The sequence below is a fragment of the Pseudomonas sp. CC11G genome (assembly GCF_056174845.1).
The window spans coordinates 430,812-488,482 of sequence record NZ_JBWBZC010000001.1; the positions used below are offsets into that span (position 1 = coordinate 430,812).

Consider the following 57,671-nt stretch of genomic DNA (forward strand, 5'->3'; position numbering starts at 1 on the left):
TACGCGCCGGTGGTGCCCATCACCCGGTAGCCGCGGTGCGAGTCGCCCAGCGACATGGGAATCGCCCACTTCACCTGCTTGCTGTTGGCAAAATGTTCGAAGCTGTCCCAGCGAATATTGTTGGTGGCATTGCCGATACGAAACACCGAATACAGCAGCAGGTTGATCGAGCCGGAGCGCGCGCCTACCACCAGATCGGTGCCGCTAATAGTGCTGGCAAAACTGGCGCGAGCTTCGGTGCGCACGCGCTCCACAGCCAGCAGTAAACAAACAGAAAGTGCGATGGCGAATACAGTCAGCAGCGCGGTAAAACGACGGTTGGCCAGACTGGCCATGGCGAGGCGGAACAAGTACATCTCAAACCTCCGCAGCGGGCTTGGCCGCGCGATTGAGTTCTGCCAACGACAGGTGGCGGTCGAACAGCGGGGCCAGGCTCTGGTCATGGCTGACAAACAACAGGCTGGAACCCGCCGCGCGGCATTCGGCAAACAGCAACTGCAAGAAGGCCTCGCGAGCATCGGCGTCCAGCGCCGAGGTCGGCTCGTCGGCGATCACCAATTCTGGCTGGCCGATCAGTGCGCGGGCGGCAGCAACGCGCTGCTGCTGGCCAATCGACAACGCATCGGCGCGGCGCTCAAGCAGGTCATCCTTTAACCCCAGATGGGCGAGCAGGGCGCCGGCAGCCTGGTGCACGCTGCCATGGCGTTGCTTGGCACGGCCGCTACGCAGCTTGGAAAAGTGGCACGGCAACTCGACGTTTTCCCGTACCGATAAAAACGGCAGCAGGTTGAACTGCTGAAAGATATAGCCGGTGTGGTCGACGCGAAAATGGTCGCGGGCGCCGGCCGACATGGCCGTCAGCTCCTGGCCCAGCAACGCGATGCTGCCGCGACTGGGTTTCTGCACGCCGCCCAGCAAACCCAACAACGTCGTCTTGCCGCTGCCACTGGGACCTTTCAAAAACAGGGTTTCGCCCCGGGCCAGATGAAACGCGGGAATATCCAGCAGTTCGGCATGGCCAGGCCAGGCGAAACCAAGGTCACTGAGGGTCAGAAGTGGCGCAGTCATGGCGATCATCTTGAAAGGGGCGGGGCGAAATCGACGCCGCCCAAGGGTACGTTTATACCGACTTGGGCGACTACGGCTGGCTGTTAGAGCGCGGCTAAATCAAAAGTTCAAACGGGGGCTTTTGGCCGTCAACTCGCCGCCTTGTTGGCCATTAGGGCCGATCAATTGCGCTTGCACCTGGTGCAGTGATGGGAAGCGTTTGAACAGCGGTGCCAGGTCCAGAATGGTAAGGGCGGCCGGCTCGGCGCAGGTCAGTTGGTAGCTGGCGTGAATCTCGCTGTGGTGGTGTTCGTGCTCATGTTCGTCGCCATCGTCTTTGGCATGATCATGATCATGATCATGATCATGATCATGATCGTCGTCTTCATCGGCGTCAGGTTTGTCGCCGAACAGCGGGCTGTGCAATTCCACCTTGGTGACACTGCACTTGGCGGCCGCGGGCAGGCCAAACAGGCTGAGGGGCTTTTCCAGATCGGCCTTGGCTCCGGCGACGGTGGCTTGGTCGACAGCAGATTTCGCCGCGTGCTCGAAGCCCACCAGGTTCATCGAGGGGTTTTCCAGCTCCAGCTCCAGCGTGTTGCCATCCAGCGCCGCGTTCAAACGGCCCACGCCATGTTCGTGGGTGCCGAGGCTGGCGTGCTCTTCAACGTGGTCATTCGAACTTTCCGCAGCCTGGGCAATGGCCAGCGGCAACAGGGCAAACGGCAGAGCGAGCAGCAAACGGCGCATGAAGGATGACTCCGGGTGGGGCGGCTGAAATGAGATGTTATGTTATAACTCAAAATAGCGCTTGCCTAGCCCGCTTGGAGAAGTAGTTGGCTCCATGGGAGCATGGCCGCCTTTAGGTAGGGGAGAGCACGTCATGGTGCGTATCAAGGGAACGATCGGCGCCTGGCCGGTCGATCTGACGATTGAGTTGGATAGCGAAGATTGGGCGCAGTTGGCCGCGCAGCTACCGGTAACCGCCGCCGCTGAGCCCGCCAAGTCGGCCGCGCCGCTGGCCGCCCATTCGCAGGACGACAAACAATGGTTGGTAGTACAGGAGTTGGTGCGCAGCGCCGGCACCATCGAAGGCCCGACCTTGCTCGGCGAGTTGCAGGCGCTGACCGGCAATGCCAGCGCCGCCAAGCGCCTGCTGGTGCGCTTGCGGCATTCGACGCTGGTGGAAGTGGATGCCGGCGCCGATGCGCCGGTGTATCGCTGGGTGGGTTAATGCGGGTGGATCAATACAGCGCCTGATACAGCTTGCGGCGGAACAGCGTAACCAGCGGGTGCTCATTACCCAGCAATTCGAACACCTGCAGCAACGTCTTGTGCGGCAGGCCTTCGGCGTAGTTGCGGTTGCGGATAAACAGCTTCAGCAACGCCTCGAGCGCCGGCTCGTATTGCTGACGGGCCAGTTGCTGAATCGCCAATTGGTACACCGCTTCATCATCGCCGGCGTCTTGCGCCAAACGCGCCTTCAGCGCAGCGGCATCAGGCATGTCGGCAGCCTGACGCAGAAAGGTGATCTGCGCACGCGCACTGGCCAAATCCTGTTTATGACTGTCGCCTTTCACCGCATCCAGCACGGTTTGCGCTTCGACCAATTCACCGCGTTCGGCCAGGCAGCGGGCATACAGGATCAGCGCCGCCGGTTTCTCGCTGTCGGCGGCGAGAATTTCGCGCAGCAGGTTTTCCGCATCACCAATCCGCCCTTCAGCAAACAGCGCCACGGCGGTTTCCAATGGATCAGCTGCGAGCGGTGGCGGGGTCGCTACGTGAGGTTCGAGAATCGCGCGAATCGCCGATTCGGGCTGCGCGCCTTGGAAGCCGTCTACCGGCTGGCCGTCTTTAAACAGCACCACAGTGGGCAGGCTGCGAATGCCAAAGCGGGCGACTACGTCCGGCTCCAGGTCGCAATTAAGTTTGGCCAACAGCAGCTCGCCGCGATAGCTCTCGGCGATCTGCGCCAGCATGGGCATCAGGGCTTTGCACGGCGCGCACCACTCGGCCCAGAAATCCACCAGCACGGGTTTGTGGAAGGAGTTCTGGATCACCAGCTGGTCGAAGTTGGCCGTGCTGACGTCGAAGATGTAAGGCGTGTCCTGGCTCATGCTTGTTCTCGAAACGCGAAATTGGGTGATGCCGACATCCGGCATGGGTCGCCACTATAGGTGGGGACGGCCCCACCTGAAAACCAGGGCAGCCGGCGCAATCTTTACCGTTGCAGCGCCATCTGCCGCTGAATGCCGCGCGGCGTCAGGCTGGCGGCCAGTTGGCCGGGGGAGATGCCGTTGGCCACCCGCAGAATATCGGCGATCACGGCAATGGCGATTTCCGCCGGGGTTTTGCTGCCCAGGTGCAAACCGATGGGCGCGTGCACCCGCTGCAGCGCCGGCTCGGCCAGGCCGCCGACGCGGGCCAGGCGCTCGCGGCGTTTATCGCTGGTGCGGTGCGAACCCATGGCGCCGATATAAAACGCCTCGGTGCGCACCGCTTCCATCAGGGTCAGGTCATCCAGGCGCGGGTCATGAGTCAGTGCGACCACCGCCGTCGCCCGGTGGCAGCCGCCGTTGGCGATATACACCGCCGGCAATATTTCGATCACCTCGACGCCGGGCAACTCCACGGTTTCCAGCACCTCGCTGCGCGGCTCGCACAGCACCACCTCAAAGCCCAGCGCCAGGGCAAACGTGGCGCAGTATTCGGCCACCGGCGACCAACCGGCCAGCAGCAGTTTCTGCACGGCCCCCACGCGAATCACCACCTGGGCGCCATCACGCTGCACCCGCTCCTGGCCCATGCTGCCAGGCGCCAGCTGGCGTTGCTGATGGCCCAGGGTAACCACGCGGCTCAGCAGCTCCACGCCATCCAGCGCCTGCTCCAATGCGGCGAAATGCTCATCGGCCTCGGCGCCGGCCGGCAGGTATTCGAGCAGAATATCCAGCACCCCGCCGCATGGCAGGGCGCGGCTTGGCGCCAGCCCACCATCGCCGTAGCGCACCACTTGATTGACGGGATCAAACCCACCGGCCATCAGGCGGGCGACAAAGTCCTCTTCTACACAGCCGCCCGACAACGAGCCTTTCAGCTCCCCTGAGGTCAACGCCACCAACATGGCGCCGGGCCCACGCGGCGCCGAGCCAAACGTGGCCAACACCGTGCACAGCCATACACCATGGCCTTGGGCCAACCACGTCCGTGCTTGCCGGCATACCTGTAAGTCCAGTGATTGCATGCTCACGCGATGGGATTTCCCGTAGTTAGTCGGCTCGGCTCTGCGGCCTTTTGATTAGGAGGGAGACAGAGCCGATTCGGTTCGATAAAACCGCTGGGAGGGGGGCGAAAGATGGAGTGTCCGGGGCCAATCATGATCCAGCCTTTCAAGGCTGGCTTTGACAATACCTTCACATTTGCGCCGTTAAACTGCGCCTATGTCTTTGATCAAACTTCCCTCGCGCACTGCTTTGCAAGTCAGTTCGTCCCGCCATGTGTTCGACTTTGTCGGCATGGGCAGGGCGGTGGTGTTGGCTGCGCTGGTGTTTATCGTGGCGGGCAGCTGGCATCTGCGTGCTCATGGCCTGACGCTGGGCGGCGACCGCGACCTTGATATCGTTCTGGGCGCTTTGCTGGCAGTGACGGTTTACAGCGCCGTACGTTTTTCCCCCACGATTGCCGTAGCCACCGTTCTGCCTGTGGCGCTCGATCTGCTTATCGTGCTCGCCCTGTTGTGTCTGCTAAACCTCAGCCTAGACCCGGCGTGCACCGTCGCGCTGTTGAGCGTCATCGCCTATTCATCGCTCGGCAAAATGACGCTGCTTGGGCGCATCACCGATAACCTGCGCAACGCGCCAGCGGGGCAGCCGCTGTCCTTGTCGCGGCTGGCCAACACCAGCATTCGCCAGACATTGGAACGCTGGCGTCACCTCTTATGGGGGATGTCGCTGGTGGTCGTTGCGGTCTTTTTATTCGCCGGACCCGCGCTGCGCACGCCGACGCTAGTGGTATCGGTCGGTGTGTTCGCGGCCACGGCTTCGTCGGTATTTATTGCCAGCGCACTCTGGCTGACGCTGCAGCAGCGGTGCGCACAGGCCGTCGTGCCCATCCGCTATCGCGCAGCGCTGAATGGCCGCCTTTTATCGCTGCACTGCTGGTGCTGGCCACGCTCGGCCTGGCCGGCGGGGTGTGCTTTTCCGGTTAACGCTGCCGCTTTCCCGGCGTAAACGAATACAGCAGGTTCGGCTCGGCGACGATATACAAGTTGCCACGGTCATCCATGGTCACGCCTTGCGGCTGGCGCTTGGCCGCGAACAGGTCTTTCAGCCCTTCACCCAGGTTCAGGTAGCTGACAAAACGACCGTCCTGATCGAGCTCGGTGAGTGACTTCGACTGGTCGCTCAGCAGCAACAAGCGCCCGCTTTGCGGGTGATAGAAACCACCAGCCAGATCGCGGGTAAACACACTGTCGTTGATCCAGCCGGTACGGTCGGTGACCGACACTGACAGCTGGCCATTCAGGCTTTTGCTGACGCCACCGATTTCGAAAAGCTGCCGCGGATCGCGCTCCTTGACGACGAACAGGCGATCGCCCGCTCGGTCGTAGGTCACGCCTTCGAAGCCTTTGTTCGTGGTGCTCAGGTTGATGCCGAGGGAGATCGACTGATCGGTTTCGTGGTGCCGGATGGTCTGCGGTATTTCCGGCAACTGGATAAAAGTCAGGCGCTGGGCGATTTCCTCGACCAGCACCACGCGGCCATTGCCCATGTACGCCAGGTCTTCGGTGTCGACAAAGCCATCCAGCTGGTAGCGCGCCTGCACGGTGCCCTGACGATCGATGGCGAGAATTTGCTGACTGCTTCCATTGGTGATGGCCAGCAACCGATCGCGGTCGTAATCGTAGGTAATACCGGACAGGTCGTCGGTAATGCCGGCGATAGGTTTGGCCGCCCCATCCGGCGTATAGCCCGGTAGCCACAGGCCTGGTTGCTCCTGGCTCGGGCTGCCCCAGGTTTGCAACGCGCTGTGGTACAGCTGTTCGTGCCAGTGGTAGCGCGCCGAGGCGAAGCCCAGCACGCCCAGCACTAGCAGTAAAAACGCCAGCGCGTAACGGCGGCGGGCTCGGGTAGTGGCATTCAACTTCATATCGACGTTCATCGTTTTTTCTGTTGCCGGAGCGTGACAGGTGTGACGGTCCGCGTCAGCCCTCTCGGGGAGGTTACCGCTGCGCGTGGTACAGCTGACGTGCCGAAATTCCGCCGGCTCGGCCAGATCGGGCCAGGTGCAGGCTTCGATGATGTCCAGGCGCTGGTACAGCGGATGATTGAAATCGCGCACCCGTGAGTCGGCGACCAGGGCTTGCTGGCGCGGCTCAAAAAGTGGTCGAGCAGCGGCAGGTTGGCGCGGTCGTAGAGCACGTCGGCGACCACGATCAGGTCGAAGCGGTCGGCCTCGGCGAAGAAGTCTTCGGAGTAGGTCAGCGTTACGCCATTCAACTCGGCGTTGGCGCGGCACGAAGCGAGGGCCAACGGGTCGAGGTCACAGGCCACCACTTCGGCAGCACCGGCCTTGGCGGCGGCAATTGCGGCTACACCGGAGCCAGCACCGAAATCCAGCACGCGTTTGCCGGCCACCCATTCAGGGTTGGCGGCGAACCAGCGCGCCAGCACCAGGCCACTGGCCCAACAGAAACACCAGTAGGGCGGCTCTTCGAGGATGCGCCGGGTTTCTTCCGGGCTAAAGGCGCGGTCCATATTGTCGGCGTCGATCAGCCACAGCTTGATGTCGGTGTCGGGCAGCGTTTCAGCGACCAGTTGCGCATCGCCCAACAGTTCGCTGAGCGCCGCTTGCAGGGCCAGCGGTGGCGTCATGGCGCCGGATCGAAACGCAGGTTGCCGACCAGTTGAGTGGTGGCCGAGGTGATCCGCACCGGGCTCAAACGCAACACCAATTGCGCCGACTGAGTCACCCGGCCATGCAGTTCCACGCGAGCATCGGCGGGGAAGGAGTCCGGGTTAAAGGGCAGGTGAAAGGGCAGCAGGTTGCCGGTGCCTTCCAGGGTGATATTGCCGAGCAGCTGTTGCGGGCGGTCGCGTTCGTCGATCACCAGCAGGGCCAGTTCCACATCGGCGCCGGCCGGCACGTTGACCAGGTTGCCGGTCAGTTCACGCAGGTTGGCCGGCAGCGGAGCAGGTGCCGGTACGGCCGCAGGTGCGGTTTTGGTGACGGTTGGAGCAACGGGCTTCGGGGTTTCACTGGCGCAGGCGGCGAGCAAACCAACGGCACAAAACAGAACGAATGGGCGAAACATAGGAAATTCCATCAGCAGTGCAGCGAATGTGAGGCGGCGCTTGTATACCGCAAAGTAGCTGGGTTGTCTTGCCAGTGGGATGCGCTACCATGGCCGCTCCTTCATTTTGTTGCCATTTATTTTATGCACTGTCCCTTCTGCGGCGCCAATGACACCAAGGTTATCGATTCGCGATTGGTCGCTGAGGGCGAGCAGGTTCGCCGCCGCCGCGAATGCCTGGCCTGCGAAGAACGGTTCACCACCTTTGAAACCGCCGAGCTGGTGATGCCCCGCCTGATCAAGCAGGACGGCAGCCGGCAACCTTTCGATGAAGAGAAACTGCGTGCCGGCATGCAGCGCGCGCTGGAAAAGCGCCCGGTCAGCATCGAGCGCCTGGAAGCGGCCATCGCCCATATCAAGCACAAGATGCGCGCCACCGGGGAGCGCGAGATCAAGTCGCGAGTGCTCGGTGAGCTGGTGATGATAGAGCTGCAAAACTCGACGAAGTGGCCTATATCCGCTTTGCCTCGGTCTATCGCCGCTTCCAGGACCTCAACGAATTCCGAGAGGAAATCGACCGCCTGTCCCGCGAACCGGCGCAAGACTGAGTATGCCGAGCCTCGAACACGCCGCCGCTGATCCGCAATTTATGGCCCGCGCGCTCGAACTGGCGCGCAAAGGCATCTATTCCACCCATCCCAATCCCCGTGTCGGTTGCGTGATCGTCGCCGACGGCAAGATCGTCGGCGAAGGCTGGCATGCCCGTGCCGGCGAGCCGCATGCCGAAGTGCATGCGCTGCGTCAGGCCGGCGCCAAAGCCCGCGGCGCCACCGCGTACGTCACCCTCGAACCCTGCAGCCACCATGGCCGCACGCCGCCCTGTGCCGATGCGTTGGTAAATGCCGGCGTGGCCCGCGTGGTGGCGGCGATGCAAGACCCTAATCCGCAAGTCGCCGGCCGTGGCCTGCTGCGTTTGATGCAGGCCGGTATCGCCGTGCAGAGCGGCGTGCTGGAAGCCGAAGCGCGGGCGCTGAATGCCGGCTTTATCAAACGCATGGAACAAGGCTTGCCCTTCGTGCGGGTGAAATTGGCGATGAGCCTGGACGGCCGCACGGCCATGGCCAGCGGCGAGAGCCAGTGGATCACCGGCCCGGACGCACGCGCCGCCGTGCAACGTTTGCGCGCCCAGGCCAGCGTGGTGCTGACCGGCGCCGATACCGTCTTGGCCGACGCTGCGCGCCTGACCGTACGCCCCGACGAACTGGGCCTGAATGCAGAACTTACTGCTTTGGCGATGACACGCCCGCCGCTGCGCGTGCTGGTGGACGGCCGCCTGCGGGTGCCGCTCAGTGCGCCGTTTTATCAGGCCGGTGCGGCGTTGGTCGCCACCTGTGCGGCGGCGTCGGCGCGGGATCGGTTTTTGGAAGAAGGCCATACCTTGCTGGCCATTCCCGGCAGCAACGGCCATGTCGACCTGCGCAAACTGCTGACCGAATTGGCCAATCAAGGCGCCAACGAAGTGCTGGTGGAGGCCGGTCCGCGTCTGGCCGGTGCCTTTGCCCGGTTGGGGCTGGTGGATGAGTACCAGCTGTTTGTCGCGGCCAAGTTCCTCGGTTCCAGCGCCCGGCCGTTGCTGGATATGCCGCTGGCGCGGATGGCTGAAGCCACGCCTTTGAAAATCACGGAAATGCGCGCCGTGGGCGATGACTGGCGCATCATCGCCGTCCCCGACAAAACCCGCTGAAATCGGCCATACAGCCAGCTGAATACGCCTACATAGATGCAATCAAACGACGACTTGTGGTAAAAACGCACCCCAGCCATGCAGATGGCTGAACGTTCTCAGGGCGGGGTGCGATTCCCCACCGGCGGTAATGGCGCGCAATGCGCTTAGCCCGCGAGCGCTTGCGGTAGCCGGAAACGGTGGCGGCAAGGTCAGCAGACTCGGTGTGATTCCGAGGCCGACGGTCATAGTCCGGATAAAGAGAGAACGGGATTGCCTGCCAGGGCCCACGCATACGTGCGCTCGCTCGACACATCCCCTTCGATCCAACACGCCCTGTTTTTCATTAAACAGGAGTTCGATCCATGCTCTACCGCATCACTGCAGCGGCACCTTCCCTCAAGGAGGCCGCATGTTCACCGGCATAATTGAAGCCCTCGGCACCATCCGCGCCCTTAGCCCCAAAGGCGGCGACGTACGTGTGTATGTGGAAACCGGAAAACTCGATCTGGCCGACGTCAAACTCGGCGACAGCATTGCCGTCAACGGCGTGTGCCTAACAGCCGTGGAGTTGCCCGGCGACGGGTTCTGGGCTGACGTCAGCCGCGAAACCCTGGCCTGTAGCGCTTTCATCGATTTGAAGGCCGGCAGCAAGGTCAACCTCGAAAAAGCCCTGACCCCCAGCAGCCGCCTCGGTGGCCACCTGGTGAGCGGCCACGTCGATGGCGTGGGCGAAGTGGTTGCCCGCGAAGACAACGCCCGCGCCGTGCAATTTCGCATCCGCGCCCCGCGCGAACTGGCCAAGTACATCGCCCTCAAGGGCTCGATCACCGTCGACGGCACCAGCCTGACGGTCAACGGCGTCAATGGCGCCGAGTTCGAGCTGACCATCGTGCCGCACACCCTGGGTGAAACCATCATGGCCGACTACCGGCCGGGTCGGCAGGTGAACCTTGAGGTCGACCTGCTGGCGCGTTACCTCGAGCGTTTGCTGCTCGGCGACAAGGCTGCTGAGCCAAGCGCGTCGGGCATCACCGAAAGTTTCCTCGCCGAACACGGCTACCGCTAATTACGTAAGGCATGCCCCATGGCTCTTAACAGCATCGAAGAATTGGTTGCCGATATCCGCGCCGGCAAGATGGTCATCCTGATGGATGACGAAGACCGCGAGAACGAAGGCGATCTGATCATCGCCTCCGAATGCGTCACCGCTGAACACATCAACTTCATGGCCAAGCACGCCCGCGGGCTGATCTGCATGCCCATGAGCCGCGAACGCTGCGAAACCCTGAAGCTGCCGCTGATGGCGCCGCGCAATGGTTCGGGCTTTGGCACCAAGTTCACCGTGTCCATCGAAGCGGCCACCGGCGTTACCACGGGTATTTCCGCTGCCGACCGTGCGCGCACCGTGCAGGCCGCTGCCGCTAAAGATGCCGTGGCCGACGATATCGTCAGCCCCGGCCATATCTTCCCGTTGATGGCTCAGCCTGGCGGCGTGCTGGCCCGTGCCGGCCACACCGAAGCGGCCTGCGACCTGGCGCGTCTTGGTGGTTTTGAACCGAGCGGCGTGATCTGCGAAATCATGAACGACGACGGCACCATGAGCCGCCGTGCCGAGTTGGAAGTCTTCGCTGAGCAGCACGGCATCAAGATCGGCACCATCGCCGACCTGATTCACTACCGCCTGCTGCACGAACACACCGTTGAGCGCATTGCCGAGCAGCCGCTGGACACTGAAGTCGGCCACTTCAACCTCGTTACCTACCGTGATTCCGTGGAAGGCGACGTGCACATGGCCCTGACCCTGGGCACCATCAGCCCGGAAGTTCCGACGCTGGTGCGCGTGCACAACATGGAGCCATTGCGCGACCTGTTGATGGTCAAGCAAGCCGGGCGCTGGAGCCTGCGTGAAGCCATGACCAAAGTGGCCGAGGCGGGCAGTGGTGTGGTGCTGTTGCTGGGCCATCAGCTCACCGGCCAGGACCTGTTGGCGCACTTGCAGCAAAAGCCGAGCGGTGACCCGAAAGCCGCCGCCACCAACACCTACAGCACCGTGGGTGCCGGTTCGCAGATTCTGCGCGACCTGGGCGTGCGCAAAATGCGCCTGCTGAGTTCGCCGATGAAGTTCAACGCGATATCGGGTTTCGACTTGGAAGTTGTAGAATACGTGCCCTCCGAGTGACCCCCAGGTCTGCTGTGTTGCTAACGGCGGGCCAAAATCGAACGTTTTACGCTCAGCTGCGCGCAGAAGTCGCAGCTGGGTCTTTACTCTAATTTGCTCTTTCAAGACGAGAACGCCATGACCCTGAAGACCATCGAAGGTACTTTCATCGCCCCCAAAGGCAGCTACGCATTGGTGGTTGGCCGCTTCAACAGCTTCGTGGTCGAAAGCCTGGTGAGCGGTGCCGTTGACGCCCTGGTGCGTCACGGTGTGAGCGAAAGCGACATCACCATCATCCGTGCCCCGGGCGCGTTTGAAATTCCATTGGTTGCCCAGAAAGTTGCCCAGCGCAGCGAATACGCCGCCATCATCGCCCTCGGCGCCGTGATTCGTGGCGGTACCCCGCACTTCGAATACGTAGCCGGCGAGTGCACCAAGGGCCTGGCCCAGGTGTCCATGGAGTTCGGCGTACCGGTTTCCTTCGGCGTGCTGACCGTTGATTCCATCGAACAAGCCATCGAACGTTCCGGCACCAAAGCCGGCAACAAAGGTGCTGAAGCGGCCCTTTCCGCCCTGGAAATGGTCAGCCTGCTGGCGCAGTTGGAGGCCAAGTGATTAACGACGAAGACGACACCTTCAACCCCCCTGCAGAGAAAGGCCCGAACGCGCCCACCGGCAAGATCGCGGCCCGTCGCCAGGCACGTAGCCTGGCAATGCAGGCGTTGTATCAGTGGCACCTGGCTGGTCAGTCGGTGAATGAAATCGAAGCGCAGTTTCGCGTCGACAACGATTTCAGCACCGTCGATGGCGCGTATTTCCGTGAAATTTTGCACGGCGTACCGGCCAACAAGACCGAAATCGACGACGCGTTCGCGCCGTGCCTGGACCGCCCTCAGGAAGAGCTCGACCCGGTAGAGCTGGCCATCCTGCGTCTGTCCACGTTTGAAATGCTCAAGCGTGTAGATGTGCCGTACCGCGTGGTGATCAACGAAGGTATCGAGCTGGCCAAAGTGTTCGGCGCCACCGACGGGCACAAGTTCGTCAACGGTGTGTTGGACAAGTTGGCGCCGCGTCTGCGCGCTGCCGAAGTCAACGCCAACAAGCGTTGACCGGAGCCGTGGGTGAGTTCGAACTGATCCGCCGCTACTTCGCCGCTGCGCCTTGTGCGCAGCCGGGCGAGGGTGTGGTGCAGGGCATCGGCGACGATTGTGCTCTGCTGGCACTAGCCGCTGGCGAACAGCTGGCGGTTTCCACCGATACGCTCGTGATCGGTGTGCATTTTCCCGAATCCTGTGATGCCTTTCTGCTTGGGCAGCGTGCCTTGGCCGTGGCCACCAGCGACCTGGCCGCGATGGGCGCCGCGCCGATCGGGTTCACACTGGCGCTGACCCTGCCGCAAGCTGACCCCGACTGGCTACAAGCCTTTGCCGCCGGCCTCAATCACATGGCGCAAGCCTGTGATATGCGCCTGATCGGCGGCGACACCACCCGTGGGCCGCTGACCTTGACCCTGACCGTGTTCGGCCGCGTGCCGGCTGGCCAGGCGTTGATTCGCGCCGGTGCGCAAGTCGGCGATCTGTTGTGTGTCGGTGGCGCGTTGGGCGATGCAGCGGCGGCGTTGCCGCTGGTACTGGGCGAGCGCACGGCTGAGCCTTCCATCGCCGAGCCGCTGCTGGCGCGCTACTGGTCGCCGCAGCCGCAATTGGCGCTCGGCCAGGCCCTGCGCGGCAAGGCCACGGCGGCGCTGGATATCTCCGATGGGTTGCTGGCCGATTGCGGCCATATCGCCCTGGCCTCCAATGTAGCCCTGCATATCGAGCGCGAACGCTTGCCGCTGTCGCCGGCGGTAACGGCCTGGCTTGATCAGGACAAAGCCTGGGAGTGTGCGCTGAGCGGTGGCGATGATTACGTGCTGGCCTTTACCGTGGCCGAGGAAAACCTGGCCCAGCTGCAGCAAGACGGCTGGCCGGTAACGGTCATCGGTCGCGTGGAGAGCGGAAAAGGCGTGCACTTATTGGATTCGGCCGGTCATAGCCTTGCGCCTTCTTCGCGCGGCTACCTACATTTCGGGCAACATTCTGGGGGCGCGGGTGACAGCACCAAGTAAGAAAACGGTACCTGACGCACCACCATCGGTATGGCGTAACCCGTGGCATTTCCTGGCCTTCGGCTTTGGCTCCGGCACCTTGCCCAAGGCACCAGGCACCTGGGGTTCGCTGGTAGCGCTGCCGTTTATTCCGTTGTGGCAGATGCTGCCCGACTGGGGTTACTGGCTGATGCTGGGCATCACCATGCTGTTCGGCTTCTGGCTGTGCGGCAAGGTGGCCGACGATTTGCGTGTGCACGACCATGAAGGCATCGTCTGGGACGAAATGGTCGGCATGTGGATCACCCTCTGGCTGGTTCCCGAGGGTTGGGGTTGGTTGCTGCTAGGCTTTCTGATGTTTCGCTTCTTCGACATCCTCAAGCCGTGGCCGATTCGCTGGATCGACCGGCATGTGCACGGCGGTGTCGGCATCATGCTCGACGACTTGCTGGCCGGCGTGTTCGCCTGGCTGGCCATGCAGTTGGTGGTGTGGGGCTGGGCTCAGCACTGGTTCGGCTAACTACGTGTTGTGGCTGAGGCGGATGCACCAGGGATGCACGATGGCGCCTGAGGGAATGGCTTATGCGTGGCATGTGGTTAGTAGTGGCCTTGGGTGTTCAATTGCTCTGCGCGCAATGGGCGCCGGCAGCAACACCAACGCAAATCCGCCTGGCCAGTGAAGTCTGGGCCGGGCACACCAACGCCGACGGCAGTGGTATTGCCTGGGACGTACTGCGCGCCGTGTTCGAGCCGGCCGGCATCACCTTGCAGATTCACAGCGTGCCCTACACCCGGTCCATGGGGTTGGTGCAACGCGGCGGGGCGGACGCCTGGGTGGGTTCGTACCTGAACGAGATTCAGGAGGGCGTGTTCTACCCCCGCTGGAACTACGACGCTGACGACATCACCGCCCTGAGCCTTGCCGATGCGGCGCCCATTAACCTGCAAAATGTCGGCAGCTTTCGCCTGGCCTGGGTACGCGGCTATGCCTATGAAAAATATCTGCCGCATTTGAACCACTACAAAGAAGTTTACCGGCGCGACGGTATCCTCTCGATGCTGGAAATGAAGCACGTCGACTTCTACCTCGATGCCCTGACCGAAGTGCAGGACGTGCTTAAAGAAGCCGATGATCCCTCGCGCTTTCGCACCACCGAACTGATGAAATTGCCGCTTTATTTAGGCTTTGCCGACACCCCTGACGGCCATGCCCTGGCCCAGGTGTTCGATGCGCGCATGGAACTGTTGGTGAAAGACGGCAGCTTGCGGCCGATATTCGAGCGCTGGCAGCAACCCTATCCCTTTGACTGAACCGAGCTGACGCCATGACCAAACACCGGATGTACGCGCTGACTGCCGGGCTCTTGAGCCTGCTGGCTCTGAGTTCAGCCACGGCTGCCGAGCAGGTGTTGGTGGTCGGCCTGTTTCCCGGCGCGGCGGTGATCAATGTCGATGGCGTGCGCAAGCTGGTGAAGGTGGGCGCCACCGGGCCTGACGGCGTGGTGGTGGTCAGTGCCGACAAGCAGAGCGCGGTATTGCGGGTGAGTGGCGTAGAGCGCACCTACAACCTGGAACGCGAATACAGCCAGGGTTTTGCCGTCCCCACCAAAACCCAGGTGACCATTGCCAAAGGCATTGGCGGCCACTATTGGGTTGCCGGTTCGGCCAACGGTCAGCAAGTGCAGTTTCTGGTGGACACCGGCGCCACGACCGTTGCGATGAACGACTCCCAGGCCCGCCAGTTGGGCATTGACTACCGCGCCATCGGCAAACCCACTGTCGTCAGCACGGCCAGCGGTACCGCCAATGCCTGGCGCGTGACCTTGGACAGAGTGAAGGTCGGCAGCCTCGAAGTGTGGGGTGTCGAAGCCATGGTGCTGGATGGCCCGGCACCCGCCGAGGCTCTGCTGGGCATGAGTTTCCTCAGCCGCGTGAGATGGCGCGAAGACCAGGGTGCGCTGGTGCTGGAATCGAAAAACTAAAATCAGAAAATGGGCCTATGACTTACTCCCTGAGCCGCCGCACCTTTCTTTTTGCCGCTGCCGCGTTGCCTCTCCTGCCGGCCTGGGCCGCCGAAGCCGATGACCCGCAACAGCGCCTCGCACAACTGGAAGCCGGCTTTGCCGGTCGGCTCGGCGTAGTCGCCCTGAACACCGGCAACGGCGAGGTACTGAACTACCGCGGCGATGAGCGCTTCCCCCTGTGCAGCACGTTCAAAGCCATGCTCGCTGCGGCCATTTTGCAACGCAGCAAACTGACGCCGGGCCTGCTGCAAGAGCGCATTACCTACCAGAAGAGCGAGCTGGTCAGTTATTCGCCGATCAGCGAGCAACACATCAAGGACGGTATGACCGTCGCCGAGCTGTGTGCGGCCACCGTGCAATACAGCGACAACGGCGCCGCCAACCTGCTGATGAAACTGCTCGACGGCCCCGAAGGCGTAACCACCTTTGCCCGCTCCATTGGCGATCATCACTTTCGCCTGGAGCGCTGGGAAACCGAGTTGAACACCGCCATCCCCGGCGACCTGCGCGACACCACCACGCCGCAGGCCATGGCCCACAGCCTGCAAAAGCTGGTGCTCGGCGAGGCGCTGCCAGCGCCGCAACGCCAGCAGCTGCAAGACTGGCTACGCGGCAACACCACCGGCGCCACGCGTATTCGCGCCGGTGTACCGGCCAGTTGGCAGGTGGGCGACAAGACCGGCACCGGCGATTACGGCACCACCAACGATGTGGCGGTGCTCTGGCCGGCGGGCAAGGCACCCGTGGTGCTAACGCTGTACCTGACGCAAAACGCCAAAGACGCCGCACCACGCAACGAAACCCTGGCCGCTGCTACGCGCATCGTGGTCGACTGGCTCGGCTGAACGAGGCCTTATAATTTTTAAGCGCATGCATCGACCGCTTTGATCTTTATGGCCAGCAATTCAGGCTGACCGAGCCGTCAAACCTGCTGTTACAATGCCGCCCCCGTGCGATTAATCCGCCTTTTTATTAGGAGCATCCGGTGTCTGTCGTCTTCGTCGCCGCCTCCCAACTGCCCACACCTTTTGCCGTTTTCACCATGCATGGCTTTCTTGAAGAAGCCACCGGCCGTGAACACGTGGCCCTGACCCTCGGTAATGTTGCCGATGGCGCGCCAGTGCTGGGTCGCCTGCATTCCGAATGCCTCACCGGTGATGCCCTGTTCAGCTTGCGCTGCGACTGCGGTTTCCAACTGGAAGCAGCGCTCGCCGCCATCGCCAAAGAAGGCCGTGGCGTGCTGCTGTACCTGCGTCAGGAAGGCCGGGGCATTGGCCTGATGAATAAAATCCGCGCCTACGAGCTGCAAGACGGCGGCGCCGATACCGTCGAAGCCAACGAGCGCCTGGGCTTTGCGGCCGACCAGCGTGATTACGCGATCTGCCTGCCGATGCTCAATCACCTGGGCATCACCTCGCTGAAGCTGATGACCAACAACCCGCGCAAACTCAAAGCGCTGGCTGACATGGGCATTCCGGTGGCCGAGCGCATGCCGCTGCAAATCGAACACAACCCGCACAACAAGTACTACCTGGCTACCAAGTCCGGAAAACTTGGCCACTTGCTGGGCAACCAGCACCAGGGCGAGGCTGAGGAAAGTCTGTGACCCGGGCTGAAGTGCGCAAGCGGCTTGGCTTGTTATGGTGGCGGCAACTGGCGCTCACCCTGGCGCCGGTATTTGTGCTCAACCTGCTGTTTGGTGGCAGCAAGACGGTGTCGGTGCTGGCTATGCCGCTGTTTATCGGCGGCATGGCGTCGATGTTTGTCACGCTGCCCCTGTTCACCCTCTTCAAGCAGAGCCTGATCGCCACCGAGAAAGCCCTCGACACTCCGGAAGAACCCAACGCTTGGCTGGTCCTGGCAGCGCGGCGGCGCCAGGGCTTTCTGGCTGCCAGCCTGCCGGCATGGATTGCCGCCATTGCCGTGTTCACTGGCCTGGAAGCGGTTCCGCTGCACCTGCTCGCGCTGGCCAGCACCGTGATACTGATGCTCTACCGCATTCCCCGCCAACTCGGCTGATGCGCCTCCTCCTCGCCTGCCTGGTATGCCTGCTGGCGTGGCCTGCGGCGGCGCAATTGCGCGTGGTGACGCTGGCACCGTCGCTCAGTGAAATCATGTTGGAGTTAGGCGCCGCCGATTTATTGGTCGGTGTGCTCGACGGCGGCGAGCGGCCGCCGGCCTTGGCGAATCTGCCTTCGGTGGGGCGCTACGAGCAGCTGGAAATGGAAAGCCTGCTGGCGCTCAAGCCCGACCTTCTATTGCTCTGGCCCGACAGCATCAGCGCGGCGCAACGCCAGCAACTGATCGGTTTTGGCATTCCACTCTATGAAGCACAGCCCCAAAGCCTGGACCAGTTGGCCGAGCAATTTTCCGCCATCGGTGCGCGAGTAGGGCGGGCGCAGCAGGGACGTGAGCGCGCCGACGAATTTCGCGAACACTTGGCATCGCTCAAGCAACGGTTTCAGCGCCGCAAACCGCTGCCGGTGTTCTACCAGATCTGGAATTCGCCCCTGTACACCGTGGGCGGTGGGCAGATCATCAGCGATGCGCTGAGCGTGTGCGGGGCGAAGAACGTGTTTGCCGACCTGAGCCTGCCGGCGCCGCAGGTGAGCATTGAAGCGGTGCTGCAGCGCAACCCGCATGTGATCGTGGGTGGCGATCAGGCGCAACTGGATAGCTGGGCCCGTTGGCCGCAACTCAAGGCCGTGCACCGTCAGCAATTGCTGGTGGTGCCGGATAAAGGCATTGAGCGGCCCAGTTTGCAGATGCTGGATGCGACCGAGCGGTTGTGTGCCGCGCTGGCGCCGATGCGTTAACCCCTCAAACAAAACCACCACCGTCGTCCCCGCGCAGGCGGGGACCCAGAATGCAGCAGGAGTACGGGGCCGCTTGCCCAAGTCTGGATTCCCGCCTACGCGGGAATGACGAGGGAATGGATTAAATCGCCGGCGTCCAGACAAACCCAATCGTCGCCGCCCGCCCTTCCTCGCGATACCCATAGTTCTCGCCATCATGGCTGTACAGCGCGCGGCTGTAGTCTTTGTCCAGCAGGTTATCCACCTTGAATTCCAGCTTCAGCTCGCTGCTCGCCTGCCAGCTGCTACGCACGCCCAGCAGGCCATATCCGGCCAATTCCTGGGTATTGCCGACATCGTTGTAGCTGCTACTCACCGCCTGCCAGTTGGCACCCAAACCCAGCTTGCCGAAGGTGCGGTCGATATTCAGGTTCAAGGTGCGTTTGGCGCGGCGCGGTAGGGCGTGGCCGGTTTCGCGGTCGCGGGCGTCCAGCCAGTTGGCGCCAGCCGAGGCCTGCCAACCGAATACCTCACGTTCCAGACTCAGCTCGATCCCCTGCAGGCGTGCCTTGTTCAGGTTCACCGTGCGGTAGGTGTAGGTCGCCGGGTCGTAGAGCGTGGTGCTGATCAGGTCGCGCACCTCGTTACGGTACGCGGCCAGGCTCCAGCGGGTGTCCAGGTGCTCGCCGCGTACTTGCAGCTCGTAGTTCTTCGAGTGCTCCGGTGACAGGTCGGGGTTGCCGATATAGCCCTGGCCGTCGTCCGGCCAGTACAGCTCGTTGAACGCCGGAGCGCGGAAGCCTTCGCTATAGGAGGCAATCACCGACAACGCGTCGCCCACAGGCACTGTGAGGGCGCCGTTCCAGGTGTTCTCGCTGCCAAACTGCTCGTTCTTGTCGTGGCGCAGGCCCAGTTCGGTGGAGAACCAGTCGCCTTGGAAACGATGCTGCACAAAAGCCGCCTGGTTCCAGCGGGTTTGCTGGTCGTATTCGGTGCTGCTGTGCAGCTCGTCTTCGTACCAGTCGACGCCCAGCAGCAGGCTGTTCTGCTCGGTCAGTTGCAGGGTGTTGAGCCAGTTGGCGGCGTCGCGGTAGGTGTTGAATACGCCCACTTCGTCGCTGAGCTTGTCTTCATTCTTTTGCCGGCTTTCGCTATGGCCGACTTCCAGGCGGCTGTTCCACACGTCGTTGAGCTGCGCATCGATAAACGTGCTGGCGCTGCTCAGGGTGAAGTCGGTGTACGGCTGCTGTGGATAACTCAGGTACGTGCTCATGTCGAAGCGGCCGAACGGGTTGTCGTACTCGTTGCGGCCGCGCTGGTCCAGCACGCTCATGCCGGCTTCCACTTGCTCGCTGAACTGATGGCTGAGATTGAAGCTCAGCGCTTTGTTGCGGTAGGCATCGTGGTCTTGGTCTGAGTCGTAGGACGGGCCGGTGCGGTCGACGCCAGCCGTTTCGTCCAGGCTGCCATTGAGGCTGAAGCGCGTCTGTTCATCGCCACCACTCAAACCCAGGCTGCGTTTGAAGCTCTGGTTGCTGCCGGCGCTGACCGCCAGGCTCGGGTGCAGACCGCTGTCGCCGCGTCGGGTGAAAATCTGCACCACGCCGCCAATGGCATCGCTGCCATACAAGGCCGAGCGCGAGCCGCGTACCACTTCAATGCGCTCGATCTGGTCGAGGCTCAAATACTGCAAGCTGGCGCCGCCATCGGAAGCCGAGCCGATGCGCTGGCCGTCCACCAGAATCAGGCTCTGCGTGTTGCTGCTGCCACGGATAAACAGCGAGGTGTTGCTGCCGCGCCCGCCGTTCTGCACCAGCTGTACGCCCGGCACGCGGGTGAGCAGGTCGGTGATGGAACTGGGTTGCAGGCGCTCGATATCGGCGCGGGTAAATACCGTGGCAGCCGCTGTGGCTTGGTTAATTGGTTCGGCAATACGACCGGAAGTGATGACCAGCTCGGGCAGTTTTAGCGAGTCGTCGCTGCTTTGCGCGTGGGCCAGTAGCGGCAGGAGCAGGGCCGGCAGGGCGAGGTGCAAGTGCTTCATGGGGTGAATCCTCAAAAGAAAAATTTTGAGGAGGGCATAGGCAAGCACGGCGCTTGAAAGCACGCCTGTGCTTGATGGTGCTGCCCTCCGCAACACCAGTCGATTCCGCACAGGCCGGTCTCCGGGCTCTCAACTGAAAGACGAACTTTCCTGCCGCGATCACCTTCCCAGGTAAACCCAGTGGTGTGTCGATCGGGCATGCAGCCAGGCTGCGGTCGATTACCGTTGCGGGGGCAGCGCCGGCATGGCTCGTGTGAGCGCACCGGCTTCCCGTTTAACGCCGGGCTCTTGCAAGCCGGGCGCACCTGTTTGGATAAACGCCGCGCACCCTAACGGGGGCGGGGAGGTGGGTCAAGGGCAGAGGCAGCAGGCGAGGAACGGTGTAGGGAATTTCCGTCGAGTTGCGTCAAGTCAAGATCCGCTTTGTCGCAGCTCCCTATTCTGGCCGCCCCTGCTCCTCACGGACCGCCGCCATGCTCGAAGCCATTCACTGGGATGCCGACCTCATTCGCCGCTACGACCGCCCCGGTCCGCGCTACACCTCTTACCCCACCGCCTTGCAGTTCAGCGACCACGTCGCCGGCAACGCGCTGGTACACGCCCTGGCCGAAAGCCGCAAAGCGCTGCGGCCGCTGTCGGTGTATGTGCATGTGCCGTTCTGCGCGAACATTTGCTACTACTGCGGCTGCAACAAGGTCATCACCAAAGACCGCGGCCGCGCGGTGCCCTACCTGCAACGCCTGCATGAAGAAATCAGCCGCATCGCCAGCCAGCTCGACCGCCGCCAAGTGGTCGAGCAACTGCATTTCGGCGGCGGCACGCCGACGTTTCTCGGCCACACCGAACTGCGCGAACTGATGCGCCACCTGCGGGAAAACTTCACCCTGCTGGAAGGCGACAGCGGCGACTACGGCATCGAGATCGACCCACGCGAAGCCGACTGGGCGACCATGGGCCTGCTGCGTGAACTGGGTTTCAACCGGGTCAGCCTTGGCGTTCAAGACCTCGACCCGCAGGTGCAACAAGCGGTCAATCGCCTGCAAAGCTTCGAGCAAACCCGCGCCATCGTCGAAGCCGCCTGGACCCTGCAATTTCGCTCGGTAAACATCGACCTCATCTACGGCCTGCCCAAGCAGACGCCCGACCGCTTTGCCGCCACCGTAGAAAAAGTCATCGAGCTGCAGCCCGATCGCCTTTCGCTGTTCAACTACGCCCATCTGCCGGAGCGCTTTATGCCGCAGCGCCGCATCAGTGCCGACGACCTGCCAAGCCCGGCGGCCAAGCTGGAAATGCTCCAGCGCAGCATCGAACAACTGACCGACGCCGGTTACGTGTATATCGGCATGGACCACTTCGCACTGCCCGACGATGAACTGGCGGTGGCCCAGGAAGATGCGGGCGCAACTTCCAGGGTTACACCACCCATGGCCACTGCGACCTGGTGGGGCTCGGGGTTTCGGCGATCAGTCAGTTGGGTGATTTGTACTGCCAGAACAGCAGCGACCTGCCGCGCTATATCGCCGCCATCGACGAAGGCCGTTCAGCCGTGGAGCGCGGGTTGTTGTGCAACGAGGACGACCGCATTCGCCGGGCCGTGATTCAGCACATCATCTGTGCCTTCAAGCTGGATTTCAGCTTGATCGAGAGCGCGTTCAATATCGAGTTTCGCGGCTATTTCTCTGAGGTCTGGCCACAGTTGCAGCAGTTCGCCCGCGACGGGCTGATCAGCCTGAGCGACAAAGGCATTGAGGTGCTGCCGGCTGGGCGCTTGTTGGTGCGCTCGGTGTGCATGCTGTTCGACCACTACTTGAGTGAGCAGAACAGTCAGCGGTTTTCGCGGGTGATTTAACCCAGCGGAAACAAAAAGGCCGGTCAAATGACCGGCCTTTTTGTTTAAAGCTACTGCTTAGGCGCTGACCTTCGGCGCCAGATCGACTGGCGCTAACAAGGCCAGTCGCGTGTTGATCGCCGCTTCGATACCCGCCGCATCCAGCCCGCACTCGGCGAGCATGGTTGCCGGTTTGGCGTGTTCGACGTACACATCCGGCAAGCCCAGATGCAGCACTGGCTTGAGCAGGTTCTCGCGGGCCAGGAACTCGCTGACGGCAGCGCCGGCGCCGCCCATGATCGCGTTTTCCTCGATGGTCACCAGCAGCTCATGCTCGGCCGCCATCTGGCGCACCAAGGCTTCGTCCAACGGTTTGACGAAGCGCATGTCCACCACCGTGGCATCCAGCTTCTCGGCCACCAGCAGGGCGTCGGTCAATTGCACGCCGAACACCAGCATGGCCACGCCTTTGCCTTTGCGGCGCACCACGCCTTTACCGATTTCGAGCGGCACCAACGCCTCGTCGATTTCCGCGTTCGGGCCGGAACCGCGCGGGTAGCGCACGGCCGCCGGGCCATTGAACAGGTAGCCGGTGGTCAGCATGCGGCGCAGTTCGTTTTCGTCGCTCGGCGTCATCACCACGATGCCGGGAATGCAGCGCAGGTACGACAAATCGAAACTGCCGGCGTGGGTCGGGCCGTCTTCACCCACCAGGCCGGCGCGGTCGATGGCGAACAGCACGTCGAGGTGCTGCACGGCCACGTCGTGAATCAGTTGGTCGTAACCGCGTTGCAGGAAGGTGGAGTAGATCGCCACCACCGGCTTGGCGCCTTCGCAGGCCATACCGGCGGCGAGGGTGACCGCGTGTTGCTCGGCAATCGCCACGTCGAAATAACGCTGCGGGAAGCGTTCGCTGAAGGCCACCAGATCGGAGCCTTCTTTCATCGCCGGCGTTATGCCCATCAGGCGTTTATCGGCGTCGGCCATGTCGCACAGCCACTGGCCAAATACCGCCGAATACTTCGGCCCGCTGGGCTTCTTCGGCACCGCCGGGGCGTTCACCGGCTCCAGCTTGGTGATGGCGTGGTAACCAATAGGGTCCAGCTCGGCCGGGGCGAAGCCTTTGCCTTTCTTGGTGATCACGTGCAGAAACTGCGGGCCTTCCAGCTCGCGCATATTGCGCAGGGTGGTGATCAGTGTCGGAAGGTCGTGGCCGTCGATGGGGCCGATATAGTTCCAGCCCAGCTCCTCGAACAAGGTGCCGGAGACCAGCATGCCTTTGGCGTGTTCTTCAGTCTTGCGTGCAATTTCCCAGGCGCCCGGCAGGCGCGACAGCACTTTTTTGCTGCCCTCGCGCATATTGGCGTAGGTGCGGCTGGAGAGAATCTTGGCCAGGTGATTGGACAGGCCGCCGACGTTTTTCGAAATCGACATGTCGTTGTCGTTCAGCACCACGAGCATATTGGCCTTGACGTCGGAGGCGTGGTTCAACGCCTCGAAGGCCATGCCGGCGGTCAGCGCGCCGTCACCGATCACGGCAACCGATTTGCGCTTGCTGCCCTGCAACTGAGCGGCAATCGCCATGCCCAGCGCGGCGCTAATGGAGGTGCTGGAGTGGCCGACGCCAAAGGTGTCGTACTCACTTTCGCTGCGGCGCGGGAAGGCGGCGATGCCGTCTTTCTGGCGCAACGTGTGCATCAGCTCGCGGCGGCCGGTGAGGATCTTGTGCGGGTAAGCCTGATGGCCCACATCCCACACCAGACGGTCATCGGGCGTGTCGAAGACGTAATGCAGCGCGATGGTCAGCTCGATGACACCCAGGCCGGCACCGAAGTGCCCGCCGGTCTTGCCAACGGTGTAGAGCAACTCCTGTCGCAGCTCGTCAGCGAGGATTTCCAGCTCGGCCTCGCCCAGACGACGCAGACCAACAGGCGTCTCTGCACGGTCGAGCAGCGGCGTAGCGGGGCGTTCGCGGGGGAACTCGTGAAACGTCGTGGGCATCAGGCAATCGTTATAGGTATAAAAGATGGCGCAGTTTACCTGATGAAGTAGGGCTTTTCGTAGGGTGCGCGTGACGCACCCTGGCAAATACCGATGTCCGGAGGGTTTGTGCGGGTTTCTGTGCGCGCCAGCGTGCTGGCGAACCCTGCAAACGACGGCCGCGAATACCTTTTCCAGGGTTCGCGACCAAGGTCGCTCCTACGTGGGGTAGTGCCGCGCCAGGAACTCCAGCAAAAGCTCGTTAACCCGCCCGGCCTGCTCATTCTGAATCCAGTGCCCACAATCGCTCAGCACATGCGACTCCAGCTGCGGCACCAACTCCGCCATCTTCTTGACCGTATACGCCTCCAGCTTGCCCACCGGGTCCTCCTCACCGAGCAAGAACAACGTCGGCTGCAGCACCTGCCGCCCGGCGAGAAACTCGGTGGTCTCCCAGTTCTGCCGGAAATTGCGGTACCAATTCAGCGGGCCATGAAACCCATGCTTGTTCAGCGTGCTCAGGTACACGGCAAAGTCCTGTTCGTTGCACCAGTCCGGAAACGTCGCCGGCACCTCCAGCCCTTCGAGAAACTGGGCATCCGCCGGTTTTGGATGAAGGAATATGTCGGCGTTGCCGCCAATCAACAGCCGCATGCTGCGCTCGATGTCGGCATTCAACTCCGCCTCGGCAACTCCCGGTTCCTGGAAATACACGATGTAGTTGAACCGCCCCGCATTGGCCTCGCGCATGATGTCGATGGCCGGGCGCTTGGGTCGCCCGCCAAAGGGCACGGACATCGCGCCCAACACGCTCACCCGCGCAGGCTCCAGCAACCCCAGGTGCCAGGCCACCGGCGCGCCCCAGTCGTGGCCGATCATGCAGACATCGGTATGCCCCAGCGCATCCATGGCGCCTTGAATATCCGCGCATAGGGTCAGTATCTGGTACGCCTCGACTTCCTCCGGTGCGCTGCTATCGCCATAGCCGCGCATTTCCGGCGCATACACGCGGTAGCCGGCCTCGGCCAGCGCCGTCATCTGGCTGCGCCACGAGTACCAGCATTCCGGAAAACCATGCAGCAGCCACACCGGGCGGCCGCTCTCGGGGCCGGCGCAGTAAATGCTCAGGGTGATGCCGTTGACGTCGAGGAGTTGCTGTTGGAAGGCAGTCATAAGGGTCACCAGGTATCCACGAAGGAGCGTTTCTTGCCGTCACGCTTTGGCGCGCGCGGTGCGGCGTTAAAGCCACGGACCAGCCAGCTGCGGGTTTCCACCGGGTCGATCACGGCGTCGATCTCCAGAAAGCTGGCCATGTTGATGCCTTTGCCGCTCTGGTAGGCCTTGGCCACCAGTTTGTCGAACAGCGCTTGCCGCTCGGTCGGGTCTTCCAGGGCTGCCAGTTCTTTCGAGAAGCCCAGGCGCACTGCGCCTTCCAGCCCCATGGCGCCAAACTCGGCACTGGGCCAGGCGATGGTGAATAGCGGCGAATGGAAACTACCGGCCGCCATGGCTTGGGCGCCGAGGCCGTAGCCTTTGCGCAGCACCACCGTGAAGAACGGCACGCTCAGGCTGGCAGCGGTGACGAACATGCGCGATACATGGCGCACGGTCGCCTGTTTTTCGGCATCCGGGCCGACCATAAAGCCTGGGGTGTCGCAGAGCGAGACCAGCGGAATGTCGAAGGCATCGCACAGCTGCATAAAGCGTGCGGCCTTGTCGCCGGCCACCGCATCAATGGCCCCGCCCAGGTGTGCGGGGTTGTTGGCGATCAGCCCGAACGGCTGGCCTTCGATGCGGATAAACGCGGTAATCAGGCCCGGCGCAAAACTGCGGCGCAGTTCCAGCACCGAGTCCTGGTCGGCCAGGGTGGCGATCACCTGACGGATGTCGTACACCCGCAGGCGGTTTTCCGGAATCAGTTGGCGCAGCTCGCGTTGATCAGCGCATTGCCAGTCGGCGAGCGGGCCCTGGAAGTAGGAGAGGTATTGCTTGGCGGCGTTGACGGCTTCGGCCTCGTCGGCCACTTCCACGTCGATCACACCGTTAGGACCTTGCACACTCACCGGCCCCACTTGCTCCGGGGTAAAGGTACCCAGCCCGCCGCCTTCGATCATCGCCGGCCCGGCCATGCCGATGCTGGCGTTCGCCGTGGCAATAATCACATCGCAGCAGCCGAGCAATGCTGCGTTGCCGGCAAAGCAGCGACCCGACACCACGCCCACCAACGGCACCAGACCCGAGAGCTTGGCCATGCCGATAAACGTGTGGCAGTCCAGACCGGCCACGCCGACAAAATCGCTGTCACCCGGCCGCCCACCGCCGCCTTCGGCAAACAGCACCAGGGGCAGACGCCATTGTTCGGCCAGTTGCAGCATGCGGTCGGTTTTCTTGTGGTTCATCGCCCCCTGGGTGCCGGCGAATACCGTGTAGTCGTAGGAAATCGCCATGCAGCGCGCGCGCTCGGCGCCAAACTGCGCGGCGTTGACGGTGCCGATGCCGCTGACCAAGCCATCGGCCGGGCTTTGCACGATCAGGTCTTCCACCGAATTGCGCCGACGCCGCGCAGCCAGGGCCAGGGCGCCGTATTCGATAAAACTGTCGGCATCGAGCAGGTCGTCGAGGTTCTCGCGGGTGGTGCGCTGGCCGGTTTTACGCCGTTTGGCCACGGCCTGCGGGCGGCGTTCGTCGCGGGTCAGGGCGTTGCGTTCCAGCACCTCGGCAAGGTCGGCGCGGATATGGTCCAGATCGATGCTTTCTTCGGTGTGCTGGTGCTGCTGCGCCACGTCTGCCGGTTGAATAAACAACAGCGGCTGGGCGGCGAACAGGTTATCGCCGGGGCTGACGGCCAGGCTGTGGACAATGCCGCTCTGCGCCGCCTTGACCACAAACTCCATCTTCATCGCTTCCAGCACGGCAATGCTTTGGCCGACGGCTACGGCGTCGCCCACCTGCACATCGAGGCTCACCACCACGCCAGCGCTCGGCGCTTCCAACGCGATGCAGCCGACCGGCGTATCGGCGTGCTGTTGCTGTTGCGCGGCGCCGGCCGCCTGAGGGAAAAACAGATGGCGGTGCGCCTCTTCCTGCGGAGCGAGCAATTGGCTGATCTGCTCTTCGACAAACCGCGTGGTGACCTGATTGCTTTGAACCTGAGGTTGACGCAGCAGGTTCTGCAGAAAGTGGATATTGCTCGCCACGCCCTCCAAGCGGAATTCGCACAGGGCGCGGTAGGCACGACGCAGCACTCCGGGGAAGTCGTCGTTGGCCTGCACGATCAGCTTGGCTAGCAGCGAGTCGTAGCTGCTGCTGGTGGCATAGCCGCTGTAACCGCAGCCATCCACCCGAATGCCGGCGCCGCTCGGCGGCTCATAGGCACTGAGCAAACCGGCGGCCGGCTGCACGCTGCCGTCGGCGTTCATGCTTTCCAGATTGACCCGCAGTTGCACGGCAAAGCCACGCGGGGCGGGAATCTGCGCTTGCTGTAAACCCAGTTCAGCGAGGCTGGCACCGCCCGCCACACGCAATTGCGCCTGCACCAGGTCGATACCGGTCACCGCTTCGGTGACGGTGTGTTCCACCTGCAAACGCGGGTTGGCTTCCATAAACACGAAGTCGCCGTTATCCACATCCAGCAGAAACTCGAAAGTGCCGAGGGTGCGATACCCCACCGCGCTGGCGAGCTTTAATGCGGCAGCGAACATGCCCTCGCGCACGGCGGGATCGAGGTTGGGGCTGGGGGCGATTTCCACCAGTTTCTGGTTGCGCCGTTGCAGGGTGCAATCGCGTTCCCACAGGTGCACCACCTGCTCGCCATCGCCCAGCACCTGCACTTCGATATGCCGGGCATTGCGGATCAGCCGCTCCACATACAGATCGCCATTGCCAAACGCCGCCATCGCTTCGGACTGACAGCGGGCATAGGCCTCGCCACGTCCTCGGCGGCAAACACCGCGCGCATGCCGCGCCCACCGCCGCCGGCCAGGGCCTTGATCATCATGGCGCCGCCGTTCAGTTCGGCCATAAAAGATTGGGCGCGGGCCAGGCTGGTGGGTTGGTTAGTGCCGGCAGCCAGCGGCACGCCGCAGCGCATGGCCAGTGTACGGGCTTGGGTTTTGTCGCCGAACTGCTGTAGTACATCGGCGCTGGGGCCGACGAAGATCAGCCCGGCGTTTTTGCAGCGTCGCGCAAACTCGGCGTTTTCGGCGAGAAAGCCATAACCGGGGTGCACTGCATCGCAGCCTTGGGCCTGGGCGATGGCAATCAACTGGTCCATATCCAGATAAGCACTTACGCCCCGGCCCTTGAGACCCACCGCCACATCGGCCTTGCGGGTATGCAAGGCGGCCGCTTCGTCTTCGGCAAATACCGCCACGCTGCGGATATCCAGTTCGGCGGCAGCGCGGGCGATACGAATGGCGATTTCGCCACGGTTGGCGATCAGCAGATTGCGGATGGGCATTGGTGCTCCCTGGTTTCTTTTGTTGATGGTGCGGGGCGATCAGGGAGTAGAGCTTAGGCGGCAGGAAGCAGCCAGCGGAACCTTGCTGGCTGGGGCGAATGGCAGGGCAGAGGCGGGGGTGATGATGGGCGTAAACCGCGGCCCTCTCCCCCGGGCCCTCTCCCGTAAACGGGCGAGGGGAGCAAAGCTGGAACGCGGTTTGGCGACAATCCCCTCGCCCGCTTGCGGGAGAGGGTGCCCGAAGGGCGGGAGAGGGGCTTTTAGCTGCGGCGCTCAACAATAAACCGCGCCAGATCGCGCAACGGCTCTGCCGCTTCGCCAAACGGCCGCAGGGCATGCAACGCCAGATCACGCAGCTCCAAGGCATAACTCTTGGCCGCATCCAGCCCCAGCAGCGCCGGGTAGGTAGGCTTGTGATTGGCCTCGTCTTTACCCTGGGTTTTACCCAGCGTGGCCGTATCACTTTCCACGTCGAGAATATCGTCCTGCACCTGGAAGGCCAGGCCCACGGCTTGCGCGTATTCCTGCAGCGCGCGCAGCGAGAGGCTGTCGGCTTCACCGCTGGCAAGGGCGCCAAGACGCACGCTGGCTTCGATCAGCGCGCCGGTCTTGTGCCGGTGCATGATTTCCAACGCGCCCTGGTCCAGCCACTGGCCGACCGAACCGAGGTCGATGGCCTGACCGCCGACCATCCCCGCCGGGCCGGCCGCTTTGGCCAGGTGGCTGATCATATCCAGCCGCACCTCGGCAGACAGCGGATTGCGCTGCGCATCGGCAAGTACTTCGAAGGCCAGGCTTTGCAGGCCATCGCCGGCCAGAATGGCACTGGCTTCGTCGAACGCTTTATGGGTAGTGGGCTGGCCGCGACGCAGGTCGTCGTCGTCCATGGCCGGCAAATCGTCGTGCACCAGGGAATAGGCGTGGATCAGCTCCACCGCGCACGCCGCCGCATCGGCACGTTCCAGACTGCCGCCCAACGCTTCACAGGCGGCGTATACCAACAGCGGGCGCACGCGCTTGCCGCCATTGATCACGCTGTAGCGCATGGCCTGATAAATAAGGGAGAGTTCGGCGCGGGGCGCCTGGAACAGCTCGTCGAGCTTTGCATCAACGCGGGTCTGACAGGCTTTCTGATACGCCGCGATCATGCTTGTTCGTCCGCGTCGAAGGGGGCTTCCTCCAGCTCGCCGTCGCGCTCCAGCAGAATCTGCACCTTCTGTTCAGCCTGGGCCAGGGCGCCCTGGCAGTCGCGGGTCAGGCGAATGCCTTGCTCGAACGCGGTCAGGGAATCCTCCAGCGACAGCTCGCCGTTTTCCAAGCGCTCGACCAGGGTCTGCAACTCGGCAAGGGATTGTTCGAAATCGACGGCGGCTTTTTTGCGGGCCATGGCTGGGGTCTCGGCAGGCTGGGCTAAACGGTCGCGAGGCTAGCAGAGCTGGGCAGGGGGGGCAAACCGCAGCGGCGGTGGCCTGCCCGAAAGGGGTGGGGAAATACTGTGTTGGCTGTCTGCGCAATTGTTAGTAAGTGCACTGTTTTAAAACGTCTGTTAGCGAATACTATGGCCGCCGTTAAAGCGCCTCATCGAAGGGGGCGTTAGGACCTCGCTTTGAACAGGGAACGCCGGATGCAAGCAGTAGAACAAAGCGCCGTGGGCGCCAAGGAAGGAATGAAGTGGGTTGCCTGGTTCATCCTGGCGTTGACGGTGCTGTTCGGCGCGCATTTGCGCATGGTCGCCTACACGGATACCCAGGTAGACAGCCCGATCAGGGCGGATGCCCTAAAGTACTTTAGTTACGCGGTAAATCTGGCGAACTGGAATGTGTTCTCCAAGGACCTCGTGGCACCCGGCAGCGCTGAAAAGCCGAAGCCGGATGCGTTTGTCAGTCCGGGTTTTCCCTACTTTGCAAAATTTTTCGTCGCCGATGATGTGGAAACCATCCTGGCCAACACCCTGAAGGCGCAGAGCGTTTTGCAAGTGTTGGCCTTTTTGCTGCTCACTTGGGTATTTATCGAGCTTCTTGGCGTGGGCTGGGCCGTGCCGGCGGCGCTGCTGTTGTGGACTTTTCCGCATTTCGTTTCGATCAACACCTACTATCTGACCGAGTCTTTGTTCACCAGTCTGCTGGCCATAGCTATAGCCATTGCCTGGGCCAGCTCGAAGGGAGGCAAGGTTCAGGTCTGGGGTTGGGCAGCCTGTGGTGTGGTAGTTGCATTCTCGGCGCTAACGCGGCCGGTCATGGAGTATTTTCCGCTGTTTATGCTGCTGAGCTGCTTGCTGTTCTTTCGCCGCTATTGGAAACCCGTGTTGGCGTTCACCCTCGCCGCGGTGATTCCGGTGTTGCTGTGGAAGGTGCGCAATGTTTTGGCGGTTGGTGAAAGCTCAGACCCTACGCTGATGATCAGCGGGTTCTACCACGGCAGCTTTCCGGGCTTTATGTTCAACCATGATCCCGCCACGTTTGGCTTTCCTTACGCCTCTGACCCACGCCAGCCAGAGATGTACCAAAGTCTGGATAAAGCACTTTCGATCATTTTCGATCGGGCCTCGCAGTCGCCTGCTGAGTATCTGCAGTGGTACTTGTTGGACAAGCCTCAAGTGCTTTGGCAGTGGGACAACATCGCGGGTCCTAGCGATATCTTTATTTATCCGATGGTGAAGTCGCCGTACTTTTTCCTGCTCGACTTCCATATCACCCATGTCTTCAATTACGAGATTCACCCGTACTGGGTTGCCCTGGGTTTGGTGACGGCGGTGTTTGTGCTACTGGCTCAGGTATTCAGGAAAGCCGACGCGTCGCTCTTCCTGCTCTTGCTCGCCCTGATCGTCGTTTACGCCACTTTGGTGCATATGGTACTCGCGCCGTTTCCGCGCTATGGCATCCCGTTCAAGGTATGCCTGATTCTGTTGAGCGTGTTGGCACTCAAAGAAGCGTCCGCCTGGCTGGTGCAGCGACTGGAAAAGAACGGCGTAGTAGCACGTGTGAGAACGTAGCGAGCGAACGCAGCAGTTTTCTTGCGGGGCCGTTGTCGCCACGCGCGATTTCCTTGCAGACTAACCGCCACTGCCTCTAGGTCTGTTCCGCGATGAACATCGACACCCGCATCAAATTCCGTCATCTGGTGTGCTTTCTGGAAGTCGCTCGCCAGGGCACCTTGGCGCGAGCGGCGGACCGCTTAGCGGTTAGTCAACCGGCGATTTCCAAGACCCTCAAAGAGCTGGAAGAACTGCTCGGCACCAGCCTGTTCGAGCGCAGCAAAGCGGGCGTGGCGTTGACCGAGGCGGGGCTGGCCTTTATGCGTTACGCCGGCCCAAGCGTGCAGGCGCTGCGTGATGGGGTGAACAGTCTGCGCAGTGGCGAGCATGAGTCGGGGACGGTGCGGCTCGGGGTGTTGTCGACCGTGGAAAGTCTGTTGATTCCCGAGGTTGTGCGCCGGCTGCATGCGCAGCATCCGGCTCTGGTGGCCAGTGTAGTGACGGGGCCCAGCGCCTTTCTGTTATCCAAGTTGCATGTCGGTGAGTTGGACCTGGTGGTCGGGCGCATGACCGACAGTCCGCAGATCCAGGGCCTGACCTTCGAACATCTGTACAGCGAATCCATGACCTTGGTGGTGCGCGCCGAGCATCCGCTGCTTGGCGTCGCCCATCCGCAGGACCTGCTGCAGGACTATCCCGTGGTGCTGCCACTGGCCGGTACTACCATCCGCAAATATGCCGACAGCCTGTTTATCCAGTGCGGTATCACCCAGTCGCGCCAGCGCCTGGAGACCCTATCAATTACCCTCAGCCGCCGTTACGTGCAAAGCAGCGACGCGGTATGGGTTGCGCCCTATGACGCGGTGCAGTTGGACCTGGCCAACGGCTATCTGGCCGAGTTGCAACTGGGCGTCAAGGAGCCGGGGGGCTCGGTCGGGATATGCAGCAACGCGGCCGTACCACTATCGTTGGCGGCGCATTGGAGCGTCGATGTGCTGCGCGAAGTTGGGCAGGCCTATCGCGAAGGTAGCTTCCCGGGATCGCTAGGCGCCCCGGCCCTATCGGTATGACGGCGGGTGCGCGAGGCGTTGCAACGAGTATCTGTGGCGCAATGTGACCCGCTCTGGTGTTGTGGCTGGGTACAAGGTCTAGAATGCACACCGCTCAAGGTTCAACCCTTCGGTGGAGCGACGCGATTCGCGTGACAAGGACGAACTGTTCAATGGCGGGAAAAGGCGCAGGCAGATGACCACCCCGGAAGCGAAGATTGCAGTGGTAATCCCCAGCTACAACGTAAAAGCCCATGTGCTGGAAGTGATCGCGGCCATCGGTAGTGAGGTCAGTAAAATCTATGTGGTCGATGACTGCTGTCCGCAGGGGTCTGGTAACCATGTGGACGCGTACTGCACCGACCCGCGCGTCATGGTGCTGCGTAACGCGGTCAATCAAGGCGTTGGCGGAGCGGTGATGCATGGCTACCAGGTAGCGATTGCCGACGGTATGGACATCCTGGTCAAGATCGACGGCGATGGGCAGATGGACCCCGGTTTTCTTCCAGACTTTGTTGCGCCAATCATTAATGGCGAAGCCGATTACACCAAGGGCAACCGCTTCTTCGATCTGGAAGGCTTGCAGCAAATGCCCAAGAAGCGCCTGTTCGGCAATGCCGCCCTGTCGTTTCTTAGCAAGCTGTCATCCGGCTATTGGAATATCTTCGACCCCACCAACGGCTACACCGCCATCCACCGTGAAGTGGCCCGCCATTTGCCGTTCGACAAGATCAGTCGCCGCTACTTTTTTGAAACCGACATGCTGTTTCGCCTCAACACTCTACGCGCCGTGGTCATTGATATCCCGATGGACGCCAAGTACGCCGAGGAAATCAGCGGCCTGAAAATATCGACCATCTTCTTCGAATTTCTCGGCAAGCACCTGCGCAACCTGGGCAAACGGATTTTCTACAGCTACTACCTGCGCGATATGTCGTTGGCGTCGCTAGAGCTGCCTTTGGGGTTGCTGCTCGTAACGCTGGGGAGCGTGTTCGGCTTGTCGCACTGGGCAAACTCCATCGAGTCGGGGGTGGCCACACCGGCCGGTACGGTGATGCTTTCGGCACTGCCGATCATTCTCGGCGTCCAGCTGATCCTGGCCTTTGTCGGTCACGACATTCAGTCGGTGCCCCAGCGCGCCTTTCACCTGCAACGTAAACGTACTGCGACGGCCAAGAAGAGACTGAAATGAGCTACTTCGTTGCCATCATCTGCGTGCTAGGCATCGCCGCTGGCCAACTGTTGTTCAAACTCAGTGCGATGAGCCTGCAACGCACTGGCAGTCTGTTTCACCTGGACACTCTCACCACGTTGTTCGCGGCTTTTGCGCTCTACGGCGTCACCACAATTGCCTGGGTGTGGGTGCTGCAGAAAATCGAACTGGGCAAGGTGTACCCGCTGATGGCGCTGGCATTCGTGCTGGTGCCAGTGGGCAGCTATGTGATGTTCGGCGAAAAGTTTCAGCCTCAGTACTTCCTGGGTGTAGCGGTGATCATTGCGGGCATCATCATCACCGTAAAAGCCTGACGGTTTAGGTCGTGGTGGCACTCCGCGAAATCGCCTGGGCGGTCTCCATGCGCACCGTATCCATAACCATACGGTTATGGATCGCGGGCTAACATTCAATTTCCCCCACCCCGCTCTGTCAGCAGACTGCGCCTCTGTTCGCCCCATAAATCCAAGAAAGGAGAACGACATGTCTGATGCAGACAGCAGTCGCTTCGTCATCCGTGACCGTAACTGGCACCCCAAAGCCCTGACGCCTGATTACAAAACCTCCATTCCCCGTTCGCCGCGCCAAGCGCTGGTGAGCATTCCTCAATCGGTTTCGGAAACCACCGGGCCGGACTTCTCGCACCTGAAGCTGGGCCAGTACGACAACGACCTGTTGCTCAACTTCAATAACGGCGGCTTGCCGGTGGGCGAGCGCATCATCGTCGCAGGGCGTGTGTGCGACCAGTACGGCCAGCCGATTCCCCACACCCTGGTGGAGATGTGGCAAGCCAACGCCGGTGGCCGCTATCGCCATAAGAACGACCGTTACCTGGCGCCGCTGGACCCCAATTTCGGCGGTGTCGGCCGGGCCCTGACGGACCGTGATGGTTACTACAGTTTCCGCACCATCAAGCCCGGCCCGTACCCGTGGCGTAACGGCCCCAACGACTGGCGCCCGGCGCATATCCACTTCTCCATCAGTGGCCCGTCGATTTCCACGCGCTTGATCACCCAGCTGTATTTCGAAGGCGACCCGCTGATTCCGATGTGCCCCATCGTCAAATCCATCGCCAACCCGGAAGCGGTGCAAAGCCTGATCGCCAAGCTCGATATGAGCGCAGCCAATCCGATGGATTGCCTGGCTTACCGGTTCGATATCGTTTTACGCGGTCAGCGCAAAACTCATTTTGAAAATCGCTGAGGAGGATCAGTCCATGCCTATTCAATTGCTGAACGAAACCCCCTCGCAAACCGCCGGGCCCTATGTGCATATCGGCCTGGCCCTGAGCGCCGCCGGCAACCCATCGCGCGACCAGGAAATCTGGAATGAGATGGCCAAACCGGGCGCCCCAGGCGAGCACATTCTGCTGCTGGGCAACGTGTATGACGGCAACGGCCATCTGGTGCGTGACTCGTTTCTGGAGTTCTGGCAGGCCAACCACGAAGGCCAGTACGACGCCGATTTCAACCTGGAAAAACCCTTCAACAGCTTCGGCCGCACGGCCACCACGTTCGATGCCGGTGAGTGGACGCTGCATACCATCAAGCCCGGCGTGGTGAAAAATGCTGCCGGGGTGCCGATGGCGCCGCATATCAACGTGTCGCTGTTTGCCCGTGGCATCAATATCCATCTCCAGACCCGCCTGTACTTCGATGACGAGGCCGAGGCCAATAAAGCCTGCCCGGTGTTGAACCTGATCGAGCAACCGCAACGGCGCGAAACCCTCGTCGCTACGCGTTGCGAGGTTGACGGCAAGGCGGCTTACCGCTTCGATATCCGTATCCAGGGCGAGGGCGAGACCGTTTTCTTTGACTTCTAAGCAAGACGCAGAAGGCCTGGTCGAACCCGTCGACCAGCGCATTCACCGGCGTTTCAACGATGCACTGGAGGCGCGCGGTTATCGGGCCGACATTGCACAGCAAGCCGCTATCGACACCCTTGCCACCTGGCTAGACGGCTGGTCGGCGGGGCGCCGTGGTTGGCTGCGTAAACCCGTGGCCGGCATTTACCTGTGGGGCGGGGTGGGGCGTGGCAAAAGTTTTGTCATGGACACCTTCTTCGCCGCCGCGCCGGTGCAGGCCAAGCGCCGCGTGCATTTCCATGCGTTTCTGCAGGAAGTGCAGCAGCGTATGGGCGCGTTTACCGGGCAGAGCGAGCCGCTGGTGCGGGTGGCCCGCGAAGTGGCGCAGGAAGCCCGTTTGCTCTGTTTCGACGAATTCCATGTGCATGACATTGCCGATGCCATGCTGCTCGGCCGTCTGCTCAAGGTGCTGGTGGAGGAGGGCGTGGGGCTGGTATGCACCTCCAATTACGCGCCCATCAACCTGTGCCCCAACCCGCTGTACCGCGACCGCTTCAAGCCGGCCATCGACCTGCTCGAATCGCGCTTTACCGTGCTCAATCTGGACGCCGGCGAAGACTACCGTGAACGCGCCGGCGCGCAGGAAGCCTGGGGTTATTACGCCTGGCCACTGTGCCCGGCGTTAGGCGACTGGTTGGAGCAGCAGCTGGGCTTTACCGCCGCTGTGGAGCGCGACCTGAAGCTTGCGGTCAACCATCACCCGCTGAAGGTGCTGGCCCGCGAAGCCACGCGCGCCCTGCTGGATTTCGATGAGCTGTGCCGCCATCCGCATTCCAGCGCTGACTTTCTCTGGCTGTGCCAACGTTTTCGGCAGATCGCCATTTACGGCGTGCCGACACTGGATAACGAAGGCATCGATGTGCAGCAGCGCATCCTCAACTTCGTCGACATTGCCTACGACAGTGGCGTGCATTTGCTGCTCGGTTGCGCCGCCGAGCTGGACGAGGTGTGCCGGCCGGGGTCGCACCTGGATTTTGTGCGCACCCGCAGTCGGTTGCGTCAGCTCACGACTCAGGTATTTGCCGGGGAGTGATTGAGCCGGCCTGCCGACGTGCGGATAGCACGGCGGTGGCAGGGCTCGGAGAGTCGAAGGGAAACGGTAAACCATTTCCAGAGCGCCACCTTGTGAGCGTGCCCTTTGTGCCGCCGGTTACGGCGACAGCAGGCGCCAAGGTAGATGCCATGCCCGAGAGGGTCAATTGCGATTATCGAACTTCGGTTCGATAATCGGCCACACCGAGCCGTGCACGAGACAATAACAAGATGACTGACGAACCTCGTATCACCCTGCCTCCGCTGGCACCGCCGATCATTGCCTCGCCGGCCAAGCGCATCGAAGCCTTTACCGGCGACCCCAATTTCATGACCTCCCTGGCCCGCGGCCTGGCGGTGATTCATGCCTTTCAGGAGCGTAAACGCCACCTGACCATCGCCCAGATCAGCCACCGCACCGAAATTCCCCGTGCTGCCGTGCGTCGTTGCCTGCACACGCTGATGAGCCTGGGCTACGTCACCACCGATGGCCGCACCTACTCGCTGCTGCCCAAAGTGCTGACTCTGGGGCATGCCTATCTGTCGTCCACGCCGCTGGCGGTGACGGCGCAGCCGATTCTCGACCGCTTGAGCGAGCAACTGCACGAGGCCTGTTCGATGGCCACGCTGGAAGGCGACGAGATTCTCTATATCGCCCGCTCGGCCACGCCGCAGCGGCTTATTTCGGTGGACTTGAGCGTGGGCAGCCGCCTGCCGGCGTACTGCACCTCCATGGGCCGCATCCTGCTTTCTGCTCTGGATGACGCCGCGCTGGATGACTACATCGATCACGCCGAGATGCAGATCAAGACCAGCCGCACCGTGCACACCCCCGAGGCGTTGCGCGCAAGCATTGCCGAGATTCGCCAGCAAGGCTGGGTGATCATCGACCAGGAACTGGAGGTGGGCCTGCGCTCGATTGCCGTGCCGTTGAAAGACTCGGCGGGGCAGGTGTTGGCGGCGTTGAACGTGGGGACGCATGCCGGGCGGGTTTCGCGGCAGGAATTGGAGACGCGGTTTTTGCCGGTGTTGTTGGAGGCCAGCAAAGAGTTGAGTACGCGGTTGTTTCATTGACCCTGCGTACTTTCTAGCTCCGAAGACCGTCATTCCCGCGCAGGCGGGAATCCAGAATCTCGTGTCTTGCGTCACTTCTCGCCCCGTCCAAAACTCTGGATCCCCGCCTGCGCGGGGATGACGGTGGAATGGGGGCGATGGAGTACCACTAGTGTTCGATAAACGCCCAGTTAGTCGATTATCGGATTGATGCCCCCCCTCGTCGCTGCGTACTGTTCCCCAGTCGCCCTCGCGACCCAAGCTATGCCTCCAATAAAAACAAATGAGAGCCAGCCATGGACATCCGTTCGCCGCAGCGCGCCCGCGCTTCGCTGACATCCGCTGTGCAGCGTCTGTCTGGCCCGTCCCTCATTCCTGTTCCATTCGCCTGCCTCTTTGCGGCGAAGAAAAACTCACAGGAATTTCTTGCATGACCAGCCCCGCTCACGTGCCCACCACCGGCACACTCGACGTACAAGGTTTTATCAACGCCCAGTCGCTTTCGCGCTACCAGTGGAAGATTGTGCTGCTGTGCTTTCTGATCGTATTTCTCGACGGCCTCGACACTGCCGCCATGGGCTTTATCGCCCCGGCGCTGACCCAAGATTGGGGCGTAGACCGCGCCAGCCTCGGCCCGGTGATGAGTGCCGCGCTGATCGGCATGGTGTTCGGCGCCCTCGGCTCCGGCCCAATTGCCGACCGCTTCGGGCGCAAGGTGGTGCTGGTCGCCGCCGTCGGCCTGTTCGGGTTCTTCAGCCTGCTGTCGGCCTTTAGCACCAGCCTCGACCAACTGCTGGTGCTGCGTCTGCTCACCGGACTGGGTCTTGGCGCCGCCATGCCGAACGCCACTACGCTGCTCTCCGAATACACCCCAGAGCGCCTCAAGTCCTTGCTGGTCACCAGCATGTTCTGCGGCTTTAACCTCGGCATGGCCGGTGGCGGTTTTATTTCCGCCAAGATGATTCCGGCGTTCGGCTGGCACAGCCTGTTGCTGCTCGGCGGCATTCTGCCGTTGCTGCTGGCCGTGGTGCTGCTGGTGTGGCTGCCGGAGTCGGCGCGTTTCCTGGTGGTGCGCAATCGCGGTGCTGACAAGGTGCGTAAAGTACTGGCCCCGATTGCCCCGGCCGAAGTGGCCCTGGCCACCGACTTCAGCGTGCCGGAACAGAAAACCGTGCAGAGCCGCAACGTTCTGAAAGTGGTGTTCTCCGGCACCTACAGCGCCGGCACCTTGCTGCTGTGGCTGACCTATTTCATGGGCCTGGTAATCGTGTACCTGCTCACCAGCTGGCTGCCAACGCTGATGCGCGACAGCGGCGCGAGCATGGAGCAGGCCGCCTTTATCGGCGCGCTGTTCCAGTTCGGCGGTGTGCTCAGCGCCGTGGGCGTGGGCTGGGCGATGGACAAATTCAACCCGCACAAAGTCATCGGCATCTTCTACTTCCTGGCCGGTGTGTTTGCCTACTTCGTGGGCCAGAGCCTGGGCAAAGTGACCGTGCTCGCCACCCTCGTGCTGCTGGCCGGCATGTGCATCAACGGCGCGCAATCGGCCATGCCGTCGCTCGCGGCACGTTTCTACCCCACCCAAGGCCGCGCGACCGGGGTGTCGTGGATGCTCGGTATCGGCCGCTTCGGCGCCATTCTCGGTGCGTGGATTGGTGCGACGCTGCTGGGCCTGGGCTGGAACTTCGAACAGGTACTCACCGCCTTGGTGGTGCCGGCAGCGGTGGCCAGTGTGGCGGTGGTGATCAAGGGGTTGGTGAGTCACGCGGATGCGACGTAACCCTGTAAAACCGATCGAGGCTGATCGGATCGCCTCCCCGGCCTCTCCCACGAGGATTTTCGAAACCCTGTAGGAGAGGCCGGCGGCGATCCGATCAGCCTCGATGCTTTTCAGCGCTTAAAACCCACTCTCCCTCATCAACACCGCCGCAAGATGCGTCGCCCCATCGGCCAACAAACTCCTGCGCTGCCCTTCAATCTTCACATGCCCGCGCGTTTCATGAAGGGCGGGCGGCGCCTGGTCCAGTTGAATCAATACCTGAAACAACGCATCGGTTGGCACCAGCGCGTTGCCGTGGGTGGTGGTGGGCACCGGGCCGCCGAACCGGGAGGCGAGCATGCGGTGGTTGAGTTGGTTGGCGCGGGTGCTGCCGATGGTCAGCACGTGGCCGTGCAATGCGGTCGGTTGGCCGTCCGGGTAGAAGCGTACGGGGTCGCCGATTTGCAGGCGGTGGACCTGGTCTTGCTGGATATACGCGTCCACTTGCCAGCTGGTGGGGTCGACCAGCACCCCAAGCGCTTCCTGGGGGCTGAGCCATTGGCCGGGCTGGCGTTGTGGGTCGACGTCGAGCCACAGGCCGTCGAAGCCGCTTTGCAGATTGAGGCGAGCGATTTCAGCGCGGGCAGCCTGGGCTTCCTGGGTTTGCACGCCCATGCGTTCGCGCGTGGCGTTGGTTTCCATCAGGCCACTGGGGTCGGCCAATAAACCGGTCAGGCGGGCTTCGTAGCTGCGCACGTTGGCTTCGCTGCTGAGCAGGCGCGAGCTGATGCTTGGATCGTCGAGCACCGCCAGGTTATCGCCGGCGCGCACCGGGCCGGCCGGGCGGATGGATTGCAGTTCGGCCGGGTAGGGTGCGTACACGCGCAGCTGGCGTTCGGCATGGGCCACGCCGACGCCGTCGATTTGACTGCGCCAGGGAATGGCCAGCAACAGCAGCAGGACGCCGAGTAGCAGTTGCCAGATACGCAGGCGCGAACGGGCGATCTGGCCGCGTTGTTTCCACCAGTGCTGCAGTTCGCGGTACACCGGCAGGGCAATAAACCAGCTGAGTTCGACCATAAATAAAAAGATGCCCAGCACTTTGAAAAACAGCAGGTACACCGCCACCGCAATGCCGAGAAACAGTACCAGCCGGTAGCACCAGGTGGTGATGGCGAAGGCTACCAGCAGACGTCGTTGTTTGCGTGGAAATAGCTCCGGCCAAGGTTCTTCCAGGCCCAGCAAGGTGCGGCGCAGGCTTACCCGGGCCAGCGCCGAGGCGCGCTCGTGCAGGTTGGGAAAATCCAGCAAATCGGAAAGGATGAAGTAGCCGTCAAAGCGCATAAATGGGCTGGCATTCAGCGCCAGCGACAGCACCCAACTGGTGGTCGCCAAATACAGCAAAGCATTACGCAGCGGGCCGGGATCGCACAACGCCCAGCCCAATGTGGCCAGGCCGGCGAGGGCCAGTTCGGTGACGATGCCGGCGCTGGCAATCGCCAGGCGTTGTTGTGAACGGCGCAGTTTCCAGCTCTCGCCGGTGTCGGTGTAGAGCATCGGCCAGAGCACCACAAACGCGATGCCCATATGGGCCACGCGCAGCCCTTGGCGTGTGGCAACCAGCGCATGACCGAGCTCGTGCAGGGTTTTCGCCACGATGAGCGCCAGGGCAAAACTGAACAGCCCTTCGGTGGAAAACGACTCCACCACGGCGCTGCGAAAGGTGTCCCACTGGTGCAGCACCAGCACGATGCCCAGCACGCTCAGCAGCATGACCAGCACGGCGGTGATGGGCGAAAACAACCAGCCCAGCGCATCGGCCAGCGGCTTGAGGTGGCGTTGTGGGTGCAGCAGCGGCAGGCGAAAAAATAGGTAGTGGTGCAACCACCAGCGCCAGCTCAGCCAACTGTTTTTGTCACCGGCCGGCGCGTTGGGCGAGGCGATACGCAGCAACTGGTGCTGGTGCAAAAACTGGCGCAGTTGCAGCACCTGTTCCACCTCCGGTTGCAGGGCGGTTTCGGCGCTCACTTGGGCGCAGATCTGCCTGGGGGTTTGCCCCCAGCGCAGCAGGCATTCGAACTCCAGCCAGCCGATGCGGTAGAAGCGGTTGACCAACGTGTCCTGAATCACCCAGCTGGGTTCGCCGTTGCGGGTGGCGGCGGTTTCGTTAAACCGTAGGTCTTCACGCAGTGGCGGCAGCGGTTGGTCGGCTTCGTCGCTCAGTTGCAGCAGGGTGGGGGAGACGGCGGCTTCCATGGCCTTACCAGCCGGTCCAGGCGCGCACCGTGGCCAGTGGCCGGCGCAGCAAGTAATAACCCAACAGCACGCGCTCGCCGTAGAGCTTGGCGGTGCCGTGCAGGCCCAGGCGCGCGTGGTCGGTGGTCTCGCCGTCGTTGGCCTCGATGCTGGCGAGCAAGCGGTAACTCACCACGCCGTCGTCGCTGGGCCGGGCCTGGTAGCTGGTTTCCAGAATCTGCCCGCGCAACGGTTTCAGCGGGTAGGCGGTCAGGAACAGGGTGACGGGGGCGCCGGGTTCGAGGGCGATGGCGTCGTTTACCGATAGCTCGATCAGCATCGCCGGTTGGCTAGGGTCCGCCACCTGCAAAATGCGCTCGCCGGTGGTCACCGGTTTACCCAGCCAGTCGTTGGGGTCGGAAAACACTGCCACGCCGGCGCGCGGTGACAGCACGCGGGTGCGTTTGAGTTGTGCCTCTACCGCTGCCAATTCGGCACGCCGTTGTTGGGCGCGGCCGTTGAGCAGGGTCAGTTCGCCTTTGCTTTGCGGGTTGTCGAAGGCGCGCTGGCTGGCAGCCAGCAGTTCGGCGTCGGCGACCGCCACTTCCTTGCTCAGCACCTCGGCGCGGCTGCGCAGCGTAGTTTCGTCGAGGCTGAACAGCGGCGTGCCTTGTTGCACATCCTGGTTGGGCCGCACCTGCATGGCCTCGATCACGCCGTCGATGGGCGCGCTGATGATTTGCGCCTGACGTGAAATGATTTCCGCCGGTGCCAGCGCGCTTTGCCGCACTGGCACCAACAGCACCGCGCCGATTAACACGGCGGCCAGCACGGCATGCCGACGGCGCAGACGCCAGCGGGAAAACCCCCGCTGCGGGCTGAGCGCCGCCCAGCAGTAACCCCAGGTGTGCCACAGGCCGGCGAGGTTTTGTTGCAGTACCGGCGCCGGGGGTTCCTCCAGCAAAAACAGCAGCAGGCCCAGGCGCTGCCCCTGGGGCGCATGGATTGGCACGCACCACAGCCCGGCCGGCCACCATTCGGCCCAGCCTTCGCTGACTTCGGCGGGCGGTTCTAGCGCATCGCGCGCGAGCCAAAGTGCCTGGTCGCTGTCTGCCGGTAACTGGGCGGCGATCCAACGGCTGGCGCGCTGTAACCACACCAGATACGGCGAGTCTTCGCTGGGTTTGGCCAGGCCCGACACGCTTAACAATTCCAGCGCGTCGCCGTGCTGAGCAAACACCAGCGCCTGTTGATAATGCAGCAGCGGGTAGAGGTCGTTGGCCATATGAAAGGCCAGGGCGTTGCGGTTGTCGGCGGCAAGCGCGCGGTCGCGCAGTGCCAGCAGTTCGAGGGCCAGGGCGGGGTTGGGCAGGGCTTCACTCATGGTCATCGGCGAAACTCGCGGTGCCGCTCATGCCGGCGATCAGTTCCGGGTAAACGGCGTCCAGGCGCGCTTCCAGTTCAACGGTTTGCGCCACCGCATCCACCCGCGCGTTGATGGCGCTGACGGTGGCCGGGTATTGCTTGCCGGTTTCGCTTATGCGTACCTGCAGGGGTTGGCCCTGGCGCAGGTTCGGCAACAGGCTGGAGGGCACGTTGAGGCGCACTTTCAGCGCGCCGTCGCTCACTAAGTCCAGCAGCGGCGTGCCGGCCGCCACGGTCTGATAAGGCTTCACATACACCTTGGCCACCCGCCCGGCGAAGGGCGCCTGCACTTTGCAGTAGCCGCTTTGCGCCTGGCTCATGCTCAGTGCGCCTTCGGCCTTTTGCACCTCGGTGGCGGCGACTGCTACTTCCAGATCGCCCACGGCATTGAGCTTGCGCAGGTTGCGTTTGGCGTCGTGGTTTTGTTTGGCCATGGCCAGTTCGGCGCTGGCGACTTTGGCTTTGGCGTTCGCTTCGCTGCAACTGAACGTGGCCAGTTCGGCGCCCTTGGCCACCGGCTGGCCAAGGCTGGCGTCCAGGCTCGCGAGGGTGCCGTTCATTTGGCTGGACAGGGTCGTTTCCAGCGCGGAGGCCAGCAGCACGCGAATCACCGGGGTGTCGCCGACCACCTGGCTGTTGTCCGCCAGTACCAGCGGGGTTTGTACGGCAGCGGCCGGGCCGGCCAGCAACACACTCAGCAGCAGGGCATTACGGACGGGCCGGCGCATTGGCAGTTCCTTGCTGAACCACCAGCAAGCGCTGTTGTTCCTGTTGTTGCAGGGTGCGGTGGATTTCGCCCGCGAGGGTCTTGATGTCGTTCTGGGCGATCTGCTCGGGCAGGATGTCCAGGCCGATGGAGTTGTACAGCCGGCCCCACGCCGCCTGGGCGCTGGAGTAAGCGGCTTCACGTTGGTAGCGCGATAGCAGATAGCGGCCCTCGGCGCGGATCAGCTCCAGTTCGGAGCCGACGTTGGTGCGCCGCGCCGATTGCGCATAGCCGAGCAGTTCGTTGTCCACCCGCAGGCTGTCTTCGGTGAAATCCACCTCACGGCGCGCCAGGTCGTAACGCAGCGCACCGACCCGCACCTGGGTGAGGATGGCCATCGACAACGCCACGCGCCGGGCATCATCGGTGGCCGCCTGGGATTCCTCGGCGGCGTTTAGCGACGGTAGTTGCAGCAGGCGAATCAGGTTCATCGACACCTGCAAGCCGGTGTCGGTCCAACCGTTGTTGTAGAGGTAGGCGTTGGAGTCGTGCTTGTAGCCGAAGTCGACCGACACGTTGGGCCACAGCTGCGCCTTGGCGATTTTCAGGTCGGCCTGGCTCACCCGTTTGCGGTACCACTCTTCCTTGATCTCCGGCCGGTTTTCCATGGCCAGTTGTTCCAGATGATCGATGTCGCCATTGAGCACCGGCAGCAGCGGTTCGGCGCTGTCGGCCAAGACCATTTTCGCTCCCGGCGGCAGTGACATCAGCGCCGCCAACTCGGCCTGGGCGAAGGCCAGATCCTGACGGCGCACGCTCAGCAGGTAGATGGAGTCGAGCAGGGCGCGCTGGTAGGCGAGCACTTCCTGGCGAGGCAACAGCCCGCGATTTTCCGCTTCACGGGCCGAGGTCAGCGATTGATGAGTGCGCAGCAGAAGGCTGTCGACCTGCGGCATCAGACGCTGGGCGGCAACTGCGCGCCAGTAGGAGTTGCGCACGTCTTGCAACACGTTCTGCGCCACTTTGCGCCGGCGCTCTTCGGCCATATAGATCTGATCGGCTTTTTGCTGGCTGCGGAAATACGCCACGCCAAAATCCAGCAGGCTCCAGCTCAGGCCGAGGCCGTAGAGGGTGCGGTAGCGTTCTTCGGAGGTGGATGCACGCAAGCTTTCCTGACGGTCTTCGATGCCGATGGAGGTGCCGCCGGAGTCGTTGTTGCGCCCGGCGTAACCGGCGGAGGCCACCACCCGGGGCAGCATTTCGTGGCTGGACACATCGCGCAGGTCGGCGGCCAGGGCGCTTTCCATCAGTTTCAGGCGGTAGTCGAGGTTGTATTTCAGCGCGCGGGCGGCGGCTTCTTCGAAGGTGATGGGGCCGTTTACCGGCTCTTGCCCGGCGTACATGCTGGCCTGGTCGGCGAGGATGCGCTGGCGGTTTTCCTCTTCGCTATACGGCTTGGGCTGCAGGGAGGAACACGCGTTGATCAGCAAGGTGCTGGTCAACGCGACGGCTACTACGTTCAGTGGGTAACGATGCATCGACAATCCTCTTGTCCAGACTCACAACGGCCGGGCGCCAGCGGCTCCTCGTGGCGGCAGGCGGTGCGCGGCCGCCTGCAACTGCGCGCTAAATCCGCGGGCGCTCAGGTTCTCACTGGGGCTCGCGGCGGTTGGAGGTAACGGAGAAGGTAGCTGCTGCTGCAAAGTTTGCTGCTCGCTGGCCGGTAAATTTTCCTGTTTGTGCGGCGTGTGGCGGTTGTCCTCATGCGAGTCGTCACGGTGATGAGGCTCCGCACTTCGAGGCGACATGTCCGCCGGCAGTGTCGCGAATACGGACGGGTCGCTGAGCAGGCCATCGGCGCTCAGGCTGATGCGCCCGTGCCGACCGAGAGTCCAGGCCTGGCCCAACTCGCTGGCGGCAGCGCTTTGGCGCACGGCGGCTTTTACGAACTGTCCGGCCATGGGCCGCAGGGTCTGGTTAAGGGTGTCGCTGATGATTTCCGGCGGTTTCACCAGGTCGATATTGCTGCCATCGGATTTCCACGTGGCCAATTCGCTGATGCCGCTTTCGCGTTCCACCACGGGGCCGATAAACACAATCGGATCGACCCCGGGCAGTGGGTAACCCTGGTTCGGGTCTTCGCGGTCACCGAGCGGGTAGAAAAAGGCATCGTTGTTGTTCGGCGCGGGAATAAATGGCGCGGCAATGTCGAGGCTGATGGTCAGCTGCGCCTGGTCGGACTCGCCCCAGAAGTCGCTGACCGTGTACGTGAACACGTCCTGCAGCACCTGGCCCAGACCGGCGGCGGCCAGCACCTCGGGGTTTTTCAGGTCGATGGTGTAGCTGTAGCTGCCATCGGCATTCAGCACGAGGGTGCCGTAGCGCCCTTGCAGCACCTGGCCGACCACGCCGTCGACGCCACTGCCCAGTTCTGCGCCGGTACGCACACCGGTCACCTGCAAGTGTTCGCCAATCAACTCGATCTGATCGATATCGCTGTCATTGGGCAGCACGTTGCCCTGCGCATGCGGTGCGGGAATCTGGTCGATGGCCACATCGAAATCGTCGACGGCCACCGGTGGTTGATCGCCGCCACGCACGATCAGGGTCAGTTGCGCCAGGTCCGTCAGGCCGCCGCCATCGCTGACTTGATAGGTGAACCGCTCGCGCAGAAAACCCGCTGCGCCCAAGGCGATCACGGAGGGATTGCTGGAGTCCACATGGTAGCTGTAGGTGCCATCGGCATGGATCAGCAACTGGCCGTACTGCCCGTCGATGGCCAGGTCGCCGCCGGCGGCCACCGTGGTCATGGCGCCCACGGATGCTTCGGCGCCGGTGCGAATGCCGGTGACGGTCTTGGTGTCATTGGCATCCACATCGGTGTCGTTGGTCAGCACATTGGCGGTGGCGTCATGGCCAGGGCCAACTCCACTGGCGGCGACCGCGTAACCCTCATCGTTGGTGGCGACCGGGGCGTCCCACGCGCCCTGAATGGTCAGGCTCAACTGCGCGGTGTCGCTGGCGCCGGCCAGGTCGTGGGTGCGGTAGGTGAATTGCTCCAGCAGGGTTTGCCCGGCTTTGAGCGCCTGCACGGCGGCGAGGCTGTTGTTGACCGTGTAGGTATAGGTGCCATTGGTGTTGATGACCAGGGTGCCGTACAGGCCGGCAACGGTGCTGCTGCCGCTGACGGTTTGCAGCGCGCCGCCGGCCGCCTCGCTGCCGACGCGAATGCCGTCGAGGGTCAGGCTGTCGTTGGCATCGACGTCCACATCATTGCCGTGCACATTGCCGCTCGCGCCACTGCCGGGCACGTTGTTGAAGGTGCCGCCGGCTTCCACCGCGGTGCCGGTGTCGTTGCTGGCCAGCGGGGTGTCGTCGCGGCCGCGAATGGTCACGGTCAGGGTGGCACTGCTGGTGGCGCCAGCCAGATCGGTGATGCGGTAGGTGAAGGTTTCCTGCAGCGTATTGAGGGTGGTGCGCAGCGCCTGCACCGCGGCGTTGCTGTTATCCACCACGTAGCTGTAGGTGCCGTTGGCGTTCAGAGTCAGGCTGCCGTAACTGCCGGCCAGTGCGCTGCCGATGCTGCCGCTGACGGCACCCTGGGCGACGCCGACCACGCTCACGGTTTCACCAAAACCATCCACGTCGAAGTCGTTGGTCAACACGTTGCCGGTGGGGTTGCTGCCGGGCGTGCCGTTGTTGACGCCGCCGGCTTCCACGGCCGTGGCGATGTCGTTGTTGGCGACCGGCGCGTCGTTGGCGCCCTGGATGGTTATGGCCAGGGTGGCGCGGTCCTGGGCGCCGGCGGTGTCGACTACCGTGTAGCTGAAGCTTTCGCTGAGGGTGTTGCTGGTACCGCGCAGGGCCTGCACTGCGGCCAGGCTGTTGTCGACCCGGTAGCTGTAGCTGCCGTCGCTGTTGAGGGTCAGCCAGCCATAGGTGCCGCGCAGTTGGCTGCCCACGGTGCCCGCGCTGCCGCTGGCAAATTCGCCACCGGTGCGTACCGAATTCACCAGCTTGGTTTCGCCATTGGCGACGCTGTCCACATCGGTGTCGTTGGTCAGCACATTGCCGCTTGGGTCGCTGCCTGGCGTGCCGTTGTTCACGCCGCCGGCTTCAATGGCGGTGGCGGTATCGTCGCCGGCCAGCGGGGTGTCGTTGCGCCCGGAAATGATCACCACGATTTCTGCCTGGTCGGTGCCGCCATGGCCGTCATCGATGGTGTAGGTGAAGCGCTCCAGCAGCAGGTCGCTCGGCTGGCGCAGGGCCTGCACGGCGACATTGTTGTTGTCCAGCACGTAGCTGTAGGTGCCGTCGCTGCGCAGGGTCAGGCTGCCATAGGTGCCGCTCAGCAGCGTGCCGCCGGCGCTGATAAGGCTGTCTGTGCCACCGGCGGAAAGCGCGCCGGGGCGGGCCAGGGTGACGGTGATCGGGTCGCCGTCGGGGTCGGTGTCGTTGCCGGTGGCATCGCCACTGGGGTTGACCCCGGCGGTGCCGTTGGCCACGCCGCCGGCTTCCACGGCAGTGCTGAATACGGTCTGTGCCACGGGTGGATCATTGACCCCGTGCACGGTAATCACCAACTGGGCAGTGTCGGTTTTGCCCGCGGTATCCACCACTTGGTAGGTGAAGATTTCGCTCAGCGTCTGGGTGGCGTTCAGGCCGACGACAGCGGCGTTGGTGCTGTCGACGTCGTAGCTGAAACTGCCGTCGCTGCTGATGCGCAGGGTGCCGTATTGGCCGGTGGCTAACGTGCCGGCGCTGGTGACTGTGGTGAGGGTGTCGTTGAGCGGGTCGTAGCTGAGTTCGGGCTTGTTGATCACCCCGTTGACCTGCAGCAGGCTGCTTGGCCGGTCCGGGGCGTCGACGTCGGTGTCGATGCCGTTGTCCACCGTGCCGGGGCGGCTGGGGAACAGAATCACGTTGCCGGTCGGGTTGCTTTCCAGGCTGCTGTCATTGGTGGGCGCGGCCTGGGCGCTGGCGGCGTCGTCGCTGGCCACCGGGTTGTCGTAGGCGCCATTGATGGTGATGGTCAGTTGCGCCACGTCATCGAGGTTGCCGGTGTCGGTCAGCCGGTAGCTGAAGTACTCGGTGAGGCTGGTGCCCGGCACCAGGCGCTGTACGTCGGTGTTGGTGTTGTCGATCACGTAGGTGTAGTTGCCGGCGGCATCGATGGTCAGGGTGCCGTACAGGCCAACCACGGGGTTGAGCAGGGCGTCGAACGTCGCCGGGTTGAGTTCGCGGCCGGCGCGTACCCCGCTGACGTGCTTGGTTTCGCCGTTGGCGGTGCTGTCGACATCGGTGTCATTGGTTAGCACATTGCCGGCGCCGTTGCTGCCGGCGGTGCCGTGGCAACGCCACCAGCCTCAACGGCGGTGGCCGTGTCATTGACGCCCACTGGTGTGTCGTTGGCGCCGGCGATGGTCACGGTGAGAATCGAGGCGGCCTGGGCACCGGCGATATCCGACAAGGCGTAGCTGAACTGTTCGCTGAGGGTTTGTCCGCTCAGGCGCAGGGCCTGGACCAGCGCATTGTCGTTGTCTACCACGTACTCGTAGGTGCCGTTGCTACCCAGGGTCAGCGTGCCGTAAAGGCCAGTTATCACTAGCACGCCGGCGCGCCCATCACTTGTTGCGCCTGGCCGTTACGCCCGGCACTGATGATGCGCAGCACGTCCTGATTGGTGGCGATATCGACGTCGGTGTCGTTGTTTAACAGGCCGCCGCGCGGGTTCACTCCGGGCAGTTGGTTGTTGTCGCCGCCGGCTTCCACCGCGGCCGCTGAGTCGGGGTTGGCCACCGGGCTGTCGTTCACCGCGGTGAGGTTGATCAACAGGCTGTCGTTGTCGGTGCGTGCGTCTTCCACGGTTTCGCCGGGAATGCCGTCGCCGTCGAAATCGCCGAAGTTGCCTTGATCATTGGTCAGCACCGTCAGGGTGTCGGCGCCGTTGTAGTTGAGGTTGCCCAGGTAGCGCAGGTTGGCCAGTGCGGCGTTGAGCTGAGCCTGGGTGCCGGTTAGCACCAGGCTTGCCGTGCCCGAGCCGCTGACCCCGGCGCCTTGCGGGTTGGCGCTGAGCGACAGCGTGCCGTGCAGCACGCCGAGGGTGACGGTCAGTTCGCGGCTGGCGCTGTTGGGGTCGCGGTCGGCGTCGACGTCGCTGATGGAAATACCGCCAATGGCCAGTTGCACATCTTCCAGGCCGGTCTGGGTGCCGGGCAGGCTGTTGATCGGTGCGGCGTTCTGTTCCACGTAGCCGGCATCGGCGGCGGCCGTGCTGCCCTCGCCGAGGGTGACCTGAACCTGACCCAGGGTGCCGCCATCGGTGTCGATGCGCACATTCAGCGGGCCCAGTGGCTCGGGGTAGTTGATGGTGCCGGTAGGGGTGTCGATGCGGTACAGGCCGCTGGCCAGCAGAGCGAATTGGTACTGGCCGCTGCCGTTGGTGGTGGTCGTGAATTGCAGGTTGTCGGCGCTGGTGGCGAGGTCGCCATCGGCGCCGGCCCAGGTCAGGGTGACGGTCAGGCCGGACAGCCCCGGCCCATCCGGCGTAGTGCTGGCAGTGGCGCTGGCGGTGTCGTTCCACAAGGTGCCGGCGAGCACGCCAAGCCCTGCGCCCTCGCTGCGGATATAGGTATTGGGGCCGACGTTGCTGCCGGTGCGTTCGCCATCGGTGGCGCCGTCAGTGCCGACGCTGGTGCCGCCCCAACTGCTGAAGGTTTCCGGCAGGCTGCTCCAGGTGAGGGTGGCATCGGTGCTGGCAATGGCGGCGCTGTTGGGCAGGGTGACCTGGTACACCACTTTTACCTGGGCGCCGACGTCCAGCTTGTCGAAGTCCACGGTAAGGCCGCCGCTGGTGCTGACGCTCACGCCCGCCGGCAGATTGCCGGGGCCATAGCTGGTGCCGTTGATGCTCAGGCTTTGCAGGGTGTAGTTGCTGCCGCCGGGGAAGCCGTCGACCAGGTGAGTGTTGTAGGCGGCCAGGCTGCCGTCCTGGGTCATGCTCAGTTGCACGGTGGCGGTGCCGCTGCTTCCGGCGGGGTTGGGGTTGAAGCTGATGACCTGTTTGTCGACGCCGGCGAAATTGGGCTCGACCACCTGCTCGTACAGGGTTTCGCTCTGGGTGCGCTGCACGCCGCTGACCGACCCCTGGGCGCTGACGCCAAGGGCCACGCCGGCCACATTGGAGGCCTGGTTGAGCACCCGCACGTTGAACTCGACGGTGATGCCTTCGAGGTTTACGTCGTTGTCATTGACGTTGCTGATGTCGCCGAAGTTGAGGCTCACCACCTGCTGGCCACCGACCGTGTTGACGCTGACCCGCGCCGGATCAAACACGCCGGTGGGCGCTGCGCCCGACAGGTCGGCGGGTATTGGCCCGGCCAGCGGGCTGGTGCCATCGCCGGTGACGTTCAGGGTGCCGCCGGTGATCAGCACCACGCTGCTGCTCATGCCGCCGTTGGAAATGAACACGATGCGAATCGAGTTGGTGAGCAGGTCCAGGCCGTTGTCGAGGGTGAACTGCAACACGTAGTCGGCGTTGACCCCTTCGGGCATCAGCGCGGTGGCGCGGTAGCGAACAATTTCGCCGATGCTCACTTGCTCTGTACTGGCGCTGGTGGGGTTGGGCGCGGCGGTGTCGGGCAGGCCACCGACCCGCGACAGTTCCAGCAAGGCCGGCACGGGTACCAGCAGGGTGGAGCTGCGTTGGTAGTCGTTGAGGGTGCCGCCTTGCAACGGGCCGTCGACGCCGGTGCGCTCGCCACTGTTGCTGCCGTCCAGGCTGGTCCATTGCACGGTGGCAACGTTGTCGAAGTTCGAGCCGCCGGCTGCTGCGCTGGCATTCACCGTGCCGGTCAGGCGCAGCACAATGCTGCCGCCCTTGCCGATGTCGATATTGGCGCCGCTGGTGCTGCGCAACTGGCCGCCGACGATTTCAAAATCACCGCCGCCGTTGTTGGTGGCGGCGCCCTGGTAAGTCACCCCTTGCAGCACGATGTTGCTGAGCTCGGTGGGCAGCGTGTCGAGCAGGCTGATGTCGAAGGCGTTGAAGTCGGTGGCGCCGTTGCCGTTGCTGATGGTGATGGTGAATTCCAGCGGGTCGCCGTCGTCGTAGCCGCCTGGGTCGGAGGTGGAGGTCAGCACCTGGCTGATCTGCAATGTCGGTTCGCGCACGGTGGCGTTGAGGTTGCTGGTGCTCATGCTCACAGTGCGGCTGAGCACGCTGCTGCCGTTGGGGGTGTCGCCGTCCGGGTCGTCGTAACGCAGGTTGCTGGCGTTTTGCAGCACCCGGCCAGCCTGGTTGGCGATGACGTTGCTGGCCACCAGGCGCAGACGAATCACGAAGCTGTTGTTGCCGGTGTTGTTGTCGGCGTTGTTGGTGGAGGCGCTGAAGGTGTAGCGCGGGTCTACGCCGTCGGTGCCCACGGTGCCGCCCGGCCCGCTGACGCCGCTGATGGTCACCGTGCCGGCGAAATCACTGGTCAGTGCGCCGCTGCCAGCGCTGGTGGTGATCAGTTGATAGCCGCTGCCGTTGAAGCTGGTATCGACCCGCAAGCCGTCCGGCACCAGGTCGTCGATGCGCAGGTTCTGGGTGACGCCCTCGGGCAGGGTGACGACGATGTCGTAGAGCATGCTTTCGCCGACCACCAGATCGGCGCCGCTGGTATGGGGCGCGCTGGAGTCGCTGGGGTCGAGGCTGCCATCGGCATACACGATGCCGACGGTGGGCGCGGCGATTTGCTGGTCGGCGGTGTCGGTGAGGTCGGTGGGGGTGAAGTCGCCACCGCCCTCGACGCTTGCGTAGTTGCTCAGGGTGGCGGTGCTTTGCAGGGTGCGCCCGGCATCGATATTGGCCGCCACGCTGACGTCGTAGGTGATCACCACCACGTTGGCGCCGCTGGTGTCGTTGGCGGTGCCGGCACGCCCGGCGAGCAGGGTGGCCTGGCCGCCGTTGTCGAGGAAGGTCACCTGATTGCCGCTGACGCTGAAGTCGATGCCGGCGATCAATTGGGTGCCGTCGCCGCGGTAAATCTGCAGGTTGGCGCTGGTCAGGCTGCCGCCGACAAAACTTAGGCCCGTGGGCAGCACGATGCTGGTGGCCACATCAAAGGCGCCGCCGCCACCGGTGTTTTCAATCGCCGTGGCCAGGCGCAGCACATCGCTGCCGTCGATGCCGTTGGCCTTGCCCTCAATGGCCGCCAGGCTGGTGACCGAACCGCTGAAGGGCGCCCCACCGGTGCCGGGGGCTTTCCAACTGCCGGTGGTGCCGGTGACGGTGCCATTGCTGGCCGACACCACGCCATGGGCGATGGCCAGCACGGGCTCGGCCACCGAAACAATCGCCACCACAGCGGACGATTCGAGGGTGACATTGGTCAGCGTGGTTTGCTGGCTGGACTGCGCCAGCACGGTTTCAAGGCGTTGGTCGGCGAACGGCTGGTTGCCCACGCGCAGGGTGAATTGCAGTTCCACCCGGCTGCCGACGGTGGCGCTGGAGACATGGCTGCCGAGGTCGAACACTACCGAGTTGGCGGTGCCGCTGCTGACGCCGACCACGCCGCCGGCGTTGGTATTGCCGGCGCCCAGTTGCCATTGGCCGGGGTCGTCGCCCGAGCCCCAGACAATGCTGCTCACATCGAACAGCGGTTCGGGCAGGTAGGCGGTCAGGGAAAACTGCTCGTAGTCGCCAGTAACCAGGTCGTAGCTGATGCTGAAGGTCACCTCATCGCCAGGGTGCAGTTCGGCGTTGGCCCCCGCGCTGCTGCCGTTGACGCTGACGATGCTGATGCCGACCTGGCCGACCGGCACGGTGGTCGACGTGCTGGAGTTATCACTCTGGTCGGAGCCAGTGAGGTTGAAGCGGCCCTCCATCACGCTGGCGGTGACCACGGCCGTGTTGCCCAGGGCGTCGCCTTCGTTGATTTCGCTGTGCGGGTTACCCGCGGGCGGCGTGTAGCTTTGCGCCACCAGCGCGGTGTAGCTGACTACCGCCACGGCGGCGCCGTCGCGCACGTCATCGAAGGCCAGGTCGCCGTTGATCCAGCTGCGCACCGGGAAGGCGTTTTGCAGCGAGGTGGCGATATCGAATTGCAGGCTGGTGGTGCCGTCGGCGTTATTAACCTGATGAGTCTCCAGCGCCACGGTCTGGGTGGCGCCGTTGAGGGTGACGGTGAGGGTCGGGGTGTTGTTCAGGATCAGGCCGTCGCCCAACTGGTCGCTGACGATGAACTGGCCATCGCCGAAGAAATCCTTGCCGAAGGCGAAGTAGTCGGACACCGCGATATTGAGTTTGAACAGCAGGGTGTCACCGGGCGTCAGGCCGGCACTGCCCAGGTCGGTTTGCACCGTCATGTCCTTGAGCAGGGTGATGGATTTGGCTTCGAGGTTGGTGGTGAACCCGGTGCCGGAAAAATCGATGGAGGTGGCCGGTGCCACCACGTCGCGCGGGTCCAACGGGATCCATTGGCCGGAGGCGGTGGGCGCGCCGAGGGTGATGGTGGCGGTGTCGCCGGTGTAGGGGTTGAGGATGTTGTTGCCGTTGCTGTCAGCCTCCGGCACGTAGAACTGCACCACGGTGTCGGCGGGGGCGGCGAGGGTCGCGTATTGCACCGTGTACTCGCTGATGAATATCGAGTCGGACGCTATGGCCGCGGCTATTGCCGCCGAGTTGGTGACCACCGTGCCGTCGGCAAGGGTGAGCGATACCAGCGTGCCGCCAGCCGCCGGGGTTATGGCGGTGACTTGCACGTTATCTGGCAGCGGCTGGGTGACCAGCACGTTGCTCAGGGTTTGGCCGGGCGCCGGGGTGACGGTGGTGGTGTAGGTGCGCGAGTAGTTGGGGCCAGTGGCGGTTTCGCCCTCGGGGGCGGCAATGTTTTCGCTGAAGGTGATCACCGTGGGGTGCACCACGAACGTGGCGGCTGTGCCCTGCAAAATGGACGGGTCGGTGCTGGGGTTGTTGGCCGAGTCGTTACCCAGCTCGAAGCCGCCGATTGCTTTTACCGTGAGGTCTGGCGAGCCGTTGGAGAAACTGGTGTCGGCCAGGTTGCTGAGGTTGGCGGTGATCACAACCGGCAGCAATGGCTCGTCTTGCGAGACGCTGGCAAACGGGATGCGGATAACCACCATCTGATCGCCGGGCTGCATGCCGTAGGTGCTGGCATTGATCACCAGCGGCTGGCCGTCACTGCCCTTGGCAATGGGGTTGGTGGCATTGCCGGCGCTGTCGAAAATTACCGTTTGGCTGGCCAGGGTGTTGCCCAGGTAGCTAGCGGACACGAAGGTAGCGCCGTCGTTACCGTCCTTGCCGGTGGCGGGCATGAACAAGGTAATGAAGGGCGCATAGCCGACCTGCGAGGAACTGTTGTCGAAATTCAGGGTGAAGGTGAACTGGCTGCCCAGCAGCACATCGCTGCCGGCACTACCCACCGAGACCTCCGGCGCAGCGTTGGCCAGCAAGCCATCGAAACTGGACAGCGCCACCGCGCCGAGCGCCAGGTGTTTGTCCACATCACCACTGCGGACTTCCAGATTCCAGTCGCCGCCTTTGCTGCTGGCGCCGGTGTCGTTGCTGGAGGCACCCACATCGGCGCCGGTAATCTGCGCCAGTTCATTCACCAGGGTTTGCCCGGCGGTGCCCGCGCCAACATCGCAGCCGTACAGCTGGATATCCGCGCCGGCGCTCAGGTGCGGTTTCCAGCCTTGCAGGGTTTCGCTGAATTGCTCGATGTTGCTGGCGGTGAGCGTCTGGTTGCCGAGGGTGAACTGGCCGGATGAGCCGTGGGAGAGAATTTGTACCGAGTCGACCTGGCCCATCTGCGCCAGTGCGGCCGAGATGGCGGCCAGGCCATTTTCATTGGTGTTGATCACCAGCGCGGTAACGTCACTGGGCAAGCCGGCCAGTAACTGCTCGCGGTTTTCGATGCGGCTATCGAGTACCAACAGCTGTTTGCTGGGCGATGTTTCGCGGCTGGCGGTCGTGGTTGGTTCGCTGGTGGCCGGGTGCTCGGTGGTGGCCGCCTGGCTATCGCTGTCGTGGTTTTGCTGATGGTCGACCGCTACGGCCGCGGCGCCGTCGAACAGAATGCGCGGCTCCAGGGCAATGGCCTGACTGTGCGGGCGAAAGGGGTTGGTGCGGGTCGAAAAACGCATTGGCGTGCCCTCCTGAGCCAGTCCATGGGCTCCAGCTGAGGTGAGCGTAGAACGCGGATTTCGTTTTGCCAGTTAATTGACAGAGGTCTGGCGGGGGATCGGATAACTGGTCTGCGGCGCCAATTACAGCGCTGGCGGCAGGTCAGCGCGGACTTGGCCGAGCATCCAGTCGATGAAGTGCAGCTGCTTCTGGCTCAGGCTGTCTCGTTGCTGCCACACCAGCCAATAGGGGTAAGGGTAGGGCAGGGTCAACGGCGACAGCTGCACCAGTTCGCCGCGCGTCAGCAGCCCGGCTACCAGGCTGCGCCGTTCCAGCGCAATGCCGTGCCCGGCCAGCGCGGCGCCGAGGATGATGTTGGAGTCGTTGGCAGTTAGCGCAGGCGATTGAAGCGAGTCGGACGATAGGCCGGCAATTTGACACCAGTCTGCCCACGGCGCATCGGTGCTGTGGAGCAACGGGCTTGCGGCAATTTGCGCCGGGGTTTCAGGGCGTGCGCCGGTCTTAAAGTGCGGCGCGGCGACCACCAGCAGTTCATCGTTGAACAGTTTTTTCTGCGCCAGCGCCGGCCAATGTCCACGGCCCATGCGAATGCCGATATCGGCGAAGCCTTGGCGCAGGTCCTGCAGTTCCAGGCTGGTGTGCAACCGCAGCCGATACTGGGGATAACGCTCACGAAAATCGGCCAGACGTGGGGTTAGCCAATGCAAGGCGAACGAGGCCAGGGTGGCGATCACCAACTCGTTGTCATCCGGCCGGCCCTGCACCTGGTGCGTGGCGCTGCTGAGGGCCTGCAAGGCGGTGCGAATTTCCAGGGCATACAGGCGCCCGGCTTCGGTCAGGCGCAGGCCGCGCGCCTCGCGGATAAACAGAGCGATGCCAAGGTTGTCTTCCAGGCTGCTGAGTTGCTGGCTGACGGCCGAATGGGTGACATGCAGCTCGCGCGCGGCCTGGGTCACGCTGCCCAGGCGGGCGGCGGCTTCAAAGCATTTGAGGGTGGTCAGCGGCGGGATGTTTTTCATGTCAGTAAATCTAACGCAAAGCGTAGAAATATGTCGCTACCGGGCTGAGAGCAAAGGCTTTAGGGTGGCTTGACTGGTTAAGCGTGGATAACGGAGTGGCTATGAAGCTGATCGGAATGCTGGATTCGCCCTATGTGCGCCGGGTGGCGATCGGGCTCAAGGTGCTCGGGCTGGAAGTCGAGCATCAGTCGTTGTCGGTGTTCAGCACTTTCGCGCAATTTCGCGCGATCAACCCGGTGGTCAAGGCGCCCACGCTGGTGCTGGACGATGGTCAGGTGCTGATGGACTCAAGCCTCATCCTCACGTTTCTCGACCCCCAGGCGCAGCTGTGGCCCGCCGCCGCCAGCGCACGGGCGCGGGCGTTTCGGCTGACCGGCTTGGCTCTGGCCGCCTGCGAGAAAGCGGTACAGGTGGTGTACGAACACAACCTGCGCCCGGCGGAAAAGCTTCACGAACCGTGGCTGGAACGGGTGCACGGCCAGTTGGCGAGCGCCTGGGCAGCGCTGGAACAGGAATTGGAGCAGCAGCCGTTGAGCACCCAGGAAAACGCGCTGGGGCAGGCGCAGATCAGCGTGGCGGTCGCTTGGTCGTTTGCGCAGATGATGGTGCCGGCATTGGCCCAGGGCAGTGTTTATCCGGCCCTGGCCAGCTTTACAGAGGCCGTCGAGCAATTGCCCGTGTTTGTGCAGACACCGGCCACGTAGGGAATGGGGCGCGTGTTACCGGGGTGGATTACTAACCTTTAGGGAGCGCCC

General features: G+C 63.0%; 43 protein-coding genes, 5 pseudogenes and 2 riboswitches (1 of these 50 only partly in view). Of the genes and pseudogenes, 28 read left to right on the forward strand and 20 right to left on the reverse strand.

Features of this window, described 5'->3' with window-relative positions; all coding sequences use genetic code 11:
- The 3 genes from AC0V2S_RS02065 to AC0V2S_RS02075 form a co-directional block, all read right to left on the reverse strand.
- Positions 1 to 356, reverse strand: the beginning of a protein-coding gene (locus AC0V2S_RS02065; RefSeq protein WP_475508287.1) for an ABC transporter permease. The gene continues 910 nt to the left of window position 1, outside the view; 356 of the gene's 1,266 nt are visible here — the first part of the coding sequence; its start codon is at positions 354 to 356; its stop codon lies off the left edge, out of view.
- A 1-nt stretch (position 357) separates the two neighbouring features.
- On the reverse strand, positions 358 to 1,068 hold the full coding sequence (locus AC0V2S_RS02070) for an ABC transporter ATP-binding protein (RefSeq protein WP_475508288.1): 711 nt from the start codon (positions 1,066 to 1,068) through the stop codon (positions 358 to 360).
- A 99-nt stretch (positions 1,069 to 1,167) separates the two neighbouring features.
- Positions 1,168 to 1,797 carry a DUF2796 domain-containing protein gene (locus AC0V2S_RS02075; protein ID WP_475508289.1) on the reverse strand — a complete coding sequence of 210 codons (630 nt, stop codon included), beginning with the start codon at positions 1,795 to 1,797 and terminating at the stop codon, positions 1,168 to 1,170.
- A 133-nt stretch (positions 1,798 to 1,930) separates the two neighbouring features.
- On the opposite strand from AC0V2S_RS02075, the gene AC0V2S_RS02080 reads away from it, so the two are divergent.
- Complete coding sequence (locus AC0V2S_RS02080; RefSeq protein ID WP_475508290.1) at positions 1,931 to 2,281, forward strand: hypothetical protein; 351 nt, start codon at positions 1,931 to 1,933, stop codon at positions 2,279 to 2,281.
- A gap of 10 nt (positions 2,282 to 2,291) precedes the next feature.
- Here the strand turns inward: AC0V2S_RS02080 and trxA are convergent, their stop codons facing one another.
- On the reverse strand, positions 2,292 to 3,164 hold the full coding sequence (gene trxA, locus AC0V2S_RS02085) for a thioredoxin (RefSeq protein ID WP_475508291.1): 873 nt from the start codon (positions 3,162 to 3,164) through the stop codon (positions 2,292 to 2,294).
- A 104-nt stretch (positions 3,165 to 3,268) separates the two neighbouring features.
- Positions 3,269 to 4,288 (reverse strand): XdhC family protein, encoded by a 1,020-nt coding sequence (locus AC0V2S_RS02090; RefSeq protein WP_475508688.1) that lies wholly within the window; start codon positions 4,286 to 4,288, stop codon positions 3,269 to 3,271.
- Positions 4,289 to 4,577: 289 nt separating this feature from the next.
- Here AC0V2S_RS02090 and AC0V2S_RS02095 point away from each other — a divergent pair, with 289 nt between their 5' ends.
- The gene (locus AC0V2S_RS02095; RefSeq protein WP_475508292.1) at positions 4,578 to 5,273 is read left to right on the forward strand and encodes a hypothetical protein; all 696 of its coding nucleotides are present in this window, start codon (positions 4,578 to 4,580) and stop codon (positions 5,271 to 5,273) included.
- Here the strand turns inward: AC0V2S_RS02095 and AC0V2S_RS02100 are convergent.
- The 3 genes and pseudogenes from AC0V2S_RS02100 to AC0V2S_RS02110 all read right to left on the reverse strand — a co-directional run bounded on the left by AC0V2S_RS02100 (position 5,248) and on the right by AC0V2S_RS02110 (position 7,369).
- Positions 5,248 to 6,192: an SdiA-regulated domain-containing protein gene (locus tag AC0V2S_RS02100; RefSeq protein ID WP_475508293.1), complete on the reverse strand. Its 945-nt coding sequence runs from the start codon at positions 6,190 to 6,192 to the stop codon at positions 5,248 to 5,250. The genes AC0V2S_RS02095 and AC0V2S_RS02100 overlap by 26 nt on opposite strands.
- A gap of 73 nt (positions 6,193 to 6,265) precedes the next feature.
- Positions 6,266 to 6,917 (reverse strand): annotated as a pseudogene (locus tag AC0V2S_RS02105) (class I SAM-dependent methyltransferase).
- Complete coding sequence (locus AC0V2S_RS02110) at positions 6,914 to 7,369, reverse strand: YbaY family lipoprotein (RefSeq protein ID WP_475508294.1); 456 nt, start codon at positions 7,367 to 7,369, stop codon at positions 6,914 to 6,916. Before AC0V2S_RS02110 ends, AC0V2S_RS02105 begins: the two are co-directional and overlap by 4 nt.
- Before the next feature lie 111 nt (positions 7,370 to 7,480).
- Between AC0V2S_RS02110 and nrdR the strand changes: the two are divergent.
- The 14 genes and pseudogenes from nrdR to AC0V2S_RS02180 all read left to right on the forward strand — a co-directional run bounded on the left by nrdR (position 7,481) and on the right by AC0V2S_RS02180 (position 18,146).
- Positions 7,481 to 7,944: pseudogene (gene nrdR, locus AC0V2S_RS02115) on the forward strand (transcriptional regulator NrdR).
- A 2-nt stretch (positions 7,945 to 7,946) separates the two neighbouring features.
- The gene (gene ribD, locus AC0V2S_RS02120; RefSeq protein ID WP_475508295.1) at positions 7,947 to 9,080 is read left to right on the forward strand and encodes a bifunctional diaminohydroxyphosphoribosylaminopyrimidine deaminase/5-amino-6-(5-phosphoribosylamino)uracil reductase RibD; all 1,134 of its coding nucleotides are present in this window, start codon (positions 7,947 to 7,949) and stop codon (positions 9,078 to 9,080) included.
- 90 nt (positions 9,081 to 9,170) lie between these two features.
- Positions 9,171 to 9,332, forward strand: a riboswitch (FMN riboswitch).
- A gap of 139 nt (positions 9,333 to 9,471) precedes the next feature.
- On the forward strand, positions 9,472 to 10,128 hold the full coding sequence (locus AC0V2S_RS02125; protein ID WP_475508296.1) for a riboflavin synthase: 657 nt from the start codon (positions 9,472 to 9,474) through the stop codon (positions 10,126 to 10,128).
- An 18-nt stretch (positions 10,129 to 10,146) separates the two neighbouring features.
- Positions 10,147 to 11,241, forward strand: a complete 1,095-nt coding sequence (ribBA, locus tag AC0V2S_RS02130) for a bifunctional 3,4-dihydroxy-2-butanone-4-phosphate synthase/GTP cyclohydrolase II (protein WP_475508297.1) — start codon at positions 10,147 to 10,149, stop codon at positions 11,239 to 11,241.
- Between the two features lie 117 nt (positions 11,242 to 11,358).
- A complete protein-coding gene (gene ribH, locus AC0V2S_RS02135; protein WP_475508298.1) occupies positions 11,359 to 11,835 on the forward strand; it encodes a 6,7-dimethyl-8-ribityllumazine synthase in 477 nt (158 codons plus the stop codon).
- Positions 11,832 to 12,329 carry a transcription antitermination factor NusB gene (nusB, locus tag AC0V2S_RS02140; RefSeq protein ID WP_475508299.1) on the forward strand — a complete coding sequence of 166 codons (498 nt, stop codon included), beginning with the start codon at positions 11,832 to 11,834 and terminating at the stop codon, positions 12,327 to 12,329. The genes ribH and nusB overlap by 4 nt, the downstream gene beginning before the upstream one ends.
- Positions 12,330 to 12,337: 8 nt before the next feature.
- Positions 12,338 to 13,327 (forward strand): thiamine-phosphate kinase, encoded by a 990-nt coding sequence (thiL, locus tag AC0V2S_RS02145; protein ID WP_475508300.1) that lies wholly within the window; start codon positions 12,338 to 12,340, stop codon positions 13,325 to 13,327.
- Positions 13,311 to 13,826: a phosphatidylglycerophosphatase A family protein gene (locus AC0V2S_RS02150; RefSeq protein WP_475508301.1), complete on the forward strand. Its 516-nt coding sequence runs from the start codon at positions 13,311 to 13,313 to the stop codon at positions 13,824 to 13,826. The genes thiL and AC0V2S_RS02150 overlap by 17 nt, the downstream gene beginning before the upstream one ends.
- 62 nt (positions 13,827 to 13,888) lie before the next feature.
- Positions 13,889 to 14,617, forward strand: a complete 729-nt coding sequence (locus AC0V2S_RS02155; protein ID WP_475508302.1) for a substrate-binding periplasmic protein — start codon at positions 13,889 to 13,891, stop codon at positions 14,615 to 14,617.
- Positions 14,618 to 14,631: 14 nt separating this feature from the next.
- Positions 14,632 to 15,288: a retropepsin-like aspartic protease family protein gene (locus tag AC0V2S_RS02160; RefSeq protein ID WP_475508303.1), complete on the forward strand. Its 657-nt coding sequence runs from the start codon at positions 14,632 to 14,634 to the stop codon at positions 15,286 to 15,288.
- Positions 15,289 to 15,305: 17 nt separating this feature from the next.
- The gene (gene bla / locus AC0V2S_RS02165) at positions 15,306 to 16,175 is read left to right on the forward strand and encodes a class A beta-lactamase (protein WP_475508304.1); all 870 of its coding nucleotides are present in this window, start codon (positions 15,306 to 15,308) and stop codon (positions 16,173 to 16,175) included.
- 140 nt (positions 16,176 to 16,315) lie between these two features.
- Positions 16,316 to 16,936: a GTP cyclohydrolase II gene (ribA, locus tag AC0V2S_RS02170; protein ID WP_475508305.1), complete on the forward strand. Its 621-nt coding sequence runs from the start codon at positions 16,316 to 16,318 to the stop codon at positions 16,934 to 16,936.
- Positions 16,933 to 17,349 carry an MFS transporter gene (locus AC0V2S_RS02175; protein WP_475508306.1) on the forward strand — a complete coding sequence of 139 codons (417 nt, stop codon included), beginning with the start codon at positions 16,933 to 16,935 and terminating at the stop codon, positions 17,347 to 17,349. Before ribA ends, AC0V2S_RS02175 begins: the two co-directional genes overlap by 4 nt.
- Positions 17,349 to 18,146 (forward strand): cobalamin-binding protein, encoded by a 798-nt coding sequence (locus AC0V2S_RS02180; RefSeq protein ID WP_475508307.1) that lies wholly within the window; start codon positions 17,349 to 17,351, stop codon positions 18,144 to 18,146. Before AC0V2S_RS02175 ends, AC0V2S_RS02180 begins: the two co-directional genes overlap by 1 nt.
- A 121-nt stretch (positions 18,147 to 18,267) precedes the next feature.
- On the opposite strand, the gene AC0V2S_RS02185 is transcribed toward AC0V2S_RS02180, so the two are convergent.
- The gene (locus AC0V2S_RS02185) at positions 18,268 to 20,169 is read right to left on the reverse strand and encodes a TonB-dependent receptor domain-containing protein (protein ID WP_475508308.1); all 1,902 of its coding nucleotides are present in this window, start codon (positions 20,167 to 20,169) and stop codon (positions 18,268 to 18,270) included.
- 95 nt (positions 20,170 to 20,264) lie between these two features.
- A riboswitch (cobalamin riboswitch) is annotated at positions 20,265 to 20,493 on the reverse strand.
- Between the two features lie 149 nt (positions 20,494 to 20,642).
- On the opposite strand from AC0V2S_RS02185, the pseudogene hemN reads away from it, so the two are divergent.
- Positions 20,643 to 22,018, forward strand: a pseudogene (gene hemN / locus AC0V2S_RS02190) (oxygen-independent coproporphyrinogen III oxidase).
- 57 nt (positions 22,019 to 22,075) lie between these two features.
- Here hemN and dxs read toward each other — a convergent pair.
- From dxs to AC0V2S_RS02215, 5 genes and pseudogenes are all read right to left on the reverse strand, one after another.
- Positions 22,076 to 23,998: a 1-deoxy-D-xylulose-5-phosphate synthase gene (dxs, locus tag AC0V2S_RS02195; protein ID WP_475508309.1), complete on the reverse strand. Its 1,923-nt coding sequence runs from the start codon at positions 23,996 to 23,998 to the stop codon at positions 22,076 to 22,078.
- A gap of 198 nt (positions 23,999 to 24,196) precedes the next feature.
- On the reverse strand, positions 24,197 to 25,150 hold the full coding sequence (locus tag AC0V2S_RS02200; protein WP_475508310.1) for an alpha/beta fold hydrolase: 954 nt from the start codon (positions 25,148 to 25,150) through the stop codon (positions 24,197 to 24,199).
- Between the two features lie 5 nt (positions 25,151 to 25,155).
- A pseudogene (locus AC0V2S_RS02205) lies at positions 25,156 to 28,436 on the reverse strand (carboxyl transferase domain-containing protein).
- Positions 28,437 to 28,696: 260 nt separating this feature from the next.
- On the reverse strand, positions 28,697 to 29,584 hold the full coding sequence (gene ispA, locus AC0V2S_RS02210; protein WP_475508311.1) for a (2E,6E)-farnesyl diphosphate synthase: 888 nt from the start codon (positions 29,582 to 29,584) through the stop codon (positions 28,697 to 28,699).
- Positions 29,581 to 29,823 (reverse strand): exodeoxyribonuclease VII small subunit, encoded by a 243-nt coding sequence (locus AC0V2S_RS02215; protein WP_271196630.1) that lies wholly within the window; start codon positions 29,821 to 29,823, stop codon positions 29,581 to 29,583. Before AC0V2S_RS02215 ends, ispA begins: the two co-directional genes overlap by 4 nt.
- A 237-nt stretch (positions 29,824 to 30,060) precedes the next feature.
- Here AC0V2S_RS02215 and AC0V2S_RS02220 point away from each other — a divergent pair, with 237 nt between their 5' ends.
- The 10 genes from AC0V2S_RS02220 to pcaK all read left to right on the forward strand — a co-directional run bounded on the left by AC0V2S_RS02220 (position 30,061) and on the right by pcaK (position 39,401).
- Positions 30,061 to 31,428 carry a hypothetical protein gene (locus AC0V2S_RS02220; protein ID WP_475508312.1) on the forward strand — a complete coding sequence of 456 codons (1,368 nt, stop codon included), beginning with the start codon at positions 30,061 to 30,063 and terminating at the stop codon, positions 31,426 to 31,428.
- 92 nt (positions 31,429 to 31,520) lie between these two features.
- The gene (gene pcaQ / locus AC0V2S_RS02225; RefSeq protein ID WP_475508313.1) at positions 31,521 to 32,480 is read left to right on the forward strand and encodes a pca operon transcription factor PcaQ; all 960 of its coding nucleotides are present in this window, start codon (positions 31,521 to 31,523) and stop codon (positions 32,478 to 32,480) included.
- A 175-nt stretch (positions 32,481 to 32,655) separates the two neighbouring features.
- Complete coding sequence (locus AC0V2S_RS02230; RefSeq protein ID WP_475508314.1) at positions 32,656 to 33,651, forward strand: glycosyltransferase family 2 protein; 996 nt, start codon at positions 32,656 to 32,658, stop codon at positions 33,649 to 33,651.
- Positions 33,648 to 33,986, forward strand: a complete 339-nt coding sequence (locus tag AC0V2S_RS02235; protein WP_475508315.1) for a DMT family transporter — start codon at positions 33,648 to 33,650, stop codon at positions 33,984 to 33,986. The genes AC0V2S_RS02230 and AC0V2S_RS02235 overlap by 4 nt, the downstream gene beginning before the upstream one ends.
- A 169-nt stretch (positions 33,987 to 34,155) precedes the next feature.
- A complete protein-coding gene (pcaH, locus tag AC0V2S_RS02240; RefSeq protein WP_475508316.1) occupies positions 34,156 to 34,875 on the forward strand; it encodes a protocatechuate 3,4-dioxygenase subunit beta in 720 nt (239 codons plus the stop codon).
- Between the two features lie 13 nt (positions 34,876 to 34,888).
- Positions 34,889 to 35,494, forward strand: coding sequence for a protocatechuate 3,4-dioxygenase subunit alpha (gene pcaG, locus AC0V2S_RS02245; protein WP_475508317.1), 606 nt, complete (start codon positions 34,889 to 34,891; stop codon positions 35,492 to 35,494).
- Positions 35,484 to 36,569: a cell division protein ZapE gene (zapE, locus tag AC0V2S_RS02250; protein ID WP_475508318.1), complete on the forward strand. Its 1,086-nt coding sequence runs from the start codon at positions 35,484 to 35,486 to the stop codon at positions 36,567 to 36,569. Before pcaG ends, zapE begins: the two co-directional genes overlap by 11 nt.
- Before the next feature lie 230 nt (positions 36,570 to 36,799).
- Complete coding sequence (locus tag AC0V2S_RS02255) at positions 36,800 to 37,642, forward strand: IclR family transcriptional regulator (protein ID WP_475508319.1); 843 nt, start codon at positions 36,800 to 36,802, stop codon at positions 37,640 to 37,642.
- 275 nt (positions 37,643 to 37,917) lie between these two features.
- Positions 37,918 to 38,055, forward strand: coding sequence for a hypothetical protein (locus AC0V2S_RS02260; RefSeq protein WP_475508320.1), 138 nt, complete (start codon positions 37,918 to 37,920; stop codon positions 38,053 to 38,055).
- Positions 38,052 to 39,401, forward strand: coding sequence for a 4-hydroxybenzoate transporter PcaK (gene pcaK, locus AC0V2S_RS02265; protein WP_475508321.1), 1,350 nt, complete (start codon positions 38,052 to 38,054; stop codon positions 39,399 to 39,401). Before AC0V2S_RS02260 ends, pcaK begins: the two co-directional genes overlap by 4 nt.
- Before the next feature lie 117 nt (positions 39,402 to 39,518).
- Here pcaK and AC0V2S_RS02270 read toward each other — a convergent pair whose 3' ends face one another.
- From AC0V2S_RS02270 to AC0V2S_RS02295, 6 genes and pseudogenes are all read right to left on the reverse strand, one after another.
- The gene (locus AC0V2S_RS02270; RefSeq protein ID WP_475508689.1) at positions 39,519 to 41,603 is read right to left on the reverse strand and encodes a site-2 protease family protein; all 2,085 of its coding nucleotides are present in this window, start codon (positions 41,601 to 41,603) and stop codon (positions 39,519 to 39,521) included.
- A gap of 37 nt (positions 41,604 to 41,640) precedes the next feature.
- Positions 41,641 to 43,005 carry an efflux RND transporter periplasmic adaptor subunit gene (locus AC0V2S_RS02275; protein WP_475508322.1) on the reverse strand — a complete coding sequence of 455 codons (1,365 nt, stop codon included), beginning with the start codon at positions 43,003 to 43,005 and terminating at the stop codon, positions 41,641 to 41,643.
- Entirely contained in the window at positions 42,992 to 43,768 is a 777-nt protein-coding gene (locus AC0V2S_RS02280; RefSeq protein WP_475508323.1) for an efflux RND transporter periplasmic adaptor subunit, read from the reverse strand. The genes AC0V2S_RS02275 and AC0V2S_RS02280 overlap by 14 nt, the downstream gene beginning before the upstream one ends.
- Positions 43,749 to 45,284, reverse strand: coding sequence for a TolC family protein (locus AC0V2S_RS02285; protein WP_475508324.1), 1,536 nt, complete (start codon positions 45,282 to 45,284; stop codon positions 43,749 to 43,751). The genes AC0V2S_RS02280 and AC0V2S_RS02285 overlap by 20 nt, the downstream gene beginning before the upstream one ends.
- Before the next feature lie 21 nt (positions 45,285 to 45,305).
- Positions 45,306 to 55,896, reverse strand: a pseudogene (locus AC0V2S_RS02290) (VCBS domain-containing protein).
- A 123-nt stretch (positions 55,897 to 56,019) separates the two neighbouring features.
- Entirely contained in the window at positions 56,020 to 56,916 is an 897-nt protein-coding gene (locus AC0V2S_RS02295) for a LysR substrate-binding domain-containing protein (RefSeq protein WP_475508325.1), read from the reverse strand.
- 101 nt (positions 56,917 to 57,017) lie between these two features.
- On the opposite strand from AC0V2S_RS02295, the gene AC0V2S_RS02300 reads away from it, so the two are divergent.
- Positions 57,018 to 57,620 (forward strand): glutathione S-transferase, encoded by a 603-nt coding sequence (locus AC0V2S_RS02300; protein WP_475508326.1) that lies wholly within the window; start codon positions 57,018 to 57,020, stop codon positions 57,618 to 57,620.
- The last annotated feature ends 51 nt before the right edge of the window (positions 57,621 to 57,671 follow it).

Coding starts and splice junctions, on each gene's coding strand:
- AC0V2S_RS02070 (WP_475508288.1), bottom strand. CDS start 1,068: ATGACTGCGCCACTTCTGACCCTCAGTGACCTTGGTTTCGCCTGGCCT.
- AC0V2S_RS02075 (WP_475508289.1), bottom strand. CDS start 1,797: ATGCGCCGTTTGCTGCTCGCTCTGCCGTTTGCCCTGTTGCCGCTGGCC.
- AC0V2S_RS02080 (WP_475508290.1), top strand. CDS start 1,931: ATGGTGCGTATCAAGGGAACGATCGGCGCCTGGCCGGTCGATCTGACG.
- trxA (WP_475508291.1), bottom strand. CDS start 3,164: ATGAGCCAGGACACGCCTTACATCTTCGACGTCAGCACGGCCAACTTC.
- AC0V2S_RS02090 (WP_475508688.1), bottom strand. CDS start 4,288: ATGCAATCACTGGACTTACAGGTATGCCGGCAAGCACGGACGTGGTTG.
- AC0V2S_RS02100 (WP_475508293.1), bottom strand. CDS start 6,192: ATGAAGTTGAATGCCACTACCCGAGCCCGCCGCCGTTACGCGCTGGCG.
- AC0V2S_RS02110 (WP_475508294.1), bottom strand. CDS start 7,369: ATGGAATTTCCTATGTTTCGCCCATTCGTTCTGTTTTGTGCCGTTGGT.
- ribD (WP_475508295.1), top strand. CDS start 7,947: ATGCCGAGCCTCGAACACGCCGCCGCTGATCCGCAATTTATGGCCCGC.
- AC0V2S_RS02125 (WP_475508296.1), top strand. CDS start 9,472: ATGTTCACCGGCATAATTGAAGCCCTCGGCACCATCCGCGCCCTTAGC.
- ribBA (WP_475508297.1), top strand. CDS start 10,147: ATGGCTCTTAACAGCATCGAAGAATTGGTTGCCGATATCCGCGCCGGC.
- ribH (WP_475508298.1), top strand. CDS start 11,359: ATGACCCTGAAGACCATCGAAGGTACTTTCATCGCCCCCAAAGGCAGC.
- AC0V2S_RS02155 (WP_475508302.1), top strand. CDS start 13,889: ATGCGTGGCATGTGGTTAGTAGTGGCCTTGGGTGTTCAATTGCTCTGC.
- AC0V2S_RS02160 (WP_475508303.1), top strand. CDS start 14,632: ATGACCAAACACCGGATGTACGCGCTGACTGCCGGGCTCTTGAGCCTG.
- bla (WP_475508304.1), top strand. CDS start 15,306: ATGACTTACTCCCTGAGCCGCCGCACCTTTCTTTTTGCCGCTGCCGCG.
- AC0V2S_RS02180 (WP_475508307.1), top strand. CDS start 17,349: ATGCGCCTCCTCCTCGCCTGCCTGGTATGCCTGCTGGCGTGGCCTGCG.
- AC0V2S_RS02185 (WP_475508308.1), bottom strand. CDS start 20,169: ATGAAGCACTTGCACCTCGCCCTGCCGGCCCTGCTCCTGCCGCTACTG.
- dxs (WP_475508309.1), bottom strand. CDS start 23,998: ATGCCCACGACGTTTCACGAGTTCCCCCGCGAACGCCCCGCTACGCCG.
- AC0V2S_RS02200 (WP_475508310.1), bottom strand. CDS start 25,150: ATGACTGCCTTCCAACAGCAACTCCTCGACGTCAACGGCATCACCCTG.
- ispA (WP_475508311.1), bottom strand. CDS start 29,584: ATGATCGCGGCGTATCAGAAAGCCTGTCAGACCCGCGTTGATGCAAAG.
- AC0V2S_RS02215 (WP_271196630.1), bottom strand. CDS start 29,823: ATGGCCCGCAAAAAAGCCGCCGTCGATTTCGAACAATCCCTTGCCGAG.
- AC0V2S_RS02220 (WP_475508312.1), top strand. CDS start 30,061: ATGCAAGCAGTAGAACAAAGCGCCGTGGGCGCCAAGGAAGGAATGAAG.
- pcaQ (WP_475508313.1), top strand. CDS start 31,521: ATGAACATCGACACCCGCATCAAATTCCGTCATCTGGTGTGCTTTCTG.
- AC0V2S_RS02230 (WP_475508314.1), top strand. CDS start 32,656: ATGACCACCCCGGAAGCGAAGATTGCAGTGGTAATCCCCAGCTACAAC.
- AC0V2S_RS02235 (WP_475508315.1), top strand. CDS start 33,648: ATGAGCTACTTCGTTGCCATCATCTGCGTGCTAGGCATCGCCGCTGGC.
- pcaH (WP_475508316.1), top strand. CDS start 34,156: ATGTCTGATGCAGACAGCAGTCGCTTCGTCATCCGTGACCGTAACTGG.
- pcaG (WP_475508317.1), top strand. CDS start 34,889: ATGCCTATTCAATTGCTGAACGAAACCCCCTCGCAAACCGCCGGGCCC.
- AC0V2S_RS02255 (WP_475508319.1), top strand. CDS start 36,800: ATGACTGACGAACCTCGTATCACCCTGCCTCCGCTGGCACCGCCGATC.
- AC0V2S_RS02260 (WP_475508320.1), top strand. CDS start 37,918: ATGGACATCCGTTCGCCGCAGCGCGCCCGCGCTTCGCTGACATCCGCT.
- pcaK (WP_475508321.1), top strand. CDS start 38,052: ATGACCAGCCCCGCTCACGTGCCCACCACCGGCACACTCGACGTACAA.
- AC0V2S_RS02275 (WP_475508322.1), bottom strand. CDS start 43,005: ATGACCATGAGTGAAGCCCTGCCCAACCCCGCCCTGGCCCTCGAACTG.
- AC0V2S_RS02280 (WP_475508323.1), bottom strand. CDS start 43,768: ATGCGCCGGCCCGTCCGTAATGCCCTGCTGCTGAGTGTGTTGCTGGCC.
- AC0V2S_RS02285 (WP_475508324.1), bottom strand. CDS start 45,284: ATGCATCGTTACCCACTGAACGTAGTAGCCGTCGCGTTGACCAGCACC.
- AC0V2S_RS02295 (WP_475508325.1), bottom strand. CDS start 56,916: ATGAAAAACATCCCGCCGCTGACCACCCTCAAATGCTTTGAAGCCGCC.
- AC0V2S_RS02300 (WP_475508326.1), top strand. CDS start 57,018: ATGAAGCTGATCGGAATGCTGGATTCGCCCTATGTGCGCCGGGTGGCG.